This is a genomic window from Type-D symbiont of Plautia stali (genome assembly GCF_001485335.1).
GTDB classification, from domain to species: domain Bacteria; phylum Pseudomonadota; class Gammaproteobacteria; order Enterobacterales; family Enterobacteriaceae; genus Pantoea; species Pantoea vagans_C.
This window is the reverse complement of record NZ_BBOC01000031.1, coordinates 1-55,978: the sequence shown is the minus strand read 5'-3', so window position 1 is coordinate 55,978 and position 55,978 is coordinate 1. Positions and strand designations below refer to the sequence as shown.

Genomic DNA, 55,978 nt, shown 5'->3' with positions numbered 1-55,978 from the left:
CAACTTATCAAACAGCAGGAAAACCTGTTCACGGTCAACCGTACCGAATCCGAAGTGATGTCGATTAACCACGCTGCTGGTCGCCATCCGGTGCGCGTCAGTGAGGCGGTCTTTCGATTGATTAGCGTGGCGCATGCCGTGAGCATCTCCCCGGGCAGCGCCTTCAACTTCACCATTGGTCCGGTGGTGAAACGCTGGAAGATTGGTTTTCAGGGGCGTGAAATTCCCCCCGCAGAGGAGATTGCCGCGCTATTGCCGCTGACCGATCCTCACCAGGTGATCCTCAATGAGCAGGATCGCTCGGTGTTTCTGCAACAAGCAGGCATGGAGATCGATCTCGGGGCCATCGCCAAAGGCTATATCGCCGACGTGGTGCAGGCATTTTTGCGCCAGCAGGGTGTCGTGCAAGCGTTGATTAATCTCGGTGGTAACGTGCAGACGCTTGGCTCACCGCCACATGAACCTCAGGGCTGGAGTATCGGCCTGAAAAAACCCTTTGCCGGGGATGAGCTGTTAGGTGTGTTGCAGGTGCAGGGCAAATCGGTGGTGACATCGGGGATTTATGAGCGCTACTTCGAGTTGGACGGCAAGTGCTGGCATCACATCTTCGATCCGCACACCGGCTATCCGTTGGATAACGAGCTATTGAGCATCACCGTGATCTCCGATCGTTCGCTGGATGGTGATATCTACACCACCTTGCTGTACGGCATGGGCGTGGAACAAGGGCTGGCGTATCTTGCCGACCAACCCGAGCTTGATGCAATATTTGTCACACGCGATCGACAGATCATCTGCTCTTCGCCGCGCCACTTCCGATTCCAGCAGCGCGACTTTAGTTGGCAGCTACGTTACTGACAGTATTGTTGCAGCAGCGAATGGTATTCTGGCTGTAAACGATAGCGATACACCGGGCGGCCGGTGGCACCATAATGAATGCTGGTAAACAGAATATTAATCTGCGCCAGCCAAATCAGGTATTTACGGCAAGACACGCGGGAAATATTCACTTCTGCTGCCAGTTCATCCGTGGAAAACTCATGGCCGGGATGCGCATCAATCCACTGGCACAGCGTGCGCAGCGTTTGCGGCGTTAAGCCTTTCGGCAGACGCTTGTTGTCATGCTGGGTGGCCGGGTTGCCGTGAATCAACAGATCGACATCGGACTGCTGATAATAGTGCTGATTATCCATCAGCGACTTCTTCTGGCGCCAGCTGGTCAGTGCTTCTTCGAAACGCGGGAACTGGAATGGCTTGATCAGGTAATCCACCACGCCATAGTGCAGCGAGGTTTTAATGTTTTCGGCATCGGCCGCAGAAGAGATGATGATCACTTCCACCGCACTCTGCGCCTGACGCAGTTCAGGCAGCAGATCGAGGCCATTTTCCTGCTGCATGTAGATATCCAGCAACACCAGATCGATCGGCGTGTCGCTATTAAACAGGAACTCTTTGGCCTGCTTCAGGGTTGAAGCCGTGCCACAGCAGTTGAAACCTTGCACCTGGCCGATAAACGATCGGTTCAGTTCGGCAACCATGGCGTCATCATCGACCACTAACACATTGATCATGTGGATTTATTTCCTCCATCCCAGGGAAGTTGTACTAAAAATTGCGTAAACACGCCAGGTTCTGATTCAACACTCACACCGCCACCGAGGTTTTCTGTTTGTTGTTTTAACAGGAATAACCCTACGCCCCGGTTTTCACCTTTGGTCGAGAAGCCCTTGTCAAAAATGGTGGCAAGGTGCTCCGGCTCAATGCCCGGACCATCATCGCTCACTTCACAGGCCAGCCAACCGTTTTGGTAGTGCAGCATCAGGTGAATTTCACCTTCGGTTTGCTCGCTGAGCGCGTCGATCGCATTTTCCACCAGATTGCCGATCACGGTGATCAGGGCTGCCATTTGATCTTCATTGCCGCTATCCGGCACGAAGCTGGCATCGCTTATGGTGAGGCGATGGCCGCAATCCGAAGCGCGATTAATCTTGCTGAGCAGAAAACCAGCAATGACCGGTGACTTAATTTTATCCAGCAGATAGCCAATCTCAGTCTGGTAATTATTGGCTGTTTTCAGGATATACGCTTCGACCTGCGTATAGTTTTTCATGTGCAGCAGGCCAAGAATCACGTGCAGTTTGTTCATAAACTCATGCGAACGCTCACGCAGCGCATCGACGTAGTTTACCATGCCGGTCAGACGCTGCATCAACTGGCTGATTTCGGTCTTATCCCTGAAGGTGCAGACCGCACCGATGATGCGGCCCTGGCTGTGCACCGGTACGGTATTGCTCAGCAGCAATCGGCCATTCACATTTAACTCTTCATCACGCCGTGCGCGACCGCTGTGCAGTACCGCTTGCAGATGGTCATGGATCACGGACGCATCACCGCTAACGTTGCCATTGGCCAAGGCGTTGTTAAGCAAGGTGCGCGCTGCCTGATTGACCAGCGTCACTTCGGCCTGGTCGTCCATCGCCACCACGCCTTCCTTCACCGAGTTGAGGATCGCCTGGCGCTGCTCGAACAGGGTGGAAATTTCATACGGTTCCAGGCCAAACAGGATGCGTTTCAGCACCCGCACCAAAATAAAGGTGCCAATCGCGCCCGCCACGGTGCCGATCAGGATGGTCCACAGAATGCTCCAGCGACTCTCATTGATTTGATCGGCAACGGCGCTGAGTGATATACCCACTACCACCACACCAATCTGTTTATGCTGTGCATCATAAACCGGGGTATAAACGCGCATCGCACGCCCCAGCACGCCCTGATTCACTGAGACGTTCTCGTGACCCAGCAGCGCAGGTTCAATGTCATTGCCAATGAAGTGTTGGCCAATCAGCTCAGGATTAAGGTGCGAATAGCGAATGGTGTCCATGTTGGTCACCACCACAAACAGCAGATGATTGCTCTGCTGCACTTCTCTGGCGATAGGTTGGATCGCGGTGGTGTTGGGCGGTAGTACCAGCGCGCGCTGTATTTCCGGCAATTTGGCCAGTGTGCGCGCTACGGCCATCGCTTTCTCTTCCAACTGCGTTCGCGTAGCGGCACCAATCTGAAAGAAATAGAACATGTGCACGCTGAGCAGCACCAGCACGATCACTGCGCTGAGCATCAGTGTCACCAGGGTGTTGAGTTTCATTGGGCGCTTACGTGCGGGTGTTACAGGCTGTGGCGTGCTCATTGTCGCTCCCTGAAAGAAGAGGGGGCTATTATGACGGTTAAATGTAAAAAGGTCGTCATAAACTCACAAGGACCTGAAGTTGCCACGCGATGTGCGTCTGTGGTGCGCAGGTTGCACCAATAATTTTCGCTTAATCCCCTTTGTTCCCCCCTTTTCCCCTCATCACGGCTCAATTGTGATTGGCACGACATCTGCATAGGTTTTGTTGGCTTGTATACAAGGCCGCATACCAGTCAATCACCCTGGAGGGGTAAACATGCGTAACAATGATAAAGAGAACGTCAACGCACAGCGTCGTCAGATGATGAAATATTCCATGCTGGCACTCGGCGGTGTCGCACTCAGTGGCGTATTAGGCAGTACAGCGGCACTGGCAGCAGATGATGAAATTCTGATTGGTTATTGGCCGATTGTGGGTGGTTTGCCGTTATACGCCGGTATTGAGAAGGGCTTCTTCAAACAAGCTGGGTTGAATGTCAAGGCGGTTAAATTTGCCAGCCCGCAACAAGTGGTTGAAGCGATGATCACCGGTCGCATTCATGGATGTGCCAACGGCACCGCAACCGGCGCGCTGGGCCTGGGGGCGATTACCAGCCCAGACTTGTTCAAAATTATCTGCTCTAACCCCTCAAATGAAAAAATGGTGCTGGATGAGTTCCTTGTGCCGATGAACAGCACGGCAAAATCCATCAGCGATCTCAAGGGTAAACGTATTGCCAGTGGTCCGGGCATCCAAAACGTTACCATGGCAAAAATCATTCTGGAGAAAAACGGTTTCACCGACACAAAAGTGATTGAGCTGCCTGTTGGACAGCATGCGCCGTCACTGGCTGCCGGACAAATTGACGGCGTCTACACGCTGGAACCGACCGGGACCGTGGCGCGTATGAAAGGCATGGGTAAGGTTCTGGAAACCGGCGTGATCGCCAAATATGTGCTGGGTGATGCCAACGCGCCGTGGTTTGGCGGTGCCGCGGCGCTAACCAGCAGTTTTATCAACGCGGACAAGGCGCGTGCACAGCAGGTTATTAATGCCTATGGCGAAGCCGTGAAGTTCATTCAGCAGCAGCCAGAAGAGGCTCGGCAATATGTGGCAGGCTATACCGGTATTGAAGCTGGATTGGTGAAAGAAGTGCCATTGCCGGGGTTCGTCATGTATGACCAGCTTACCGGTGACAACCTGCAATGGTTCCAGAAGTTTTATGACGTGTTCGCGGAACGCAAAATTTTCAGCAAGCCATTACAGGTTGAACCCTTGATCTACAAAGCTTAAGGAGAAGCGAACATGCTGAAATGGCGATCCAAACTGATCCCCCTGATTGGCCCGATACTGCTCTTTTTGCTATGGCAAACGGCGGTCAGTGCCAAATGGCTTAATCCGGTATTGCTTCCCTCTCCGGGGGAAACCTTGGGTTATCTCTTGGGGGCTTTGACCGATGGCAGTATGAATCAGGACATCGGCGCAACGCTGTATCGCACGCTGATGGCCTTTATCGTGGCCGCGATTATCGGTGTGCCGCTGGGCGTGATGCTAGGGAGCAGTGAACGGCTTTATCGCAGCGTCGAATTCCTGGTGGATTTTTTCCGCTCAACGCCATCTTCGGCGTTAATCCCGCTATTCATGCTGATTTTCGGTATTACCGATACCAACAAGATTGCTATTGCCGCCTTTGCTGCGGTGTTAGTGATTCTGTTCAACAGCGCCTACGGGGTGATGAATGCGAAAAAGACCCGCATTATGGCGGCGCAGGTGATGGGCGTTTCACGCTGGCACGTATTCAAAGACATCATGTTGATGGAAAGCCTGCCGCAAACGTTCGTGGGTTTGCGCACCGGTGTTTCAATGGCCTTGGTCATCGTCATTGTCGCAGAGATGTTTATTGGTTCTGAAACGGGGTTGGGCCATCGCATCATAGATGCGCAGCAATTATTCAATATCAAAGACATGTATGCATCGATTCTGATCACCGGTGCCTTTGGTTATTTGTTAAATCTGGGGTTTCTGCTGATTGAGAAACGCTGCGTGCACTGGAGTGGCAAAGCATGAGAAACAGGGAATATCCGCAACCTAATACCCATGTCACTATTCGCGGGCTGGATAAAAGCTTTGCGGGTCAACCGTTGTATCAGGATCTCAATCTTGATCTGCCGAAAGGCAAGATTGTGTCGATATTTGGCCCCAACGGTTGTGGTAAATCGACCTTGATGAATATGATTGCCGGACTGATTCCGATCGATCGTGGGCAAATCCTGTTCGATGGAAAAACCCTCGCCGAGACCAATATTGGTTATGTTTTCCAGAACTATCGTGACGCGCTCTTTCCCTGGCTCACCGCCTGGCAGAACATCGCCTATCCGTTAAAGCGCCAGGGTATGAAGTCTGCGGCGGTGAAAAAGCGGGTGAGTGAACTCTCGGAGATGTTTGACATCCGTTTTGACTTACAGCGCTATCCCTATGAGCTTTCGGGTGGGCAACAACAGACGGTGTGCATCATGCGTGCGCTGGCCACTGAGCCGGAAGTGATGTTTCTGGATGAGCCGTTTTCAGCACTGGATTTTGAGATGACGCTGTTCATCCGTGACAAGCTGCAGCAGGTCCAGCTGTTGACTGGCGTGACGATGCTGATTGTTTCGCACGATCTGGAGGACGCGGTCTTTCTCGCGGATGAAATTTTGCTGCTGACGCGTCGGCCGACGCGCGTGGCTGAAATCGTGCCTTTTTCACTACCGCGTCCGCGTACGGCAGAAATCATGAGTGACCCGGAGTTTGTCAGAGTTAAAGCGCACACGCTGGCGGTGTTTAAACGGGAGATGGCGGGGTAGCGTGAACATGCACAACGTCGTCGGACGTTGTGCATGTGTGAGGGATTAACCCTGCTTCACGCGGTTGGCAAAGCTCTTACGCAGCTTCTGCAGTTTCGGTGGGATCACCGCCATGCAGTAGCCGTTGCGCTGACCGGCACCATCCCAGTAATCCTGGTGATAATCTTCTGCCGGGTACCACTCTTTCAGCGGCTCAATGGTGGTGACCACGGGCACATTGAGATCGGCCTGTGCACGGGCAATGGCGGCAATCGCTTCTGCTTCCTGCTCTGGGTTAGCCGGGAAGATCGCAGAACGATACTGCGTGCCAACATCGTTGCCCTGACGGTTTAATTGGGTTGGATCGTGTGTCGCGAAGCTGATATCCAGCAGGTCGCCGTACTTCACCTGCTCGGGATCGAAACCAACACGGATCGCTTCGGCATGACCGGTGGCACCGCTGCACACCTGCTCATAGGTCGGATTCGGGCGCTCGCCGCCGGTGTAACCACTTTCGACTGACTCTACGCCAATCACATCTTTAAACACTGCTTCGGTACACCAGAAACAGCCACCGGCGATCACCGCATATTCGGTTGCCATCGTTTTTTACTCCTGTCAGGTCGAAAGCAATACTGTGAGGGCGCTCGGGTGCGATTTCAACAGACTCAAATTAACATTTCTGGCTTAAAATCGCGGTGTTTATCGAGCACGCTATTGCTCATGATGGTAAAGCGTCCTTCGCCAGTGTAGTGCAGGGTGGGTGGAAATTCCGGTTGCTCGGCAACATGGGCTTTGACGATTTCGAAAATGAAGAAGCTGTAGTTATTCACCATTGAGTCGTCATACAGTTGGCACTCAAAACTGGCGAAGCACTCGTCGATCAACGGCGCGTTGACTACGCTGGCGGGCTCAGGCGTGAGTTTGAAAGCATCAAACTTATCGATACCATCGCCGTGGCTGTTGCCTATTGCCACCACGCTATCGACCAGATCAGCGGATGGCACATTGATCACGCACTGGCCGCTGTGGCGAATCAACTCATGGCTGTAATTGCCGCTGGCGATCATGCAACCCACCAGAGAGGGGGAGAACTCCAGAATGGTGTGCCAGCCCAGTGTCATGATGTCGTGATGATTTTCAAACTGCGAACTCAGTAACACCACCGGACCGGGCTCCAGATATTTCCTCGCCTTGCTCACCGGAAAGTCAATTTTATGCAGGCGTTGGCTCATCATGCGTCTCCTATTTTCACAGAGATAGAGTAAGTGTAGCTGCCAGGCTTTACTGGACCGTCATTTCACGGCATGGTAGAGCGTCATTTTATCTGGAGCTGGTTAATGGAATCTGCGTCTGTGTCCACATCTCGTCCTGTCTTACATCTGCTGTGCGGCAAAATTGCTGCGGGAAAATCGACGCTGGCGCATCAACTGGCACAAGAAAACGGAGCCGTCATCATCAGCGAAGATGCCTGGCTGGCGCATTTATTTGCGGAAGAGATGCAGGATGTCGCTGATTATGTGCGCTGTGCAGGTAAACTGCGCAATGCGATGACGCCGCACTTAATCGCGTTGTTACAACGTGGTGTATCGGTGGTGCTGGATTTCCCAGCCAACACCTTGAGTCAACGTCAGTGGATGAAAGCGGTGATCCAGAGTGCGCAGGCAGAACATCAACTGCATTTCCTTGATGTGCCGGACGCACTGTGCAAGAGCCGTTTACAGGCGCGCAATGCTGAAGGCAGCCACGACTTTGCGGCGACAGATGCGCAGTTTGAGCTGATCAGCAGCTACTTTACTGCACCGGGGGCGGATGAAGGGTTTAATGTGGTGGTGCACGGTTAACATCGATTGAACGGTGTAGGGCGTAATAGAAGAAACGTCTCCCGGATTGAATGAGCATGTGGGTGAGGAGCGTTCCTTGCTCCCGGTCCCGGTAATTATCAAGGTGAATCATCAGGATCCTTTGTGACTACTTTTCCCACCTTTTTTACCTGCCTCGGAGGCCTTTTGTGGATCGTCTTTAAAACTGCCGCCACTCTGTTGGCCGCCTTTCTTACCTGCTTCAGACGCTTTTTTTTTGTCATCCGCAAAGTTACCTGAACCGCCTCTATGTTGAGCCATGGTCTTGCCTCTTAATGCGTGATCATTAACATGATGGGAAAACACATCATGTGCTTTTTTCACTTTTATTTTTAATGGTGGAATTGATCTCTTCAAGCGCGACGGCTGAATAAAAAGGTATCACGTTGATAATATCAAGGTTATTTTTATTACAGGCGAAGTGATTTTTTATTTTTTGCGTTGTTATGTTACTTTTCAATAATAAGCCAAGCGTGTAAGTCTTGATATTATTTATTCGACGCCTTAATCACAACTTTTCCTTATTTAAACCGCGCGAATGCTACAGCGACTAAGCTTAACTTACCCATTCCGGGTAGCTGGAGGTAAATATGTCAGAGCGTCCAGATCCAGATAAAGTGATACCGCTGCCGGGTGACGATGAGCCGTTACCGGATGACGACGATGATGGTCAGGATCTGCCTGATGAGCAGAAGCCTAACATCTAAGCGTTAAGCGAAGAGCCGCTTATGGGCGGCTCTGTTGCTGCGGCAAAGTGCTAATCTGACGGCTCACTGCCATCTATTGATGGCGAGTCATAACGAACATACTGCCGTATCGCTTCATGCAGGGCACGATTGCGATCTGATTCCAGCCCACGGGCTTCATATTCCCTGGCCATCTGAATCAGAACTTCATCGTACTTACCCTTAAAAGTGATGTTGTTCAGCGCAACCTGTTTGATCATCAATTCGCGCAGCACTTCTGTTTCAATCTTCAGGTACTGAACCGTTGCTTCCAGTTCCTTGATTCTATCCTCAGCTGACATTATTACTCCCTAAGCAAATATGAACGGCGTTCGGTGTGAATAAAGTAATGTGCATCAGGAATATCGCATTGAAATTGGTGTTATTCAACCCATGCCAGTCAGAATCGGAAATAAGCGAGACGTAGAATCAGTTCGATTTGAAGACCGTTTATGTTTGAATTATTAAATCGTACGCTTTGCGCTGCGATTGCCTACAGGACATGCATTGAACTGAGGTGTGATGACACATAGTGAGTAATAAATGAATATTTTGATGGGTGCGCTAAAAATGCACCCTATGGAAAACTCTATCCATTCATGTAGGGACGTCATTCATGGCGACCGTCAGGCTGCATCATGGCAGGCTGGTGCGCATTAGTTATTCGGGCAATGTGCACTTTCTTGAGTAATGCTTCTGATCATATCGACTACGCGTTTAGCGATATTCCTGTCTGCATCTAAATCAGGGTCATAGATGGTCACTGAAATGCCGCAGCAACGGGAATGGTTAAACAGTGTTCGGCAGACGTTGACAAGGCGTTGAGAGGATAAGCCAGGCTTACCGGGACAATCGACCGCAGGCATTTCATCACTGTCCCGCACATCCAAATCGAGATGAATCCAGTAAGGCATAGCAGGAAAATCATCTAGGCGTTCATTTATCAAATTGACGAGCTGGCTATCCTGCAACTTCAGCGCGTCAAAAACCGTGATGCGTAAAATTTCAGTCTCTGCGATGTCAGGCCATTCATAATCTTCCAGCAGTGATTCGCGCTCTCCCAGTTGAATAACGGCTTTATCCTCAACCAGCGGGCCATCAATGCCGGGCCACTTGGTGAGTAAGGGCTCGCCACGGCCAGTGACCAGCGCGAGATCCATTCCGGCCGCCGCGCCGGGACGATCTCCATGTCCACGCTTCCAGTTGCCTGGATGACGAAAATCGCTGTGACCGTCGATATGCACAAGGGCAAGGTTACCAAGTTGACGTCTGCAACCCAGCAAAGCACCGGGCAGTATTGCGCAGTCGCCCCCAATGACAACAGGCTTTAAGTTGCAGCGAAGGGCAGCTTCTACTTCATCTGCCAGATTCAGATTAAGCTGTCTCAGCTTATGACCGTTTAAAATGTCAGTGCCCGGTTCACTCTCCGGGCTGTATTCAGGGCAGGGAACTGTCACGATCTCGAAGGCTGAGAAGCATTTATCCAGTCCCTGCTGCATCAACACTGACGGAGCGCGATACGTTCCGGGAATGTCCCCTTCATAGAGTGGGTTAAGCCCAAGATTAGACGGAATAAGAAGAATTTTTTGCATCATTATCCTGCTGTTGGCTGAATGCGTCTGGGGACTAACGAGCATCATTCATTGAGTCGGTGTTGCGGTTACTGGATTATAGTCTGGGCTTATTGCGAAAGTGATTTTGAGCAGATTAGGGATGGCCTGCTGTAAGCGAATAATGGATGTTTATGCTTGTTCTCACTACTGAACGGGGCTTAACAAACAGGGAGTGATGGCAATTGAAAAGCGTTTTTACCGGGCAAACCGGGATAATAGTTCGAAGGGGCTCATCTGAGGTCATCCGCTGCTATCGCGTTCGGCTGGTACTGCGTTTTCAGAACTGGCACGGTAAACCCTATTTCGTACTCACCGCTTTTCCAAAGGCCTGATATGCACCGTTCCGATTTCAACGAGTTAAGCTGTTTCATCACAATATATTTCGGTCAGGACTACGATCTGATTCATGATACGGTTCAAGTTGAGCCGAAAATACGAACTTTTCTAGAGCAAGAGCACCGGGCAAGCTGGTATGGACTTGTGGCCGATATCGAACTTTTTCTTAGCAAAAGTGATGCCCCTGGAACGTTGTTTAATCATTACTTCAGAGATGAATTTGCTCCGGAACTGTGGGGTACGACCGCAGAAGACTTTCTTCATTTGGTTCTCAGAATGGTTAACGATGCAATCAAAGAGTATGAGGATAATCAGGGCCAATCGTAATTTACTGAAAGCTGTACGCCTGAGAGCAGAGAGGCTGCTATGAGCGAAGTATAGACTTTCATACCTTGAAAATTACGCTATTAGATGATTCAGGGTATGCGCTTGCTGGTTACGAATATTGAGCGAGAATCATGCGATGATCACCGTTTTTCTTTCGAGCCAGTAAGTGCTCCACGTTCGTTAACGAATACTCAGGGCATGCAGACAAACTGCTGACTATATTTCTTTCGAAGAACGTGGAATGCATACCAATCCCCGATGAAAAGGAGTTGGTGATGACTGCGATAAATCAGTTTGCTGCTCATATTGGCCTCGATTGGGCAGATAAAAAGCACGATGTCTGCGTTCAGTTTAACAATGGTGAACGAGTTTTCCATATCATTGAACATACGCCAGAAGCACTTGATACCTGGCTGAAAGCGTTGCACAAAAAAGTGAAAGGCAGGATCGCAGTCGCTATTGAGCTTAAGAAAGGCCCAGTGGTTTTCGCGCTACAAAAATACCCGTTTATCACTGTTTTTCCTGTTCATGCGTTATCACTTGCTCGCTACAGGCAAACCTTTTGGCCCAGTGGGGCAAAAGACGACCCACAGGATGCAGAGTTGGCGCTGGAACTAATGCTGCGTTATCCCAAAAAAATCAGAGCCATTGAGCCGGACAATGCGGATATTCGATTACTTCAACAGTTGGTTGAACAGCGTCGGCAACTCATTGAAGACAAACGTCGCTTTGTGAACAGGTTAATCAACACTCTCAAACAATATTACCCTCAACTTCTGGAATGGTTCTCACATCGGGGGAGCTTACTGTTGTGTGAACTGATTATAAGATGGCCTAGTCTGCAACAACTGAAGCGTGCCAGGCGTGACACTGTTCGCAACTTTCTGAATGCCAAAGGTGGCCGTGCAACAGCCCTTACCGGTCAGCGTGTTGCGAGTATCGATGATGCGATCCCGTTGACCACAGACCCGAGTGTTATCGAGGCTAATGCTTTGATGGCAACAGCACTGGCGACACAAATTAAAGTGGTGAGTGAAATCATCAAAACCTACGATGAACGAATCGAAACGCTGTTTAATACCTTGCCAGATGCAGGTCTGTTTAAATCACTTCCGGGCATGGGGCCATGTATGGGCCCGCGTATGCTCGCTGCTCTTGGCGATAACAGAGACCGTTTTAATAGCGCAGAAGAAATTCAAAACTACGCAGGTATAGCACCGGTAACAGAAAGAAGTGGCCAGAAGTCCTGGGTCCACTGGCGATGGCAGTGTGCCAAGTTCGTCAGGCAGACCTTTGTTGAATGGGCCGCCAAGACGGTTAACTCATCATACTGGGCCAAACTGTATTATCAGAGCCTCAGAGAGAAGGGTAAATCTCACCAGTCTGCGATCCAGGCACTGTCGTTTAAATGGATCCGTATAATTTATAGCTGTTGGAAGCACAGAACCTGTTACGACGAAGCAAAGTATTTGCTGGCTCTCAAAGCGCGAAACTCGCCCTTACTGAAGCCATAAAAAGCTTGTCGAATGTCTCAGGGCGTGAAACGGACGTTTGCTGATGATTACTTAGTATTTTTTGGAGCGTTACATTTCGGCGGCGAACTCGCCTCCGAGCGGCTTTCACGCAAACTTCTGCAGTATCCTGATCGCCAGATCCATGCCTTTCTCACGTTCTTCGCCGTAGTTGTTCCCGTCATGCTGTGCGTCCTGCATGACGTCGATAAGCGACTGAACGGAAAACTCACGTTTATTACCCAAAACCTCAAGCACCGCGCCGCCGATCTCGTTACAGATGGCCTTTCCTTCAGCGAACTCATTATAATCAGACATGATTTATCCCTCCGTCAGGTTTCGGGCACAGTCGCCCAGCCACTATATTTTAACATATAAGATCGTGTGCAACGTCCGCTCCTGGCACACAGCAGACATTGCCACGATAATCCGCGGGCATTCCTGACATTGCCCTTTCATGACACAGGCCTCCAGAATTACTCACGACACAGTAAGGCTGCTTTCCCACCCCCTTCAGCCCAATCCTCAATCAACCCACAAACCCACTCAGCTCCTCTGCCACTTCTGCGTAAGAGCACCATTCTTGCCCTGAACCGGATCGCTCTCAGGAAAGGGAAGGTGGCGCATCCGCTGTATCATTGATGCTGTTGGCGCTTTGCGGCAGATATCCCATTGCTGGCCGGGCGGGTAAGCGCCGACCACCTGGAAATCATCGCTGCTTCCTTGGTTGCAGTGACCTGTGCCGGTGGGCAGCAGTGCCACATCTCCTGCGTTCAGGGTCACTATTTCTCCTCCCGGTCCACCCAGCATGACTTTCGCGGTTCCGCTGACACACCCGAGCACCTCATGTGCGGTGCTGTGATAGTGGTGGTAGTTGAAGATGCTCGCTACCCACTGCGGCGGCCAGTTGTTCTTTTCAAACTGTGCTTCGGTGGCATCGGTCATATCAGAACTGGGTACTAACGCGTGATGGTAAAGAATGACGGGAAGCTTTGAATTGTTGGGCACCCAACCATTTGGCTCCAGATGAAGTAGCTGGATATTCGATGTGGTCGCTGCCGTTGCCGAGAAGTGATCAAAGATAGCGGGGGCAGCGATTGAACAGGCTGAGACCCAACGCATAAAGTGTCTACGTGACAGATTTCCCATGTCTACCCTCTGGAAATAATGAGATGTAGATCACATTATAGCCGCCACACCGATTGTGGTGGCGGCTACGGCCGCCTTATCAGCTGAACCAGCATCGCGTTCATCACAATCAACTACTTCTCCACCGAACTCTCCATCCCCGGTTCCGTCAGTGTCGCTCTCAGCCGCGGCAGGCTCTGTGGATAATTTTGCTGCACAAACTCAATCATCTTTTCGCGCACGTAGCAGCGTAAATCCCATGCGGTGGGGGAGTTTTGTGCTGTCATCAATAAGCGAATGGTCATGGTTTTATCCGTCGTATCGGTCACCTGCAGTACCTGGGTCTGTTGATCCCAAAGCTTGGTTTCACTGAGCACTTTTTCAAAATGCTTTCGCAGTGGCTCCAGTGGCATGGAGTAATCCAGGTAAAGAAATACCGAGCCTAATATCTGCGCGTTATTACGCGTCCAGTTCTGGAAGGCGTTTTCGGTAAAGTAGGTAATGGGCAGCACCAGACGTCGCAAATCCCAAATACGTACCACCACATAAGTCAGGTTTATCTCCTCAATCCAGCCCCACTCATTTTCCACTACCACCGCATCATCAATTTTAATCGGCTGCGTAAAGGCAATTTGTATGCCTGCAAACAGATTGACCAGCGACTTCTGCAAGGCAAAGCCGATGATGATGCCCGCCACGCCCGCACCGGCAAGGATAGTGGTGCCGAATTTTCGCACTCCAGGGAAGCTGAGTAGAATCAGAGTGAGACAGAATGAGACCAGTATGACAATCGCGACCTTTTTGACATAGATGATTTGCGTGCGAATTTTACGGGCGCGAAGATTATTTGACAGGTTGATATCATAGCGAATAAACAACATATCCTGTGCGACATTGGTCAGGCGAATTAAAATCGAACACAATGACAATATAATAAAGATATTCAGCGTGGTGGTAATAAAGGAGAGCGAATCCGGTCGGACATTAACGTAATTCACCCCAACATTGATCAACAGTAAAGGGATGAATAAAAACAGGGAGCCACGCAGGTGCTTTTCAAGTGATTTGAATAGCTTTCGATCACGACTCTGCCAGTAGCGGATGAATCGGAGGAGTAAGAATCGGGCCAGGAAACCCACTGCTAATGAGAGGGTGACAAGCAATACAGCAGGCACCCACGATGGCGCGCCAGATAACTCATCAAATATCAACGGCATTATTTCCCCTTATATTAAGCTCACAACCTAAAGTTGTCAGATAAGTCCCAAAAATCAGTCATCGATGTTTTCTCGTTTATCTGTGAATGACGGGATTCACATCTATTAGTTTATGAAAGATTGGGCTTATTGGTTTGATTCACGCGTAAATAATCTGCTGGGTGAGTGATTTTAATATTTAATGCACTGATATATATGGAGTAAATGAAAGTTATGAGTTTTGGGGCGACTTCATGCTAACGTTTTACTGACATCAGAACACGTCAAAATGGCCTGCCAGGTGCAGCAGGCCAATGTGCCTGAAGGATATTGTGCGCAGCGGCTTCATTATGCGGAAGCGTTATTAAATTGTCGGTTCGTTCATCGTTGATGGCGTATACGCAGGGTAATCACTGTATCCTTTATCATCGCCCCCAAAGAAATGTTCCCGCTGATAAGCCGCTAAAGGGTAGCCATGACGAATGCGATGCGGCAAATCAGGGTTCGAAGTAAACAAGCGACCAAAGGCAATTAAATCGGCATCGCCATTTTGCAGCATGTTTTCTGCATCACCTGGCTTGAACCCGCCCGCTGCGATAATGGTCCCCTGATAAAATGCGCGCAAATCATGGCTGGCAACCGGCTCGTTATAATAGCCCGCTTCCCGATCTTCCGGCCCCACGATACGCGGTTCAATAATATGCAGATAAGCCAGATCAAATGGGTTGAGCTGTTCTGCGAGATAACGGAATGTTGCGCCGGGATTGCTGTCATGCATATCGCCATAAATTCCACTGGGCGAAATACGCACGGCAACGCGTCCTGTGCCCCAAATCTCCGTCAGCGCTGCAACCGACTCTAGCAAGAAGCGCGCCCGGTTTGCCAGGGAGCCACCATAGTTATCGGTGCGTGTATTACTGCCATCCAGCAGAAACTGCTCGGGTAAATATCCATTGGCGGCATGGAGTTCGACACCATCAAAACCCGCCAATTTTGCGCGTAAGGCTGCCTGGCGTAACTCCTCTATCAGCCCTTTAATCTCACTGACATCCAAAGCGCGTGGAGTTGGGAACAGCTTACCCTCATAGACACCTTGCGCGTTTTTGACAACGCCATACGTCTCTCTGGCGATAAGTGCCGAAGGGGCGACAGGTTGGCGTCCAGATGACAGTTCAGGCAGTGACTGGCGACCGGGGTGCCAGAGCTGAAGGATAATTTTGCTGCCGCGAGCGTGCACGGCGTCAACCACGCGCTGCCAGCCTGCCTGTTGCGCGTCGGTAAAGATGCCGGGGGCATCCTGATACGCATTGGCGAAAGGCGAAACTGCTGTGGCTTCCGCGATAAGCAGCCCGCCCTGGCTCGCCCGCTGACGATAATACTCAATCATCAATTCGCCAGGCACGCCGCCTTGTTCGGTTCTCATGCGTGTAGTGGGCGCCATGACAACGCGATGAGCTAACTCTAATTTTCCTGCTGTAACCGGTGACATTAACGTTTGCATACGCTTCTCCTGGTGGCCGCGCAGGAGCCCCTGGCGGCATCAATTTTTAGCAATCTAAGAGGTGATTACTGCGTGTTCATGGCGTGGGCAACCTGAGCGGCGCTAATGCCTTCCAGTGCCAGGCCGTAGCCAATACCTTCCTCTAACAGACGTTTCAGGCGTTGAGTCAGCGCGATGCGGGTATAGCGAGAGGTCAGTGGCGGCAGGGCTGCAATGCCGTCGGCAATTTCATGGGCACGACTCAGCAGGCTATCGGCTGGAACGATTTCGTTGACGACACCCCAGTCTTTCGCCGTTTGAGCATCCAGTTCCTGACGGGTGAGCAGGAAGTAGCGACCGCGAATCGAGCCAATCACTTCTGGCCACAAGATGTGCACACCATCACCGGGCACAATGCCGAATTCGAAATGCGGCTTGTCCTGGAAAACCGTTTCTGGCGTGGCGAGAATGATATCGGTCAACAGCGCATATTCGCTGTGCAGCAGAACCGGGCCGTTCAACGCGGTGATCATCGGGACTTCGATATCCAGAATATTGCTCAGCACTTTTCTGCCTTCGCGCAGAATTTTGTCGAAGCCTAATGGGCTGAAAAAATCGAATCCTTCCGGGCTGATGGCGTCCATAAAGGCATCGCCTGAGCCGGTCAGGATCACTGCGCGGTTTTCACGATCTTCGCCAATCGCATGGAATAAGGCCACGAACTGCTCATGGGTGTGGCCATCAAATACCAGTTTCTCACCGGCGGTATGGAATCTGACTTCCAGCACACCGTTGGGTTTGCGAGTCAGGTGAGCGTTAGGGAAGCTATAGCGATAAGTTTCGAACGTTGACATGGTGGCGATCCTTGTTGTTACCAGTCCGGAGTGGCTGGCCGTGAAACAACAATATTCCATTCCATTAAGAATGGGATCGCCGCGAAATTAGATAACACCTATTCCGCTAAGGAATGGGGTGTTTTCACTGCTCCGCCATGATGGATTCGACAAAGCCAGCGAACTGCCGTGCTTTAGCACTCGCCAGTCGGCCATGAGGAAAGACTGCCCATAGATCGATGTCAGGCAGTTGCCATGACGTCAGGACTTTCTGCACCGTCCCGTTTTTTAACTCATCCGCAAACATCCAGTCGGAAGCAATACATAATCCCATATGGCTGAGGACGGCAGCGCGTTGTCCTTCTGCGGCGCTCACCCGAATACGGCCACGCAATGCCGTAGAGACCACCGCATCCTGACAGGTGAACGACCAGACGCTGGGCTGCGGGTTATACAGCACCGCCTCATGTTCGACTAAATCAGCCGGGGTTTTGGGTTCCCCTTTTATCGCGAGGTATTGCGGTGTCGCCATCACCGACCGCGGCCCCGTAGCCAACTTGCGTGCCACTACACCGGAGTCAGGTAAATTTCCCATGCGCAGTGACACATCGATACCTTCGGCAATCAGATCAATCACCCGATCATCAAGAATGACATCGACATCCAGTTCCGGGTGCTCCTCAAGAAACCGAGGGAGTTGAGGGATGATATGCAGCCTGGCAAAAGTTGTGGCGGCGGAAAGCCGTAATTTACCGGATAACCCTTTCCCAGCCCCTCTGGCGGCCAGTTCAGCTTCGTCGGCTTCTTGCAAGGCGGTAAGTGCACGTTCGTAATAGCGTTGTCCGGCTTCGGTGGGGGTCAGACCATGGGTCGAGCGGGTCAGTAAACGGGTTTGTAAGCGCGACTCCAGCTGAGCAACGATTTTAGATACCGCAGGCTGGCCGACATTGAGTTGTCTGGCCGCAGCAGAGAAGGAGCCGGTATCCACCACGCGGATATAGGTGGCCATGGCCTGAAAGCGATCCATATCATTCCTCAAAAGAATAGATGTTATCCCAGAAGCATATCTACCATTCCTGACTGGCGCCAGCCAATATCCGGATCACGTTGTCGGGGCTGGCCCGGCAAAATTTTGATAAGGGATTCACCATGATGGATGTCTATGCATTTGCCACACCCAACAGCATTAAAGTGCCTGTCGCACTGGAAGAACTCGGTCTTGATTATGTTTTACATGCGGTGAATGTGCGCAAAGGCGAACAGAAGTCAGCCGAATTTATCGCGTTGAACCCTAACGGCAAAGTCCCGGTATTGGTTGATAGCGAGGCCGCATCCGAACCCTTCGTTCTGACGGAATCAGCGGCCATCCTGGTTTATCTTGCCGAGAAAACTGGCAAGCTGTTACCGGCTTCTGGTGAGGCAAGGGCGCGCGTATTTGAACAACTGTTCTTCCATGCTTCCGGGTTGGGGCCAGCCTTTGGTCAGTCTGGGTTCTTTCAGCGTCAGGCATCCGAGCCGCAGCCGCTGGCGATCCAGCGTTTTACCACTGAAGCGGCTCGTACTCTGAACGTGCTGGATAAGGTGCTGGCCGATCATCATTTTGTGGCGGGAGAAGAGATGACCATTGCGGATATTGCGCACTTTGGTTGGTTGTGGCGCCGTGAGTTCGCTGGAGTAAGCTTTGAGCATGCACCTAATGTTGCCCGATGGTTCGATGAGATGGCGGCCCGGCCAGCGGTGCAGCGCGCTATCGAACGTGTTAACGCGCTTGCTCCACAATAAATGATTGTTAATCGGAGGAAAGGATGAAGAGAACGTTTTTAATTACGGGCGCCAGTAAAGGCATTGGCCTGGCGTTGGCGCATCGCCTCGCGAACGCGGGCCACCAGGTGGTGGGCATTGCCCGAGCAACCCGCGATGATTTTCCGGGTACCTTGATTAGCGCAGACCTGGCAGACACCAATCAAACGCAGAAGGTGTTTGACCAGCTCAGTCAGCGTTTCACCTTTGATGGCATCGTGAACAATGTGGGGTTGGTTAAACCGCAGCGCTTAGGTGAGGTTGATTTAGCCGCTTTCGAGGATGTGATGCGAGTGAATCTCTACCCGGCAATCCAGGGAACGCAGGCCATTCTCGCCGGTATGAGAGAGCGGGGCTGGGGACGCATCGTCAATATTTCCAGCCTTACCGTGCTCGGCAGTGTTGAGCGAACCGCGTATGCAGCCGCTAAATCGGCTCTACTAAGCTTCACCCGTAACTGGGCGCTGGAACTTGCTCAGACAGGGATCACCGTTAATGCGGTGGCGCCCGGGCCGACAGAAACGGAGTTGTTCCGCGCTAATAATCCGCCTGGAAGCCTAGGGGAAGCGCGTTATCTGAAGAGCGTGCCGATGAATCGGTTTGGCAAACCGGATGAGATTGCCGCGACCATTACTTTTCTGCTGTCCGAAGAGGCCGCCTTCATGACCGGGCAAACATTGTATGTTGATGGCGGCGCATCGATCGGCAATCTTATTTTCTGAAAAGATAAAATGCGGGGGAATAGGGGATAAAGCGTTCCCCCCAGAATAATGCTGATCAGTTAAGCGACTGACGATAACGCTGTCTGGGGCCGCACCGGGGCTGGCGGTCCTCGCGCCGCTACGCGGTACCTTCACTTCACTCGTCTGCCTTACGGACCGGTGCCGATGGAACATCCATGTTCCAGCGCCACCTTTCGCCCGCGTCCTGCGGGCTCTCCTGGCAGACTCTCTCCGTTCAGCGCTGCGGATGCCAGCCCCGGTGCGGCCCCAGCCAGCTCATCAGCTTCAGTGCGGGTTGTTAAAAAGGGCACATTGTCTGAGGCTATGACGCCTTTGCTGCCCCCTCAGGGTTATCCGCAGCGCTGAGACTTTTACGTTGGGCTAGGAGCCCCACGCGGGGAGGCGTGGGGCAGTTCGCGGCCGACCATGGATGGTCATCCGCGAACGGTCCGTCCGGCACGACGTGGAAGTCGAAGGTACCGCTTTAGCGGCGGGAGGACGGCCCAGAGGGGGCAGTAGTGGCAGCAGAGCCCGCACAGAAAAGACAGGCCACTTATCAATAAGCAGCCTGAGTCCTTCACTGACGAGCATTGCGGCATCAATGACAATCCTACAACGATCCTGCGGGGTTTTCGTAGGGTATGCATTTAGTTGCGCACCAGCAGACCGGGTCATTTTTTGCTTAAGTGAGCACCATCATTTCTCTCGGCACGCTTTTCTTTGTGGACCTATTGTGCACCATCCTCAATAGCGGCAATAAAGTCTAATAACTGACTCGCCACTTTTTCTGGGGCCTCTAAAGGCAGGAGATGTCCAACACCGGGGATGATGTGCATAGCGGCATGTGGAATGTGCGGCAGTAAATCGCTTTGCAATGTCGAGGGAGGATCGACGCGGTCCTGTTCCCCAGAAATGACCTTCACCGGAACCGTTATCGCAGCGACTTCCTTGCGAATATCCTCGCTGATCGCCACGTTTGGCCAACCCTCTTTGGCCCCAGGGGAAGCGCTCAGGCTATCTTCAATAACCTGCTCACGCAGGGCAGGACTTAATGCGCCTGCAGTCAGAACATTATCGATCACATAGCTGATCGATTCGCGGCTGCAATAGGCGCTGGCTAGCGTCTCACGCTGTTCGGTGGTCAGGCGCATTGGCGCAGGTGGGGAAGGCGCGATCAGCATAAGGCCCTCAAGACCCGCAGGGCGACGCGACGCCATCAGTTGGGCCACTTTTCCTCCCATCGAATGCCCCACCAATATGTATCTTTTTAGCTTAAGAGCTGAAATAACCCCTTCGGCATCCTGGGCAAGATCAGCAATCCGATATCCGGAGGTCGGTGCGTCAGACTCTCCCCAGCCGCGGTGGTCGATAGCCACGGTGTGGTAACGATCGGGTAACTGATGTATCACTTTCTCCCAGGTACGGGACGAGCCCCCATAATAATGGAGAAACACCAGCGCTATTTCACCGCTGCCCTGCTGCTGCACGTTAATCCCAATCCCATTCACTACCATTTTCATCGTTCATACCTCTTCAGGAAATTGAGGTCATGGTAATTATGATTTCGGTGGATGATAATTAGCGAAAATGTATCGACAGACGATATCCAGAGTATCGAATGGTTGAGGTTAATGGACAGATTTACCAGCATGCAGATCTTTATCGCGGCAGTCGAGGAAGGCAGCTTTGCCGCCGCCGCCAGACGTTTTCAGCTTTCGCCTGCCATGGCAGGAAAGCATGTCAGCGCGATAGAGTCCGATTTAAATGTCCGGTTGCTACAGCGTTCGACCCGCCGTCTCAGCATGACCGATGCCGGTCAGCGCTATTACGTTCGTTGCAAAGCGATTCTTGAGGCGATGGAAGAAGCGAACCGGGAAGCCAGCGATATTCAAACCACTCCACGAGGCTTGCTTCGCATCGCCGCGCCGGTCGCCTTCGGTGCCATGCATTTAGGCCAGATCGTCTCACGCTATCTTGAGCAATTTCCGCAAGTCACTCTGGATGTGGTACTGGATGACAAATACGCAGACCTGCTGGAAAACCGCATTGATGTGGCTATCCGGGTTGGGCGTCTTGATGATCCGTTGCTCGTTACGCGGCGGCTGGCACCTTGCAGGATGATGTTGTGTGCCTCACCCGCGTACTTGCAACGTCAGGGTACACCTGAGACGCCAGAGGAACTTTCCCGTGCGCCTCGTCTGGCGTTTAGTCAGGCGGTATCAACAGGTGACTGGACGATCTATGACACCCAAGGCCGGCCACACAGTATTGAAGGCGCATGCCGTATGACGGCCAATAACATCCAGCTGCTGCTTGAAGCCGCGTTGGCTGGAACAGGCATTGCGTACGGCCCAAGCTTTGTGTTTGGCGAACATATAACGCAGGGCAGGCTGATAACCCTTCTGCCTACATATCGCACCACTGAACTCACCCTGCAAGCGGTTTATCCCAGCGCGATTCGTATTCCATCTAAAGTGCGCAGCTTTGTGGATTTTATTGCTGAAGCCTTAGGTGATGCCCCGTTATAACGTTATGGGTTTAACGACAGCCGCTATTTTCAGGCAATGAACATCATGCAGTGGCGTTTGCCCCTCTGAATCTGTCGTGATGCTTTCACTCCCGTGCGGCATTCGGCGTTCTTTCTATATCCAGTCAATCACTGTCAAAAAGACAATGAGAATCATTAACTTCCGTGTTTTTTCGTGAATGAAATGTAGTGACTCCACTGGGGTAAATAGAATGGAATAATGTTGCTACTTTCAACTTTGTAGAGGCGAGACGTCAAAAATGAATGCATTAATAACTGAAATTTAATGATTTTATTTTTATGGCTGGTGCCACTCTTTCCTGAAGATGAATGACGTAGTTCTGTAGTGTTAAGGCTAATGTTTCATATTTACTACTACATTAAACCGTGATGAAATGATTATCACTTGCATTTGGATGTGCATTTTTTCGAAAAAAATACCGGACCTGCCGATCACGCAACCCCGCTCAATCACAGACGGAAGCATGACAGGATGGGGTCAAACCATAAAAAACAGTTTGTGTTAATTTCAGGGGATAAGAGTCAAGAATGAGCCAATATAAATCCGCTCAGCGCCGCAAGCATTCCATGGGGAAAATATGGCTTGCGGTTTACAGTGGTGCATTATTATCTTCAGCCAGCAGTTTTGCCGCTGATGATAATAATACCCTTACTGTTACCGCTGCTGAACCAACGGTACAAGCTGATAATGGATACTCCAGCCCGACCACCTCCGTCGCCAGTAAAACACCGACGTCGAAACTGAATGAAGCGCAGTCAGTCAGTGTCGTGACACAAAAACAGCTGCAAGATTATCAGTCTACTACGGTGTCCGACGCTATGCGTTTTGTCAGTGGTGCGTCGCAAGCGAATACATTGGGCCAGACAGAAGACGGCATTGTTCGTCGCGGCTTTGGTTCAAACTCTGATGGATCTGTTTTCCGTGACGGTATTCGTAGCAGCCAGGGGCTTAATCTTGATGCGACTACGGATCATGTCGAGGTATTAAAAGGTTCCTCCTCGCTGTTATACGGTATTCTCAATCCCGGCGGGATGATTAATGTCGTCAGCAAAAAACCACAATATGACTGGCACACCATTGTCGGTGGGCATTACAACAGCACCGGCGGCGGGGCTGGAAATATTGATATTACGGGACCACTGGGCAATGGTTTTGCTTTTCGTCTGATTGCTGAGAAGCAAGCGCAGAACTACTGGCGTGGATACGGTAATGAAAAACACAATTTACTGGCGCCTTCATTACAATGGTATGGCGATAAAGCCAGCTTTTATATCAGCTATGAAAGCTATCAATACGATATTCCGTACGACCGTGGTACGGCATTTATTGATGGAAAACCGATTGATATCGGCTACAAAACTCGTCTGGATGATTATTCGAACCGAGCGTGGGGGCGTAATCAGACATTTAATACCCATTGGGATTATCAGTTTAATGATACCTGGTCGACTCGCGTAACCCTGGGTATGAACCAACGTAAGTACAGCAGCAACACCATGACCACCACCGCCATTAATACTACTACCGGTGTTGTCACTCGGCGTCCGGATGCGTTCCGTGGCTTTAATCATAAAACAAAATATGTTTCCTGGGACGCCATTGGTACGCCAGAAATATTTGGCATGGTGCATAATCTGGTGGTCGGCACTGATTATGAAATGAACCAAACCTATCGTGCTCACGCTTATAACGGTACAAAGAATAACGACTTCACCCTGAGCAACCCGGTCTATGGCCTGGATACCATCACTGACAGCAGTACGGAGAAAACCGCTGACAGTAATCTGCTCAACCGCATTCACAATCGTTCCGTCTATTTTAAAGACAGTATTGACCTGACTTCGCAGTGGACTGCTGTCGCCGGTGCCCGTTATCAGCATTATGAGCAACGTGAATCAAGAGGCAGTAATTCCACACTGACTTACAGCGACGAAGGTAATAAGTTCCTGCCGCAAACCGGGTTGATTTATAAGCTGACACCGACCGTCTCTTTCTATGGCAGCTTAAGTAAATCGTTTACACCTTCTACTAACCCGGATGACAGCGGTGATGTCGAAGCACCGGAACAGGGCACAACCTATGAAGTGGGCAGTAAATGGCAGATGACGCCAGCTCTGCTGGCCACGGTTGCGCTTTACCGTATCGATGAGCGCAATGTTGCCTTAGCGTTAAACGAGGGAACCTATGCCGTGGATAAAGCCCGCTCCAGCGGCGTTGAGCTAGAACTGAACGGCGAGATTTTGCCTGACTGGGATATCAGCGCCAATTACAGCTACAACCAGGCGAAAATTGTTAACGATAAAACCGACCCGACGAATAATGGCAACCGTCTGCAAAACGCACCACGAAATTCCGGGGCGGTCTATTTAAGCCATAATCTGCACTTAAATCTGTTGCCGGGCAGTTTCCGTCTTGGCGGAGGGGTGCGTTATATGGGCACGCGCACGGGCGATCCAAGCAACAGCTTTACTCTGCCTGCATATACCGTTGCCGACAGTTTTATTGGCTGGGATAACCAACTATTGGGTAAAAAAACGCATCTGCAGTTGAATCTCAACAATATCTTTAACAAGCATTATTACACCTCGAGCGGCGGTAATCTGCGCGTAGCGGAAGGCGAAACACGTAACCTGGTGCTCAGCGCCAGCGTGGAGTTCTAACACCGTTATCTCTGACGTCAGGCGGTGCCCGCTAAGGCACCGCCTGTTCCGTGGGGGATGGTGGTTAATCCACTGTCAAACGCCGATCAAACTAAATCTTCTTTCCTGCCAATCGGTTTGCACAACCCCCCAAGATCTGAGTTGATCAAACCGAGGGGATTGGTGATACTGTTTTTATATACAGTATTATTGAAGGCCATCATCATGGTGTTTTATCAGCCCGCGGAAATCCGCGCCATCCTCAGCTTGCCCTTGTTTATCAGCCGTGTGCCCTGTGGTTTTCCCTCGCCAGCGCAGGACTACGTTGAGCAGCGTATTGACCTCAACGACCTCTGCGTCGCGCATCCCAGCGCAACTTATTTCATTAAAGTCAGCGGTGACTCGATGATTGAAGGTGGGATCAGTGACGGCGATATGCTGATTGTGGATAGCTCGCTAAGAGCAGAGCAGGGCGATGTGGTGGTGGCCGCCATAGACGGTGAGTTTACGGTGAAGCAGTTGATGCTGAAGCCTTACCTGCATCTCAAACCGATGAATGCCGCACACGCCATCATTCCCGTCTCTGACCCAGACCAGTTTGAGATCTTTGGAGTTGTGCAACATGTCATCAAAACGTTGAAAAAATAATGTTCGCGCTGGTGGATGTGAACTCATTCTATGCCTCATGTGAGACGGTGTTTAGACCCGATCTCAAAGGCAAGCCGGTGATCGTGTTAAGCAACAACGACGGCTGTGTCATCGCGCGTTCTGCTGAGGCCAAAAAGTTGAAGATTGGTATGGGCGGCCCCTATTTCAAAATCAAAGATGAGCTACGTCGCCATAACGTGCATGTGTTCAGTTCTAACTATGCGCTCTATGCGGACATGAGCCTACGCGTGATGACGATACTGGAAGAGATGGCGCCTGCTGTTGAGATCTACTCGATTGACGAAGCGTTTATGAACCTCACGGGGGTGCGTAATTGCTGTGTGCTGGAAGAGTTTGGCCGGGAAGTCCGTGAACGAATCCAACGCGAGACGCATTTGACGGTTGGGGTAGGCATCGCGCCCACCAAAACCCTGGCCAAACTGGCCAACCATGCGGCAAAAAAATGGACGAAAACCGGTGGTGTGTTGGATCTCTCCAACCCTGAACGACAAAAGAAACTGTTGGCACTGGTGCCGGTGGAAGAGGTATGGGGTGTCGGGCGTCGTATCAGTAAAAAACTGAACGACATGGGCATCATCACTGCCAAAGATTTGTCCGAGCAGAGTACCTGGGTTATCCGCAAACATTTCAATGTGGTGCTGGAGCGCACCGTGCGGGAACTGCGTGGTGAGCCCTGTCTGGAGTTGGAAGAGGCTGTGCCAACCAAACAGCAGATCATCAGCTCACGCTCTTTTGCCGGGCGCATCACTGACTATGCCGATATGCGAGAGGCCGTGTGCAACTATGCCGTGCGTGCCGCCGAAAAACTGCGTGGAGAGCGGCAGTATTGCCGACAGATTGGCGTGTTTATTCGCACCAGTCCCCATGCTGAAGGTGAAGTATTTTACGGTAATCAGGCAATTGGCTCATTGCTGACGCCGACTAATGACACACGCGACATTATTCGTGTTGCTCTGGAAGCATTAGATCGTATCTGGCGGGAAGGATGTCGCTATATGAAAGCAGGCGTCATGTTGGGTGACTTTTACAGTCAGGGCATCGCGCAACTGGACCTGTTTGATCGCATCCAGCCGCAGGCCAACAGTGAAGCACTGATGCATGTGATAGATGACATCAATAAAAAGGAAAAGGTCATCTTTGGTTTGCTGGACAAGGGATACAGAAAGCCTGGTCGATGAAACGCGAGATGTTATCTCCGGCTTACACGACCCGATATGTTGACTTGCCTGTTGCAAAGTAGATTTGCTAAACCAGAAGAAGATGAGTAGAAAATAATGTAGAGGGAATCCAGGAATGACCCGTAATTTTAGTCAGGGCTGTAAAAAAATGGGCATTTTTGCTTTAATTATCAGATGTAGAATGATGAGAGGACAGTATGACAAAAGCCTATATAACAAAATATGCATTAACCCGGGGCATCTACATCGCGGAAGGTGAGCTTAAAAATGACGGCGACGTATTTGTACAGCAGCGCGACCGTGAGTATAACTTTGAGCAGTTTTTTAAGAAAAAAGAGTTTCAGTTGACCGAAGAGGAGGCGTTGGCACGAGCAGATAAGATGCGTGCAACGCAACTCAAAAAACTGGCGAAGGAATATCAAAAGCTCAGCGAATTAGCGTTCACCATAAAAGCGTAAGTCAGAACTGCCGCAAGGCACGCCAGTCGAGGCTTGGCGCTCAGATAGCGTGAGTTTCAGTATTACGTAAGGAATTCGAAAAAATAATGAAACCCAGTTTCAAGGTTTTCCGAAAATGCACTTAAGCCGCCATTGATGGGCGGCATTTTTATTTCATCGTGACCTCAGCATTGCGCTGTGCCGCAGAATAAAACAACGAATGTGTGATAATAGCGAAGCGGCGAAAGGTTCTGCCGATTATGTTAACCCGAGTAGTTGAGTTATTGTAATAAAATGGACCAATAATAAGCAGAGGTTCGCGTGCGCGAGAACGAAATCGATATCAATTATTACGCCACCGAGATCCGGAAATTAGCGGCAGCCCATCAGGCTGGAGAAACATTGAACGAAGTGAAAACCAGAGTGGATCACCTTATTCAACAAATGAAAGAGACGCTCGGTAGCGATAAAATCTGGCAGGCTAAACAATGGGAAGCGTTGTTGAGCGAGTTAAATATCTATCTGACCAATAAGGTCGATCCGAAGTGGATGACGGTGATTTCGCATGCCAAATTCCGCATTAAAAGCCGCAGGCAAACCGCCATCTACTCGCGCAAACATTTTCGCCAGTAAGGGGAGAATAGCGTGAACGTTGAGCAATAATCGGTCGCCATTAATGGCGACTCTACAAGAATGGATGTGGTTTTTCGTTGGGTGCGCATTGATGCGCACCGACATGAAAATACTCTTCTCCCCCGCTCCTGATATGGGTTACCCCAAGAAGTGATGCACCGCGAGGTTAATCGCACCGCCACCAACAATCAGCCAGATAAACAGCATCAGCCCTAACAGCAGCGGGCGTAAACCGGCTCTTTTCAACTGACTGATATGGGTCGTCAGGCCGAGAGCGGCCATCGCCATCGCCAGTAAAACGTTATCCAGTTGATTGATCATCGCAATAGCGGAAGCGGGGATCAGATGCGCAGAGTTGAACAGCGCCACCAGGATAAACGCCAGTGCAAACCAAGGGAAGGTAATGCGTTGTTTCTCGCCGCCAGTGACGGGTGAGGTACGACGCATCATCAAGCCAATGACCACCAGGAACGGCGCCAGCATCATCACGCGCAACATTTTGGCGATCACTGCCGCGTTCTCGGTTTCCCCACTGATGGCGTGCCCAGCGGCAACCACCTGCGCCACTTCATGCATGGTTGAGCCGGTGTAAACACCAAATTCGCTCAGACTGACACCTGGCAGCAGCGGAGAGACGCTATGCCAGATGAGCGGGTAAAGGAAAATCGCCACGGTACCAAAGATCACCACGGTCGCCACCGCGACGGCCACTTTGGATGATTCGGCTTTGATCACCGGCTCAGTTGCCAGTACCGCAGCGGCACCACAAATGCTACTGCCCGCACCAATCAACCACGCGGTTTCACGATCCAGTTTCAGTATCTTACGCCCCAGCCAGCAGGCGAGGGTAAAGGTACTGGTTAACATCAGGATATCAATGACGACACCGCTTACACCCACATCCAGCACCTGCTGAAAAGTCAGCCGAAAGCCGTAAAGAATAATGCCGAGACGCAGCAGTTTCTGTTTTGCAAACTGCACGCCAGCATCACACTGACCGTGCACGGTGGGGTAGAGGGTGTTGCCCAAGATAATCCCGCCGATAATCGCCAGCGTCAGCGCACCTAAGCCGAGTTGCGCCACCGAAGGTACGTTGCCGAACCATGCAGTTGCCAGTGCAATAACAGCGGTAAGCAGCAAACCGGGCGCAAAATGCGCGATGCCGTGTGAGTGTTTTTGAAGAGTAATATCAGCCATAACGCCTCCTGTGTTGCAGTTATGATGCGGAGGAGAGGCTTAAAAGAAAAACTGATTATATCGTTATAACAAACCTGAATAAGTGGTAAGGGAGGGATGGCGCAGCAATATCAGACTCGCAGCGCCAACAGAGGGATTAGATCACCATGCCCAGAATTTGCAGCGTGCTTCGCTGCGAGGCGGTGACAAACGGAATATCTTTGATGTGCTGCATGCCAAAGGCTTCCCAAAATTTACGGGCGCGCACATTTTCCGCCATCACTTCCAGCCACATGTAACCTTCGCGCTTGTCACGGGCCTCACGGATGATGCTCTCAAACATGATTTTGCCGTAGTTTTTACCGGTCTGGTCAGGATTAAGATAGAGCTTATTCAGCATCGCTCCGGTCATGCCAGAATCGGGGACGGGCGAATTCCAGGTTACTTTAGCGAAGCCCACGGGGTGATCGGTCTCGGCAATCAGCCAGCTTTCATTTTCTGCCGCAAGACTGCTGTGTAACACGGCCAGCCCATATTCTTTATCGATAAACGCATCCATCTCGTCGGCCGAAACCCACATATGTTTGAAATGGGCGCTGTAAGTCATGCGTCCCAACTGATGGAGCAGTTGCGCATCCTCGGCGTGAGCTTTGCGTATGGTGAAATTCATATCAGATGTCCCGTGTTTATGCTGGCGCAGCTGGAGGCTCCATATGCTGGCTTTTCAATGTGTTATTTTTACATTATGACCACATTGTTACACAGAACACGTAACATTTCTGTTGGTGAAATGCTGAATCGGCGCGGGGTGTTAGCGGAACACAGAGAAAACCAGCCCCGCCGATGCGTCCGACAGGGTCTGGTAACGGATATCAGAATAAATAACGAGCACCCAGCACAAACTGGTTTTCCACCAGCTGGGCCTTCATCTGCTCATCTTTTAACCCACGGGCATTAGCGAAAGTGTTGTAACCGCTTTCAATTTTGCCCATATCCACATAGCGATAACCCAGGTCCAGGCTGATCTGCTCAATCGGGGTATAACTGATGCCAGCGCCGATGCTGTAAGTCAGGTTGTTTTGGGTGGTGGAAGCATATTGACGTGAGGTGTTGCCCTGCCAGCCGCCCGCTTTAATCTTGCTGACACCCACGCCCGCCGTACCGTACAGCGCCACGTTATAGCCGATTTGATAATCACGATACACGTTGAGCATCAGGCGCTGGACGTCAGTTTGCAGATGGTTATAGCTGGTGGCAAACGTGGATGAACCGCTGGTGAACTCAGATTTCTGACCAAAGGTATATTCGCCTTCTGTACGCCAGCCGTTACCCCATTGATAACCCGCTGCGAGTGCTGCTGCCGCATTGCTGGCCTTTTCATTGCCTGCCACAAACTGCCCCACGCCAGGACGTGCGCTGGTATCCATCTCTTTCGCGCGTTGTTGGCTCTGCAGATATTTTGCGGAAGCGTAGTAGCCTTCGCTGGTGTCGGATGCAGCGGCTGTTCCTGCAGCCATGAACATCGGCAGGCCAAAGATAAATGCTTTGAGTTTCATATGAATCCGTTCCCTTGTTAATAGAGAACGCATCATAGAAAAGGCAGGGCGCGGGAAAAATTCGGTTGATTACCTGGGCAACCAGGTAGAGTTACGTAGGGGAGTTTACGAGCCTAATCGCATGGTCTCTGCGCGTTTCGCGGTGTCATAGACGTATTGCAGCATTGGTTCTAAATCGGCGTCCGGGCCAGCACTGATAATTTTGCCGCGCAGCCACTCAATTTCGCTGGTGATATCGGGGTGAAAAATGGTGTTGTTCTGCGCGTTGCGCAGCCATTTCAGCAAAAAATTATTCTTGCCGCGCACGCCGCCTGATTTACGCGATTTGGCATTGATTTTCAGCGCCACCAGAATGCAGTAATAGAAATGGACGCGCTGACTGTAGCTCTGAGGGATCATCAGCAGCCACCTGCCATAACATCACCAAAATGTGAACTTGATCGGATTCTCATCTTCCTGAATGCCTGCCTGAAGGCGTCAAATGACGCAGATATAGGCCTTTTCCGGCCTTATTTCCGCCTTAACACGCGCGGTAGACGCACCATATGCTAATCGGCGGCGCGGATGCAAGTGAGGAAAATCTGGTAATAAAGGCAAACCCAAGCGAAGCGTATAAAAGAGGCTGTCTTGATTTTTTGCCGCTGAAAGGCACGAAACTGTACCTTAAATGGCGAATAAACCCTGTGTGCCTGGCAAAACTGTGATCCCGGTCTACACTTAATGCTGACGATGTTCGCAGTCAGGTTGCAGTGAATACGATAAAGTTGTTTGTTTGTGGAGAGTTACCTAGCGAATTGCCCTGTTATCGACAAAATCTCCTCGCATTCAGTCCCGTGATCCATTTCACCTTCCTGGACTGAAAAACACCCAGCCTGACTCCGAACATCCTGTTGCAGCCAAAATACAGGAGGAGACGTGACCCCTGCGGTTAACCAGAACACTATCTTGCCGTCGTTAAGAGGTGGACTTTATGCCTTCTTTTTTGATGTCGACGGTACGTTGGCGGCGATTCAATCGCAGCCCGAACTCGTTTCCATTCCCGCATCAGTGCGTCAGCATCTGCAACAAATCTCCAATTTGAGCCACGGCGCGTTGGCGTTAGTTTCCGGCCGTCCCATTACGCAACTGGATGCACTGGTGGCACCACTGGAAGCACCTGCCGCCGGTGTTCACGGTGCGGAGCGGCGTGATGCCAGTGGGCGAATGCACCGACAAACATTGCCGGGTGACATTGCACAAACGCTGCAAATCGAGTTGCAGCAGGCGCTAGATCAGTGGCCGGGTACCTTGCTGGAGGTGAAAGGGATGGCGTTTGCCCTGCATTATCGCAACGCACCGGACTATGAAAAATCGATCATGCAGCTGGCGGAAGACGCCGTGACACGCTTTCCTGCACTGGCGTTACAGCCCGGCAAGTGCGTGGTGGAGTTGAAACCGCAAGGCATCGATAAAGGTGCCGCCGTGCGTGAGTTTATGCAGGAGCCACCCTTTATCGGGCGCATTCCGGTATTTGTGGGTGACGATCTGACAGACGAAAAAGGATTTATCGCAGTGAACGCCATGCAGGGCATCTCTGTCAAAGTCGGAGAAGGCGCCAGTCACGCGCGCTACCGTCTCAACAGTGTTGATGCGGTATGGCAGTGGCTGGCGCAACTATTATTACAACTAGAACATGACATCGTCGGTAAGGAGTCAAGGTTATGAGTCGTTTAGTCGTCGTATCTAACCGTATTGCCATTCCGGATGGGAGCAAAGCCAGCGCGGGGGGGCTCGCAGTAGGCATTATGGATGCATTACACAATACCGGAGGCTTGTGGTTTGGCTGGAATGGGGAGATCAGTGAGTTCTCAGGGGAAGAGCAAGATGAACTTTCGCAGGTCGAACATGATGGCATTACTTATGCGTCCCTCCCGCTCAATCAAAACGATTATGATCAGTACTATTGCCAGTTTTCCAATACGGTCATCTGGCCGGCATTCCACTATCGTCTCGATTTAGTGCAATTTCAGCGTGAAGCGTGGGAGGGTTATTGCCGCGTTAATACCTTGCTGGCGCAGCGTCTGAAACCGCTGCTGCAACCCGATGACGTTTTATGGGTGCATGATTACCACCTGCTACCGTTTGCCGCAGAGCTGCGCAAACTGGGCATCAATAACCGTATCGGATTCTTTCTGCATATCCCGTTCCCGACGCCTGAAATCTTCAATGCGTTGCCGACACATCAGGAATTGTTGGAAATGCTTTGCGACTACGACTTGCTGGGTTTCCAGACAGAATCCGATCGCGTGGCTTTCCTCGACAGCTTGAGCCAGTTAACGCAGTTGCAGAATAAAGGCGAGAAGAAACACCGTGCCTTCGGCAATACCTTTATGACTGAGGTCTATCCGATTGGGATTGAGCCTGACAGCATTAAAGAGATGGCAGAAGGGCCCTTGCCGCCGAAAATGGCCGCGATGAAGCGTGAGCTGGGGGACTTACAGAATATTATTGCCAGTGAACGTCTGGATTACTCCAAGGGCTTGCCTGAGCGTTTTCAGGCTTATGAAGCGCTGCTGGAGAATTTCCCGCAGCATCGCGGCAATATCCGTTATTCGCAAATTGCGCCCACCTCACGAGGTGACGTACAGGCTTATCAGGATATTCGTCATCAATTGGAAACCGAAGCCGGGCGTATCAACGGTAAATACGGCACCCTGGGCTGGACGCCGCTCTATTACCTGAATCAGCACTTTGACCGTCGCTTGTTAATGAAAATCTTCCGCCTGACGGATGTCGGCTTGGTGACGCCATTACGTGATGGGATGAACCTGGTCGCTAAAGAGTATGTGGCGGCGCAGGACCCGGACGATCCTGGCGTACTGGTGCTGTCACGATTCGCGGGTGCGGCAAATGAGCTGACATCGGCACTTATCGTTAATCCTTACGATCGGGATGAAGTGGCAGCCGCCATGGACCGGGCATTGACGATGCCACGCACCGAGCGTATCTCGCGTTATAACGACATGATGGCAGTGCTGCGCAAGCAAGATATCACTCACTGGCGTGAGAGCTTTCTTGAGGATTTAAACACATTGCCAGTGCGCAGTGACGATCACGGAACCGCCAACAAGGTCGCCACCTTTCCAAAGTTAGCCTAATTGTCAGGTGCGCAGGGATGCGCACCGTTTCCACACCCCATTATTAATCCACGCAATCGTTTGCTTTTTATGATGCGTTAACTGCCTGAGACCACAGTTAAAAGCGCACATTTTGGTTAAAAACCGTGCAATCAGACCCTCAAAAAGCTTTTTTTTCATCTCAACCCTAAAGATTTGGTTGGCCAGGCCGATAGTTTGGTTACATCAATACGTAAAATCCTCAATTCATTCGTTTCTCTAATGTAACGCACTGTTACATCCACTGCCGTTCACTAAACACTCCCTACAAAGACCTAACAGTTCCCAGGCAGGCTGCGCTCAGTCTTCACGCTTCGCTATCGACCTCCTGTTAATGTCCTGCAGCAATATTCCCAGTAAGTGATTAATTTAAAAGCGATTAGTTTTAGGCTGGGTTGGAGTTTTATTCTGTGTTTTTTCTGATTTTTGGTTCGTTATAGCAATATAAACACAACGTGACAGATAAAAGATCGCATTGTAATGACAATATTCCGCAGAGGCTAAAACCTTCTGTTTAGCCGTGAAATATTAGCGAAACAATTCAAATTTGCTTAAAAAACGCACAACAGAAAAGCAATCCTGAAGCTTCCAGGAAAAAATTTGCCTTAAAAGTGTGACTTAGATCACACTTTATCTAAAATTTCGCGCCACTCACGTTGTATGTAGAAATCAGACGATATAGATTTGCGTTGTTTTCGGATTAGTCTTAAAAAACTGTAAGCAGACGTCACGGAAGATGGTTACAACTCAAGAAAAGAATGGCCTGGAGTTTTGACTACTACTGATCAGTGTCCCGGCGGGAAGTGAAACAGTTCAGTACACGTTGGCTTTGCCTGATTATTTTTTGCCATCTTTAGATTTACCAACCAGCAACCCGAACCATAGAAACTTTAATTCTGTGGCCGTATATGTGTCGCGTCTATCAGGATGGAAAAAAATGGGTACATCAGAATTACTAAAACATATATATGACATCAATTTGTCATATTTGCTTCTTGCTCAGCGTTTAATTAACCAGGAAAAAGCTTCAGCAATGTTTCGTTTAGGCATCGATGAATCGATGGCAGATGCATTGTCGCAATTAACTTTGCCGGAAATGGTGAAGTTAGCAGAAACCAACCAATTGGTTTGCCAGTTCCGCTTTACTGATCACAATCATATTAATCGTTTGACGCAAGAGTCACGCGTGGATGACTTGCAGCAAATCCACACCGGTATTTTATTATCCAGCCGTTTACTGCGAAGCGCCTCGAAAGATGATGCTTCTGCGAAGAAGAGGGCGGTGTAATGACCGAAAAAAGTATTGTTCAGGAAGCGCGCGATATTCAGCTTGCTATGGAGCTGATTACATTGGGCGCGAGACTGCAGATGCTGGAAAGTGAAACCCAGCTGAGCCGTGGTCGCCTGATTAAACTGTACAAAGAGCTGCGTGGTGCGCCACCACCGAAGGGTATGCTGCCATTCTCTACCGACTGGTTCATGACCTGGGAACAAAATATTCACGCATCCATGTTCTGTAATGCCTGGCAGTTTTTGTTGAAGACCGGGCTGAGCAATGGTGTTGAAGCCGTTATCAAGGCGTATCGCCTGTATCTTGAGCAATGTCCGCAATCGGACGAGGGCCCGCTGTTGGCGCTAACGCGCGCATGGACCCTGGTGCGATTCGTTGAAAGTGGCATGCTGGAACTGTCCGACTGCAAATGCTGTGGAGGTAGCTTTATTAACCACGCGCATCAGCCGGTGGGCAGCTTTGTTTGTAGCTTGTGCCAGCCGCCATCGCGTGCCGTAAAAAGACGTAAACTTTCTGCAGATTCTGCCGATACCTTTCCACAACTGCTGGATGAACAGGTTAAACGCGCCGTTTAAATTTGTTCGCATCGTGGAAAGCATCCAGCAGCGGTTAATCCCGCTGCTTTTTTTTGCCCACGATCACCGAATAACACCTGCGGCTCTCTGGCTTAACTTCTACCAACACGTTACGGACGTAAGGATTTTTTGTGCTGATTATTCTGGGTTATATCGTGGTCGTCGGCTCCGTGTTGGGCGGCTATATGATGGTCGGTGGCCATTTAGGTGCACTTTATCAACCTGCTGAACTGATCATTATCGGCGGGGCCGGTATTGGTGCCTTTTTGGTGGGTAATAATGGCAAGTCGATCAAAAAAACGTTAAAAGCGCTGCCTTTGTTAATGCGCGGCTCGAAATATAACAAATCTGTATACATGGATTTAATGGCTCTGCTTTATCGCCTGATGGCAAAATCACGCCAGCAGGGCATGTTGTCATTAGAACGTGATATTGAAGATCCCAGCCAGAGTGAAATTTTTGCTAACTATCCGCGTATTTTGGCCGATAAACAGTTGGTGGATTTTATTACCGATTATTTACGATTAATGGTCAGCGGGAATATGAATGCTTTTGAAATTGAAGCATTGATGGACGAAGAGATTGAAACCTATGAGCACGAGTGTGAAGTGCCGGCACAAAGTATCTCAGCCATGGGGGATGGATTACCGGCTTTTGGCATCGTCGCAGCCGTTATGGGCGTGGTCCATGCGCTGGCTTCCGCTGATCGTCCTGCTGCGGAATTAGGTGCGCTGGTGGCTCATGCCATGGTGGGAACGTTTCTCGGTATCTTGCTCGCTTACGGCTTTATCTCTCCACTGGCGTCGGTACTCCGTCAGAAGTGTGCTGAAACCACCAAGATGATGCAATGCGTCAAAGTGACTCTGCTTTCCAGTCTGAATGGTTATGCCCCGCAAATTGCGGTCGAATTTGGACGTAAAACGCTGTACTCCGCTGAGCGTCCTTCGTTCTCAGAACTGGAAGAGCACGTACGTAACGCCAAAAACCCAGCGAAACAGACTTCGGATCAGAACTCATGAAGGCAGGCAATCGCCCCATTGTGCTGGTTAAAAAGCGCAAACATAAAGGTCACCATGGCAGCCACGGTTCGTGGAAGATTGCCTATGCCGACTTTATGACGGCGATGATGGCGTTCTTTATGGTGATGTGGCTGCTCTCGATCTCCAGCCCAAAAGAGTTGATCCAGATAGCTGAATACTTCCGCACGCCGCTGAAAGTGGCATTAACCGGCGGGCAGCGCAGCAGCGACAGTGAAAGCCCGATTCCGGGTGGCGGTGACGACCCAACGCGTAAAGACGGTGAAGTGAAAAAAGTGGTCGATATGGATGCGCAGAAGAAGAAGCTGGAAGAGATTCGTCTGAATCGCTTGCGCGAAAAATTAGACCAACTCATCGAAGCCGACCCACGTCTGAAGGCACTGCGCCCGCATTTAATCATCAATATGGTGGAAGAGGGGCTACGCATTCAGATTATCGATAGCCAAAACCGTCCGATGTTTAAAACCGGTAGTGCGGAGGTGGAGCCTTATATGCGTGACATCTTGCGTGCTATCGCCCCGGTGTTGAACGATATCCCTAACAAAATCAGCCTGGCGGGTCATACCGACGATTTCCAGTACGCTAATGGCGATCGTGGCTATAGCAACTGGGAACTGTCTGCCGATCGTGCCAATGCTTCGCGGCGTGAGTTAGTTATCGGCGGTCTGGATGGTGGAAAAATGCTGCGTGTCGTTGGCATGGCCGACACCATGAAGCTGAAAAACCGTGGTTCAAATGACGCCGTAAACCGCCGTATCAGTCTGCTGGTGTTGAACCACGACACCCAGGCTGCGATTGAAAAAGAGAACTCTGAGAGCGATGCCGCGCAGGTAACTGACCCGGCACAAATTATTCCCGACATTACCGCACCCACCGGCCCGGCAGCCTCCACTGCACCGGCAGGTTCAACCGCGAAGCCGGCAGCGCCGACCAACGTGGTGACACCTGCTCCAGCGGATAAGCCAGCGGCGAGCGCGGTGACACCAGACCAACCCTCACAGCCGAGGTGATCCCGTGAGCATGGACATCAGCGATTTTTACCAGACGTTTTTTGATGAAGCCGATGAGCTGTTAGCGGATATGGAGCAACACCTGTTGGGATTGGATCCCCAGGAGCCCGATTCCGAGCAGTTGAATGCCATCTTCCGCGCCGCCCACTCCATCAAGGGCGGAGCCGGTACATTTGGCTTTACGGTTTTACAGGAAACCACCCACATCCTGGAAAACATTCTGGATGGTGCGCGCCGCGGCGAAATGCAGCTGAGCACCGACATCATCAACCTGTTTTTGGAAACCAAAGATATTATGCAAGAACAGCTCGATGCCTATAAAACGGCGCAGGAACCGAATGCAGAAAGCTTTAAATACATCTGCGAAGCACTGCGTCAGTTGGCGCTGGAAGCCAAAGGCATAGCGCCGGAAGCACCGAAAGTGGCCGAAGTGGTGGAAATCGCCGCCCCTGTTGCAGCGGCCGGTCTGCGCTTAAAACTGGTGGATTTGAAAGAGAAAGAGCCTGAGTTGATGCTGGAAGAGCTTGGCAACTTGGGTACCGTCAGCAACGTAGTGAAGGGCGCGAACACGCTGGAAGCCACCGTTGATGGCGTGGGCAAAGATGACATCGTCGCGGTGCTGTGCTTCGTGTTGGATGAAGCGCAAATCCAGTTCCCGGAAGGCGCAGTAGCCGAGGCCTCAGCCGTGGCGGAAGCCGCACCGGCACCAGTACAAACCGCCACCGTGACAGATATTACGCCGCCCGCTAAACGCGAAGCGAAACGCGCGGCCGCACCGGCAAAAGCCAGCGAATCCAGCAGCATCCGTGTTGCAGTTGAGAAGGTCGATCAGTTGATCAACCTGGTAGGCGAATTGGTGATTACCCAATCTATGCTGGCGCAGCGTTCAGGCGCACTGGACCCGGTGGCACACGGCGACCTGCTGAATAGCATGGGTCAGCTGGAGCGTAACGCCCGCGATCTGCAAGAGTCCGTGATGTCGATTCGTATGATGCCAATGGAGTATGTCTTCAGTCGCTTCCCACGTCTGGTGCGCGATCTGGCCAGCAAATTGGGTAAAGAAGTGGAACTGACGCTGCTTGGCAGCTCTACCGAACTGGATAAGAGCCTGATTGAACGCATCATCGACCCGTTAACGCACCTGGTACGTAACAGCCTTGACCACGGCATCGAAACCCCAGAGAAACGTCTGGCTGCTAACAAAACGGGCGTCGGTAACCTGACGCTGTCAGCGGAACACCAAGGCGGCAACATCTGCATCGAAGTGATTGATGACGGTGCCGGACTGAACCGCGAGCGTATTCTGGCCAAGGCCATGTCTTCAGGCTTGCCGGTCAGCGAAAACATGAGCGATGAAGAGGTCGGCATGTTGATCTTCGCGCCTGGCTTCTCAACCGCTGAACAGGTCACCGATGTATCCGGTCGTGGCGTGGGTATGGACGTGGTGAAGCGTAATATTCAGGAGATGGGCGGACACGTCGAGATCTCCTCGAAGCAAGGCAAAGGCACCACCATCCGCATCCTGCTGCCGCTGACGCTGGCGATTCTGGACGGCATGTCAGTCCGCGTTGCAGATGAGGTCTTCATTCTGCCGCTGAACGCCGTGATGGAATCACTGCAGCCTACCGCAGAAGAACTGAAACCGCTGGCCGGTGGCGAGCGTGTGCTGGAAGTGCGTGGCGAATACTTGCCGCTGGTTGAGCTATGGAATGTGTTTGAAGTACAGAACGCCAAAACCGATGCCACCCAAGGCATTGTGGTGATTCTGCAAAGCGCAGGCCGCCGTTATGCACTGCTGGTCGATCAACTGATTGGTCAGCATCAGGTGGTGGTTAAGAACCTGGAAAGCAACTATCGCAAAGTGCCGGGCATTTCTGCTGCCACCATTCTCGGCGATGGCAGCGTGGCGCTGATTGTGGATGTCTCTGCACTGCAATCGTTGAACCGTGAAAAGCGTGTGGCCGGTGCCGCAGCGTAATAGATAATTAAAGGGCAAAAAAATGACTGACATGGCAACCGTGACCAAAATCGCTGGCGAAACCGTGGGCCAGGAATTCTTAGTTTTCACCCTGGGTGACGAAGAGTACGGCATCGATATTCTGAAAGTGCAGGAGATTCGTGGTTACGATCAGGTAACGCGCATTGCCAACACACCGGAATTCATCAAAGGCGTGACCAACCTTCGTGGCGTGATCGTGCCTATCATCGATCTGCGCGTGAAGTTTGCGCAGCAGGATGTGGAATACAACGAAAACACCGTGGTGATCGTCCTGAATCTCGAACACCGTGTGGTCGGTATCGTGGTGGATGGCGTGTCTGACGTGCTGTCTCTGACGCAGGATCAGATTCGCCCGGCACCGGAATTCGCGGTGACCATGTCCACTGAATACCTGACCGGTCTGGGTGCGCTGGGTGAGCGTATGCTGATTCTGGTCGACATTGAAAAGCTGCTGAGCAGCGAAGAGATGGCGCTGGTGGATACACTGCGTAGCGCGTAATGCCCCAAACGGGCCGCATCTCTGTGGCCCGTTATCATCACCAACCTAAATTAATTACTTGTAATTCAACAAAAAAAATCCAAAAGCCCCCGCATTTACTCTCAATATTCCTCGCCATGGGTCGATAACTGAACTGCGTCATTTTTCTTCTTTTTCCAGGGCAAACTATGTTTACAAGAATCCGTGTTGTCACCAGTTTATTGCTGGTGCTATTGGTGTTTGGTTTTCTGCAACTGGCATCCGGCTCACTGTTTTTCAAAGCGCTGAGTGATGACAAAAACAGTTTCAACGTTTCACAGCTGGCGAGTAATAATACGGCTGCTATCAACGATGCCTACATGAGCCTCAACCAGAGCCGTGTGGTGTTGACCCGCATTCAGTTGCGTATGGCCACCAGCAAACTGAACGGTTCTGAGCCGGATATTGCTGGCCTGTATGACGACAGCAAGGCGTTTCAGAAAAGTGCAGCGGACAATTACCAACTGTTCAAAGCAACGCCAGATACACCAGGACAGGATGTCGAGCTGAATAAGCATATGGATCAGACTTACAGCGCTTATGCCAGTGCACTGAGGCAGATGCAGGACGCGCTGCTGGCGAAAGATCTGGTGCTGGCGGGTAAAGTGCCGGTGGCACCAAGCCAGAGTGCGTTCCTGAAAGATTACAGCCAGTGGCGTGCCGATCAGGATCGATTGACCGAAGCCGGTGTGCAAGCCAACGTGTCAGCTTACGAACATATGATGTGGTTGCTGGGTGCGGTAATGGTGGTGGTGATTGCCGTGATTGCGCTGTGCTGGGTGGGTTTACGCAAGGTATTGATTAAACCGCTCAACGACAATATTCAACACATCCAACATATTGCGCAGGGCGATCTGACGCAGACTATCGCGATAGAAGGTCGCAATGAGATGACGCAGTTAGCGACCAGTCTGCATGATATGCAGCAGTCGCTGGTGCGCACTGTCAGCAACGTGCGTGATGGCTCTGACGCCATCTTCACAGGGGCCAGTGAAATCTCTGCGGGTAATAACGATCTTTCTGCGCGCACTGAAGAGCAGGCTGCATCGCTGGAGCAGACCGCAGCCAGCATGGAGCAGCTCACCGCCACGGTGAAACAGAACGCCGAAAATGCCCGTCAGGCATCGCAGCTGGCACTCAGCGCGTCCGAAACGGCACAGAAGGGCGGCAATGTGGTGGCTGGCGTCGTGCGTACCATGAGCGATATCGCCGGTAGCTCGAAGAAAATTGCCGATATCATCAGTGTGATTGATGGCATCGCTTTCCAGACCAATATTCTGGCGCTAAACGCGGCGGTTGAAGCGGCCCGTGCCGGTGAGCAGGGGCGTGGTTTTGCCGTGGTCGCGGGTGAAGTTCGTAACCTGGCACAGCGCAGTGCACAAGCCGCGAAAGAGATTAAGAGCCTGATTGAAGACTCGGTAAGTCGTGTCAACAGCGGCTCTGAGCTGGTGGGCACGGCGGGTGACACCATGAGTGAAATCGTCAGTGCGGTGACGCGTGTAACCGACATTATGGGCGAGATCGCTTCTGCATCGGATGAGCAGAGTCGCGGTATCGACCAGGTCGGCCAGGCGGTCACCGAAATGGATCGCGTGACACAGCAGAATGCTTCGCTAGTGGAAGAGTCTGCCGCCGCAGCCGCCTCACTGGAAGAGCAGGCCAGCCGCCTGAGCCAGTCTGTGGCGGTGTTCAAGGTTGCGCGCGCAGCACAGCCTGCAGTGGCCGGCGCTGTGGTTCGTCATCCACAGATTGCGCCACCGGTGTTAAGTGCGCCGCGTAAGGCCGTGACTGCACCTGTAAGTGACAGCAACTGGGAAACCTTCTAACCGATTGCGGGAGTAGGCGGACGGCACAAGTGCCGCACCCTACAGACGGCAGGTTATAGCCTGGCTAAGAATAGATAACCACGATGCGCTTTTATCGCTCCTGCGGTAAAGGCGCATTTTTTTTAATGACAATTTCTTTAGTTATAAAACTCTGTAAAGAAACTTATTGGCAGAATTATATTTCGTAAAAGCCGTTAAAGCCCCTCAAATTTTAACAACTGCGGTCGATAACAGCGGAAGCCGAAACGCATCATCCTCTGGAGAACCCATGTTAAAACGAATTAATGTCGTCACCAGCCTTATCACCGTCTTGCTGGTGTTTGGCGCTTTGCAGTTACTGTCGGGCGGGCTGTTCTGGTCTGCCTTACAGAAAGATAAAGAGGCGTTTGCCGTCGCGCAGACCTCCACCAATAACGTTGGCGCGATGTCCGATGCCTGGATTGAGCTCAACCAGACCCGTACCGTATTGAACCGCGCCATGCTGCGCATGCAGGGCACTATGGCGGCACAGTCCAACGGCGGTCAGCTTCAGGCGCTGATTGCGCAGACGGAAAAACAGCTGGATGTCGCCGCAGGGCACTATCAGCGTTATTACGATCTGCCGGGCACGCCAGGCTTACCGGACGCGTTGCGCGACCGACTGGAAGCGGACTACGCGGCGTTTAACGATGGCTTAAAAGCGATGCTGGATCGTCTAAAAGCTAACGACCTGCAAGGTATGTTTGATCAGAATATCGAAGCCAAACAGGTGAAGATGAAAGCGACTTATGCCGAGTGGCGCACCGCACAGAGCGTTCTGGCGGCGGAAGGTGTGGCGCAGAACCAGCGCGCTTTCCACACCATGATGTGGTTGCTGGCGTTTGTTGCGCTGGTGGTGGTGTTTGTCATTGTTGGCTGCTGGTTTGGCTTGCGTAGCGTGCTGATCCAACCGCTGCATCAGCTGTTGGGGCATATTCGCCATATCGCTTCTGGCGATCTGACGCAGAACATCACGGTGGAAGGGCGCAATGAGATGAGCCAGCTGGCGGCCAGCCTGCATGAGATGCAGCAGTCGCTGGTGCGTACCGTCAGCAACGTGCGTGACGGTTCCGATGCCATCTTTACCGGGGCGAGTGAAATCTCAGCGGGTAATAACGACCTCTCTGCGCGTACCGAAGAGCAAGCGGCCTCGCTGGAGCAGACGGCAGCCAGCATGGAGCAGTTGACCGCTACCGTGAAACAAAATGCGGAGAATGCCCGTCAGGCATCGCAGTTGGCACTGAGCGCTTCCGATACGGCACGTAAAGGCGGAGAAGTGGTCGATGGCGTGGTGCGTACCATGCATGACATTGCAGGCAGTTCGAAAAAGATCGCCGACATTATCAGCGTGATCGACGGTATTGCGTTCCAGACCAATATTCTGGCACTCAACGCCGCGGTTGAAGCCGCACGTGCGGGTGAACAGGGGCGTGGATTTGCCGTGGTGGCGGGTGAAGTGCGTAATCTGGCACAGCGCAGTGCCCAGGCCGCCAAAGAGATCAAAGGATTGATTGAAGATTCGGTCAACCGCGTCAATAGCGGTTCACAGCTGGTGGGCACCGCCGGTGAAACCATGAACGATATCGTCGGGGCGGTCACTCGCGTCACCGATATCATGGGCGAGATTGCTTCAGCCTCTGATGAACAGAGCCGGGGAATCGATCAGGTCGGTCAGGCCGTCACTGAGATGGACCGCGTGACACAACAGAACGCTTCGTTGGTGGAAGAGTCCGCTGCTGCTGCGGCTTCACTGGAAGAGCAGGCCAGCCGACTGAGCCAGTCGGTGGCGGTCTTCCGCGTGCCGCGTGCTGCGCAAGCAGAGGTGGTGGTGCGTCATCCTCAGATCGCGCCGCAAGCGGTGAAAACACCACGTAAAGCAGTGACAGCACCGGTGAGTGACAGCCACTGGGAAACGTTTTAAGCGTTGAGGGAGGGGGGAATCTACCCCTCTCCCGCTTATCTACCCCCTAAAGCCAATTTATCCCGATTCCTCCCTAATTCCCGCTGGTCCAACCCGTCACATCATCCGTAAAGATCCCCCCGCGAAGGCCGATAACAGGAGCGATCCGCCAACCAATGAGGTGTTTATGTTTAGTCGTATTCGAGTCGTTTCCGGGCTGTTGTGTGTGCTGGCCTTGTTTGCCTTGCTGCAGCTGTTTTCCGGAGGGATGTTTTTACCACGGTGAAAGCCGATAAAGAGAATTTTGCTTACAACCAGCGTCTCAGCACGCTGCAACGGGCAATGGGCACCTCTTGGGTATCACTGGTTCAGGCGCGTAACACGCTGAACCGTGCAGGGATCCGCTATCTGCTGGACAGCCAGCAGGCTGGCTCAGGCGCGACCGTGAAAGAACTGGTGGCACTGGCCAATGAGGAGTTACAAACCGCTGACAAAGGGTTTGCTGAGTTCAACGCCAACTTGTCTGAAAAAGGCAAGTCTGCCGAAAACGTGCTGACGTTACAGGCGAACTATAAAGCCTTCCGTGGTGCACTGGCTGAGCTGATTGATTTCCTGGGTGCAGGAAATTTCAAAGGTTTCGTCGACCAGCCGACGCAGGGTTTCCAGAATAAGTTTGAAACCGATTACAACGCCTGGCTGGCCCACAACATCGTACTGGCCAAGCAGGGTATCGATGCCAACGAAAGTGCTTATCAACACTCCATCATGTTGGTGCTCGGCACGTTGCTGGTGACCTTCCTGGTGATTCTGCTGGTGTGGAATGGCATGCGTAACGTGCTGATCCGTCCTCTGAAACAGAGTATTGAGCATATCCGCCATATCGCGCGTGGTGATCTCACGCAGCAGATTGATGTCAGCATGCGTAACGAGATGGGCGAATTGCTCAGCTCGCTCCAGCATATGCAGCAGGAGCTGTCTAACACCGTGCGTACCGTGCGTGATGGTTCAGACGCCATCTATACCGGCGCCAGTGAAATCGCCATGGGCAACAACGATCTCTCCTCTCGCACCGAGCAGCAGGCAGCTTCGCTTGAAGAGACTGCCGCCAGCATGGAGCAGTTAACCGCTACGGTGAAACAGAACGCCGAAAACGCCCGTCAGGCTTCACAGCTGGCGCTGACCGCCTCAGAAACGGCGCAGCACGGCGGCAAAGTGGTCGATGGCGTGGTCACCACCATGAAAGAGATCACCGGTAGCTCGAAGAAAATTGCCGACATTATCAGCGTCATTGATGGCATCGCCTTCCAGACCAATATCCTGGCGCTGAACGCCGCGGTTGAAGCCGCGCGTGCCGGTGAACAGGGCCGTGGTTTTGCGGTGGTCGCGGGCGAAGTGCGCAGCCTGGCACAACGCAGCGCCCAGGCAGCAAAAGAGATCAAAGGTCTGATTGAGGATTCGGTGAGCCGCGTGAACACCGGTTCGGTGCTGGTAGAAAGCGCCGGCGAAACCATGACCAACATCGTTAATGCCGTCACGCGTGTGACCGACATCATGGGCGAAATCGCCTCTGCGTCCGATGAGCAGAGCCGCGGGATCGACCAGGTGGGCTTAGCGGTGAACGAAATGGATCGGGTGACGCAGCAAAACGCCGCGCTGGTGGAAGAGTCCGCGACGGCAGCGGCGGCACTGGAAGATCAGGCCAGTCGACTGAAACAGTCGGTTGCCGTGTTCAATATTGGTAAAGAATTTGTCGCTCAGGCCGTTAACGTAACTACAGCGCCAAAAATTTTGCGTTCAGCCGCGCCAAAAGCGCTGGCGCAACCGGCAGGTACACGTAACGCGGACGAAAACTGGGAAACCTTTTAATCCGAGTGGCCGCCGCAAGGCGGCCCAACTGGCAGCACAGCAGTAACCGCAGTATCACAATTTAATCAGTTTGTTGCCGGGTGACCTGACATGAAGAAATCGACGTTATTGGATCAAAGTGAAGCGACAACGCTGCTCTCGCAAATGGTGCAGCGCCTGCCGCTCTCAGATACTCATTTTCGTCGTATCAGCCAGCTGATCTATCAGCGCGCAGGTATTGTGCTGGCCGATCATAAGCGGGAGATGGTTTACAACCGCTTAGTGCGCCGTTTGCGCATGCTGAATATTGATGATTTTGGTCGTTATCTGGCGTTGCTGGAGCAAGACCAGAACAGTGCTGAGTGGCAGGCGTTTATCAACGCGCTGACCACCAACCTGACCTCATTTTTCCGCGAGGCGCACCATTTCCCGATCCTCGCGGATCATGCGCGTAAGCGCAGTGGCAGTTACAGCGTGTGGAGTACCGCCGCCTCAACCGGCGAAGAGCCGTACTCCATCGCCATGACGCTGGCGGAAACGCTAGGCACCGGACCGGGTAAATTCCAGGTGCACGCCAGCGACATCGATACGCAAGTATTGGAAAAGGCCGTGGCGGGTGTCTATCGCCAGGAAGAGCTGCGCACCTTGTCGCAATCACAGCTGCAGCGCTTTTTCCTGCGCGGCACCGGGCCACATGAAGGCATGGTGCGTGTGCGCTCTGAGCTGGCTGGCATGGTGAATTACTCGCAGTTGAACCTATTGGCTAACGACTGGGCGTTGCCGGGTCCGTTCGACGCAATATTCTGTCGTAACGTGATGATCTATTTCGATAAAGAGACGCAGGAGAAAATCTTGCGCCGTTTCGTTCCCCTGCTGAAGCCGGGCGGCTTGTTGTTTGCCGGCCATTCAGAGAACTTCAGCCAGATCAGTAAAGAGTTCTGGCTGCGTGGACAGACAGTCTATGGATTGACCAAGGAAAGACGATGAGCAAAATCACCGTAATGTGCGTGGATGACTCTGCGTTAATGCGCCAGTTGATGACCGAGATCATCAATAGCCATGCCGATATGGAGATGGTCGCGACGGCACCGGACCCCCTGGTGGCGCGGGATTTAATCAAACAGTACAACCCACAGGTGCTGACACTGGATGTGGAAATGCCGCGCATGGACGGCCTCGACTTCCTGGAGAAGCTGATGCGTCTGCGCCCAATGCCGGTGGTGATGGTCTCTTCGCTGACCGGAAAAGGTTCGGAAGTGACCCTGCGCGCGCTGGAGTTAGGTGCGGTGGATTTTGTCACCAAGCCGCAGTTGGGCATTCGTGAGGGCATGCTGGCCTACAGCCAGATGATCGCTGACAAAATTCGTGCCGCGGCGCGGGCGAAATTGCATGCGCGGCCTGCTACGCCAGCCCAGGTGACGCTGAAAGCCGGTCCGTTGCTGAGTAGTGAAAAACTGATTGCCATCGGATCGTCAACCGGCGGCACAGAGGCCATTCGCCATGTGCTTCAACCGCTGCCTGCCACCAGCCCAGCACTGCTGATCACGCAACATATGCCACCGGGATTCACGCGTTCCTTTGCCGAGCGTCTGAACAAGCTGTGCCAGATCACCGTAAAAGAGGCGGAAGACGGTGAGCGTATTCTGCCCGGTCACGCCTATATTGCGCCCGGTGCTATGCACATGGAGTTAGGCCGCAGCGGCGCAAACTACGTGGTGAAACTTAATGATGGACCACCCGTGAACCGCCACAAGCCGTCGGTTGACGTGCTGTTTCGTTCGGTTGCGGTTCATGCAGGACGAAATGCAGTGGGCGTGATTCTGACCGGGATGGGAAATGACGGTGCCGCCGGGATGCTGGAAATGCATCGCGCGGGTGCCTGGACCATCGCGCAGGACGAAGCCAGCTGCGTCGTATTTGGTATGCCGCGCGAAGCAATTGCGATGGGCGGTGCCAGTGAAGTCGTCGATTTAGGACACATCAGCCAGCATATGCTGGCGAAAATTAGCGCCGGACAGGCATTGCGAATTTAACGAGCCGGTCCTGCCGGACAAGACAACACAGGAGTAGATATGGCTGATAAAAATATGCGCTTTTTGGTGGTGGATGATTTCAATACGATGCGTCGTATCGTCCGTAACCTGCTGAAAGAGCTGGGATTCAATAACGTTGAAGAAGCAGAGGATGGTGTAGATGCACTGACCAAACTGCGTGCTGGCGGCTTTGATTTTGTCGTCTCTGACTGGAATATGCCAAACATGGATGGTCTGGAACTGCTGCAGACGATTCGTGCCGATGCCGCATTGAGCAAACTGCCGGTGCTGATGGTGACGGCAGAAGCCAAGAAAGAGAACATCATCGCAGCCGCACAAGCCGGTGCCAGCGGATACGTCGTGAAGCCATTTACTGCGGCAACACTCGAAGAGAAATTGGGCAAAATTTTCGAAAAACTGGGTATGTAAGGAGATGTGATGAGCGACCTTCCGAAACCAACCGAAGAAGCCTCGGCACACGACATTATTACCCGTATCGGCTCGCTGACGCGCATGTTGCGTGACAGCCTGCGCGAATTGGGGTTAGACCAGGCGATTGCCGAAGCGGCGGAAGCCATTCCGGACGCGCGTGACCGTCTGGATTACGTGGTGCAAATGACGGCGCAAGCGGCAGAACGCGCGCTGAACTGCGTAGAAGCCGCGCAGCCACACCAGGACCAAATGGAATCCAGCGCCAACCAGCTGAAAGGCCGTTGGGATGCGTGGTTTGAAAATCCGATTGAACTGACTGATGCGCGTGAGTTGGTTTCGGATACGCGTCAATTTTTGACCGACGTACCGGGACACACGTCTTATACCAACAAGCAATTGTTGGAAATCATGATGGCGCAGGATTTCCAGGACCTGACCGGTCAGGTAATCAAGCGCATGATGGATGTGATCCAGGAGATCGAACGTCAACTGCTGATGGTGCTGCTGGAGAATATGCCAGAAGCCAATGCAGCGGCGCGTAAAGATGCCAGCAGTCTGCTGAATGGTCCGCAGATCCATGCCAATGCACCCGGTGTGGTGGCGAACCAGGACCAGGTCGATGACCTGCTGGATAGCTTAGGGTTCTGATGCGACGGGCGGTCAACTGGCCGCCCCACAGGCCACAACACGTCCCATTTTCGTCAGCCGCCGTTAAAATACGGCGCGCTTTTTCATCTCTTCAATACCTGCCACTAACACCTGCACACCCAACGCCTCAAATGCGGCAATCTGAGCGGCGGTAATCCCGCTGTCCGTGATCAAATAATGAATTTTGCTCCATTCGCAGGGGAGCGCGAACATCGACACCTTATCGATTTTGCTGGAGTCCGCCACCACGTAAACCGTGCTGGCGGAGTTGATCATCGCCATTTTCACTTTGATATCGGTTTCACTCGGGAAGCTGAGGCCGAGACGTGGCGAGATACAGGCGGTGGCGAGAAACAGTTTCTCTGCCAGCACGTTCTCGAAGAAGGAGGCGGCTTTTTCCCCTGAGGTGGAGAGCGTCGGGAATTTGAAGGTTCCCCCTGTCAAAAGGATATTGATTCCGGGCTCCCCACCAAGTTTCAGTGCGATATTTACCGCCGTGGTAATCACGGATAAACGACGGATATGCCCAATCGCCTCGGCAATCGCGGTGGTGGTGGTACCGGAATCGAAAATCACCGTGTCGCCATTTTCCACATGCTGCGCCGCCAGGCGGCCAATGGCTTCTTTCTCATCGAGATGTGTCTGACGTTCCAGCAGCAGTGCGCCGGTATTCTGTTTACCGGTCATGAGGGTGGCACCACCGTGATAGCGCTGGACGTGTCCAGCCTTTTGCAGCATGCGTAAATCAGTACGGATAGTGGCTTCGGTCAGGCCAAAGGTATCGGTCAAGGCTTTTACCGTGACGGTGCCGTCTTCACGGATCATCTCCAGGATCTTCTCACGGCGCTGTTGCATATCAGCCAGCTGCTCAGTTTTGCTTTTCAATCGAAATGCTCCCTCTTTCCAATCACGGTCTGGTTTTGCCCATAAGAAAACCCGAGATGATTTTACTCTGCGCCTTGAGGATTTGCGAGGCAACCTGCACAAATGTACATTTTCGAATGAAAATAAGAAAAAGCCATGCGATTGATTTCTCATTGTCTCTGTAACCATTATTTCTATATAAAAAATGGCTTATATCTGACATTTATAGATAAAACAACAATATAAAATTAATTCATATCATTTGTATGAAATTTGATCTCCTCCACAAACCATTGCGAAACGATAGCTTATATTTTTGTTCGAAAATCAATAAAGCCATGTACTCACACGGCCAGACATTATCAGAGCTGCCGGGCACGCACAGGAGAGAGAGGATGAGTGGGGAATACGATGTCAACCTGCGCTACGGCGTAAACACCGACCTGGATTTAACCGGCAAAGTGGCGGTGGTCACTGGCGGGCTGGGTGGGATTGCCATGGCGAGTAACGCCATGTTGCTGGAGAAAGGGGCAAGGCTGGCACTGCTATACCCGCCTTTCGAAAGTGACAAAGTGGCGGCAGTGCAAGATCAGTTCTCCGCCGATAGCGTGCTGCTGGTGTGCTGTGATGTGACTGACGCTGCGTCTGTCGAGGCGGCCTTTGAACAGGTTGAACAGCACTACGGCCACATCGATATTCTGGTGAACTGCGCCGGCTATGTGATGTTGCAGCCGGTACTGGAAACCGACGTTGCCGAATGGCAAAAGCAGATAGCCGTTAACCTCACCGGCCCTTTCCTCTGTTCACAGGCGGCGGGCAAGCGCATGGTACGCGCCGGTAAGGGCGGCAAAATCATCAATATCGCCTCTCAGGCTGCGTCTATCGCTATTGATAATCACGTGGCTTACAGCTCCGCAAAAGCCGGCCTGCTCGGCATGACCAAAGTGATGGCGAAAGAGTTCGCGCCGCATCGCATCAACGTCAACACCCTGTCACCCACCGTGGTACTGACGCCGATGGGGGAAAAAGCCTGGCGCGGTGAGAAGGGCGAGCAGATGAAAAAACTGATCCCTTTAGGCCGCTTTGCTTACACCGATGAAATCGCCGCCGCCGTACTGTTTTTCGCCAGCAACGGCAGCGACATGATCACCGGCGCAGATTTAATGATCGATGGTGGTTTCACCATCTGGTAACACCGCGCCAGCACCAGTAAGGCCTCACCCCTACCATAACGACAAAACAATGAGAGAACACGAAGATGAAAAAACGTACCCTGCTGTTCACCGCCATTGCCAGTTGCCTGTTTGCTCAAGCCAGTTTCGCTGCCGATAAAGGCACGATCATGATTCTGGTTAACTCCCTTGATAACCCTTATTACGCCTCCGAAGCCAAAGGTGCCAACCTCAAAGCACAAGAGCTTGGCTATAAAACCAGCGTGCTGTCGCACGGCGAAGATGTGAAAAAACAAAGTGAGTTGATCGATGCCGCTATCGGTAAAAAAGTGCAGGGGATCGTACTGGATAACGCTGACTCAACCGCCAGCGTAGCCGCCATCAAAAAAGCGAAAGAGGCCGGTATTCCGGTGGTGCTGATCAACCGTGAAATCCCGGTGGATGACGTGGCGCTGGTACAAATCACGCACAATAACTTCCAGGCCGGTTCCGATGTCGCCAACGTATTTGTTGAGAAAATGGGCGAGAAGGGCAGCTATGCCGAGTTGACCTGTAACCTTGCTGACAACAACTGCGTGACGCGTTCTAAATCCTTCCACCAGGTGCTGGACCAGTACCCCGACATGAAAAGCGTGGCGCGTCAGGATGCTAAAGGCACCCTGATTGATGGCAAGCGCATCATGGACAGCATCCTGCAGGCGCATCCCGATGTGAAAGGGGTGATTTGCGGCAACGGTCCGGTGGCATTAGGTGCGATTGCCGCGCTGAAAGCTGCAGGCCGCACCGATGTGACGGTAGTGGGCATTGATGGCAGTAATGATGAGCGTGATGCGGTGGAAAAAGGCGATCTGAAAGCCACTGTGATGTTACAGGCGCAAGCCATTGCCGCGCAGGGAGTGACGGACCTCGACAACTTTATCCAGAAAGGCGTCAAGCCAGAGAAACAGCGCGTGATGTTCCGCGGCATCTTGATTACCCCAGACAATGCCAAAGGCGTACAGGACTTTAACTACAAGTCGTAATTAATCATCGGTACGCCCGCATTGCGGGCGTCCAGGAGTAAATGATGCACAAACGACTCTGGTTACTGCTTCCTGTCGTGATCCTTAGCGGTTGCCGCATTGTGTCGCAGCAGGAGCTGGCCGACCTGAAAAATCCCCCGAATCCTAAGATGGCCAACATTGCACAGACCTGGCAGCAAAAACTGGTACCGCAGGTCGAGCATGATGCGAAACCGGTCGCTGAGCTGCTGAATGCCTTGAAATCGACCAACGATTTTGACAGCGCCTGTAAAACCTATGGCTACCGTTCGCAGGAGGAGAACCCCTGCGTATTCAGTGTCAAGGTGAGTGGCGAAGTGACGGCAGTCAACACCACGTCACGTAACGGCCGCATGACCGTGAAGGATGTCTCCGGTGACGATGTGACGGTACAAATCGGCCCGATTTTCCCAGGCACGGTTCTGCGTGATGCCTATAAAGGGGCGAGCTATCAGGATTTCAACGATCAGGTGCTGTTCGGTGATTACAGCCGCGCGATAAACCAACAAGCGGCCACCATGATGAATAACTTCAAGCCGAAGGTGGGCGATAAAGTTCAGATATCTGGTGTGTTTAGCAGTTTTGATATCCCACAGCAGGTGCCGAATGTGACGCCCGCTGCCATCACCCGGCAGTAAGGAGCGGGCATGCAGAATCCTCAATCGGACGTGATTATCGAGACCCGCAATGTGTCACGCATTTATCCCGGCGTGACGGCACTCGATCAGGTGAATTACCGCGTCTATCGCAACAAAGTGAATGTGCTGATCGGTGAGAACGGTGCGGGCAAATCCACCATGATGAAGATGCTGGCGGGGGTCGAAACGCCTTCCTCGGGCGACATCCTGTTGGATGGCGAAGTGGTCACGCTGAACTCGACGCATCAGGCGGAAAAACACGGTATCAGCATTATTTTCCAGGAGCTGAACCTGTTCCCCAACATGAACGTGATGGACAACATCTTTATTGCCAATGAGTTTTTCCAGCGTGGCGTGATCAACGAGAAGTATCAGTACGCACTGGCGAAATCCCTGTTGGAGCGACTGGAGCTGGATGTCGATCCTTATGCGCCTTTAGGGGAACTGGGCATCGGTCATCAGCAACTGGTGGAGATCGCGCGGGCGCTGTCGAAGGACACGCGCGTGCTGATCATGGATGAACCCACCAGCGCACTGAGCCAGTCGGAAGTGAAAGTGTTGTTCAACGTGATTGACCAGCTCAAACGCCGCGGTGTCACCATCATCTACATTTCCCATCGGCTGGAGGAGTTGATGGAGATTGGTGACCACATCACCATTTTTCGTGACGGGCGCTTTATCAGCGAGCGCGATGTGCGTGACGCCTCGGTGCCCTGGATCATTGAACAAATGGTGGGCGACAAGAAAAAACACTTCGATTACCAACCGGCCCCGCAGGGTGAAACCGTATTGAACGTCAACGGCCTGACCGCGCTGCATCAGAACGGCGGCTACAAGCTGAATGATGTGTCGTTTTCACTGCGCAAAGGGGAGGTGATCGGGATTTATGGCTTGTTGGGGGCGGGACGCACTGAGCTGTTTAAAGGGCTGATTGGCATGATGCATTGCCAGTCCGGCAGCGTCAGCCTCAATGGCGCCACGCTGGATAAAAGTAACTTCCAGCAGCGGCTGAAAAAAGGCATCGCTTTAGTTCCCGAAGATCGACAGACCGAAGGCGTGGTGCAGCTGATGTCCATCACCGCCAACATGACCTTGAGCGACCTCAGCCTGCGCGGTTTTCGTCGCGCCTTGCGGCTGCTCAACCCACAAAAAGAGCAATCGCGGGTGGATGAAATGATTGGCCACCTCGCCATCAAGGTCAGCGACCCAGAACTGCCAATCACCTCCTTAAGCGGCGGCAACCAGCAGAAAGTGGTGTTGGGTAAGGCATTGATGACCGGCCCGCAGGTGGTGTTGCTGGACGAGCCAACGCGCGGCATTGATGTCGGGGCGAAAACCGATGTTTACCACCTGATTGGCAACCTCGCACAGCAGGGTCTGGCGGTGATGTTCTCCTCTTCCGAACTGGACGAGGTGATGGCACTGGCCGATCGCATTCTGGTGATGGCGGATGGCCGCATTACCGCCGATTTACCGCGCAGCGCGGCGACACGTGAAGCCCTGATTAGCGCCTCGACGCCGCATGATTGAGCCGCAGGAGAATAACCGATGAACCAGAAATACCTGCTCTATATGTACTTACTTAAGGCGCGTACCTTTATCGCCTTACTGATCGTGGTCGGCTTTTTCAGTTTTATGGTGCCGAATTTCCTGACCACCTCCAATTTGCTAATTATGACGCAGCACGTGGCCATCACCGGTTTACTGGCGATCGGGATGACGCTGGTGATCCTCACCGGCGGCATCGACCTCTCGGTGGGTGCCGTAGCGGGGATTTGCGGCATGGTCGCAGGGGCGTTACTCACCAATGGTGTGCCGCTGTGGGGTGGCAATACGCTGTTCTTTAATGTCCCGGAAGTGATATTGGTGGTGGCGCTGTTCGGTATCGTGCTGGGCTTAATCAACGGCGCGGTGGTCACTCGTCTCGGCGTGGCGCCATTTATCTGTACGCTGGGCATGATGTACGTCGCCCGCGGTGCGGCACTGTTGTTTAACGATGGCAGCACCTACGCCAATCTGGTGGGCATGCCTGCACTGGGCAACACCGGTTTTGCTTTTCTCGGCTCTGGCAGTCTGTTAGGTATTTATATCCCCATCTGGCTGATGGTGGGCTTCTTACTGCTGGGCCTCTACCTGACACGAAAAACACCGTTGGGACGCTACATCTATGCCACGGGTGGCAATGAGTCTGCTGCCCGTCTGGCGGGTGTGCCAATCATCAAAGTGAAAGTCTTTGTGTACGCCTTCTCAGGCCTGTGTGCCGCGCTGGTGGGGCTGATCGTCGCCTCGCAATTACAAACAGCACACCCGATGACCGGCAACATGTTCGAGATGGATGCCATCGGGGCAACGGTATTGGGCGGGACGGCGCTGGCGGGAGGTCGAGGTCGTGTATCAGGCTCGATCATCGGTGCCTTTGTCATCGTCTTCCTCGCGGATGGCATGGTGATGATGGGCGTCAGCGATTTCTGGCAAATGGTGATTAAAGGGCTGGTGATTGTCACCGCCGTGGTCATCGATCAGTTCCAGCAAAAATTACAAAGTAAGGTGGTGCTGCTGCGCAGACATGAAAAAAAGCAGCATTCGGCCGCCCTGCCTGAAGCAACGCATGGATAACAGGAGGCAATATGACACGCGATTTTAGTGGAAAGACAGTGGTGATAACCGGCGCATGCCGTGGCATAGGGGCCGGCATCGCCGCCCGCTTTGCGCGCGATGGGGCAAAACTGGTGATGGTGTCAAACTCAGAGCGAGTCTTCACCACGGCAAAAGAGATTGAAGAAAAATTCGGCAGTGAAATCTTACCGTTGCAGGTGGATGTCACCGATGAGGCCGACGTGCAGCGCTTGTATCAGCAGGCCGCACAGCGCTTTGGCACCATCGATGTCTCAATCCAGAATGCCGGGGTGATTACCATTGATCGCTTTGACGCCATGCCGAAAAGCGACTTTGAAAAGATTCTGGCGGTCAATACCACCGGTGTCTGGCTGTGCTGTCGCGAGGCGGCCAAGTACATGGTGAAACAGGGCAGCGGCAGTTTGATCAACACCTCGTCAGGGCAGGGAAGGCAGGGATTTATCTACACGCCGCACTACGCCGCCAGCAAAATGGGGGTAATTGGTATTACCCAGAGCCTGGCGCTGGAATTAGCGCCCTGGCATATCACCGTCAATGCCTTCTGTCCCGGCATTATTGAAAGCGAGATGTGGGATTACAACGACCGCGTGTGGGGGGAAATCCTCAGCAGTGATAAAAAGCAGTACGGTAAAGGAGAGTTGATGGCCGAGTGGGTGGAAAATATCCCGCTGAAGCGCGCCGGCCAACCCGAAGATGTGGCCGGGCTGGTGGCTTTCCTCGCTTCTGACGATGCACGCTATATCACCGGGCAAACCATTAACGTGGATGGCGGGCTGATATTTTCGTGAGTCACATCAGTTGCTAGAAGCAAGTGTTGTTCCAGGCTTAAAAATTGCGCCTTTTTATCAAAGCGCAATGAAGCTGATGAGCAAGCAGGGGTTGCGCTGGGGCAGGCATCCGCAGCGCTGAACGGAGTGAGTATGCCAGGAGAGCCCGCAGGACGCGGGCGAAAGGTGGCGCTGGAACAGGGATGTTCCATCGT

54 protein-coding genes and 2 pseudogenes are annotated in these 55,978 nt (G+C 52.2%); 37 read left to right on the top strand and 19 right to left on the bottom strand.

Features of this window, described 5'->3' with window-relative positions:
* Window positions 1-858: FAD:protein FMN transferase (locus PSSD_RS11935; protein ID WP_058972388.1), on the top strand; the 858-nt coding region annotated here is incomplete at its 5' end.
* Here the strand turns inward: PSSD_RS11935 and dcuR are convergent.
* Entirely contained in the window at window positions 852-1,571 is a 720-nt protein-coding gene (dcuR, locus tag PSSD_RS11930) for a two-component system response regulator DcuR (protein ID WP_039334778.1), read from the bottom strand. The two genes, PSSD_RS11935 and dcuR, sit on opposite strands and share 7 nt — an antisense overlap.
* On the bottom strand, window positions 1,568-3,187 hold the full coding sequence (locus tag PSSD_RS11925; RefSeq protein ID WP_058972387.1) for a sensor histidine kinase: 1,620 nt from the start codon (window positions 3,185-3,187) through the stop codon (window positions 1,568-1,570). The genes dcuR and PSSD_RS11925 overlap by 4 nt, the downstream gene beginning before the upstream one ends.
* A gap of 256 nt (window positions 3,188-3,443) precedes the next feature.
* Between PSSD_RS11925 and PSSD_RS11920 the strand changes: the two genes are divergently transcribed.
* From PSSD_RS11920 to PSSD_RS11910, 3 genes are read left to right on the top strand one after another with little or no spacing between them, the layout of a single operon-like run.
* The gene (locus tag PSSD_RS11920) at window positions 3,444-4,460 is read left to right on the top strand and encodes an ABC transporter substrate-binding protein (RefSeq protein ID WP_058972386.1); all 1,017 of its coding nucleotides are present in this window, start codon (window positions 3,444-3,446) and stop codon (window positions 4,458-4,460) included.
* Window positions 4,461-4,472: 12 nt separating this feature from the next.
* Window positions 4,473-5,234 carry an ABC transporter permease gene (locus PSSD_RS11915; protein ID WP_039334786.1) on the top strand — a complete coding sequence of 254 codons (762 nt, stop codon included), beginning with the start codon at window positions 4,473-4,475 and terminating at the stop codon, window positions 5,232-5,234.
* On the top strand, window positions 5,231-6,010 hold the full coding sequence (locus PSSD_RS11910) for an ABC transporter ATP-binding protein (RefSeq protein ID WP_058972385.1): 780 nt from the start codon (window positions 5,231-5,233) through the stop codon (window positions 6,008-6,010). Before PSSD_RS11915 ends, PSSD_RS11910 begins: the two co-directional genes overlap by 4 nt.
* 45 nt (window positions 6,011-6,055) lie before the next feature.
* On the opposite strand, the gene msrA is transcribed toward PSSD_RS11910, so the two are convergent.
* Both msrA and PSSD_RS11900 read right to left on the bottom strand, forming a co-directional pair.
* Window positions 6,056-6,592 carry a peptide-methionine (S)-S-oxide reductase MsrA gene (gene msrA, locus PSSD_RS11905; RefSeq protein WP_039334791.1) on the bottom strand — a complete coding sequence of 179 codons (537 nt, stop codon included), beginning with the start codon at window positions 6,590-6,592 and terminating at the stop codon, window positions 6,056-6,058.
* 65 nt (window positions 6,593-6,657) lie between these two features.
* Entirely contained in the window at window positions 6,658-7,224 is a 567-nt protein-coding gene (locus PSSD_RS11900) for a flavin reductase family protein (protein ID WP_058972384.1), read from the bottom strand.
* A gap of 105 nt (window positions 7,225-7,329) precedes the next feature.
* Here PSSD_RS11900 and PSSD_RS11895 point away from each other — a divergent pair, with 105 nt between their 5' ends.
* Window positions 7,330-7,833: a P-loop nucleotide/nucleoside kinase family protein gene (locus tag PSSD_RS11895; RefSeq protein WP_058972383.1), complete on the top strand. Its 504-nt coding sequence runs from the start codon at window positions 7,330-7,332 to the stop codon at window positions 7,831-7,833.
* A 111-nt stretch (window positions 7,834-7,944) separates the two neighbouring features.
* Here the strand turns inward: PSSD_RS11895 and PSSD_RS26215 are convergent, their stop codons facing one another.
* The 3 genes from PSSD_RS26215 to PSSD_RS11885 all read right to left on the bottom strand — a co-directional run bounded on the left by PSSD_RS26215 (window position 7,945) and on the right by PSSD_RS11885 (window position 10,171).
* The gene (locus tag PSSD_RS26215; protein ID WP_064511455.1) at window positions 7,945-8,112 is read right to left on the bottom strand and encodes a con-10 family general stress protein; all 168 of its coding nucleotides are present in this window, start codon (window positions 8,110-8,112) and stop codon (window positions 7,945-7,947) included.
* A 496-nt stretch (window positions 8,113-8,608) separates the two neighbouring features.
* Window positions 8,609-8,878 (bottom strand): hypothetical protein, encoded by a 270-nt coding sequence (locus PSSD_RS11890; protein ID WP_039334799.1) that lies wholly within the window; start codon window positions 8,876-8,878, stop codon window positions 8,609-8,611.
* Between the two features lie 354 nt (window positions 8,879-9,232).
* Window positions 9,233-10,171, bottom strand: coding sequence for an arginase family protein (locus tag PSSD_RS11885; protein ID WP_235589218.1), 939 nt, complete (start codon window positions 10,169-10,171; stop codon window positions 9,233-9,235).
* A gap of 200 nt (window positions 10,172-10,371) precedes the next feature.
* Between PSSD_RS11885 and PSSD_RS27730 the strand changes: the two genes are divergently transcribed.
* The 3 genes from PSSD_RS27730 (at window position 10,372) to PSSD_RS11875 (ending at window position 12,366) form a co-directional block, all read left to right on the top strand.
* Window positions 10,372-10,521: an RNase A-like domain-containing protein gene (locus PSSD_RS27730; RefSeq protein ID WP_167347668.1), complete on the top strand. Its 150-nt coding sequence runs from the start codon at window positions 10,372-10,374 to the stop codon at window positions 10,519-10,521.
* Window position 10,522: 1 nt separating this feature from the next.
* Window positions 10,523-10,852 carry a contact-dependent growth inhibition system immunity protein gene (locus PSSD_RS11880; RefSeq protein WP_058972381.1) on the top strand — a complete coding sequence of 110 codons (330 nt, stop codon included), beginning with the start codon at window positions 10,523-10,525 and terminating at the stop codon, window positions 10,850-10,852.
* Between the two features lie 275 nt (window positions 10,853-11,127).
* Entirely contained in the window at window positions 11,128-12,366 is a 1,239-nt protein-coding gene (locus PSSD_RS11875) for an IS110 family RNA-guided transposase (protein WP_058972380.1), read from the top strand.
* A 105-nt stretch (window positions 12,367-12,471) separates the two neighbouring features.
* Here PSSD_RS11875 and PSSD_RS11870 read toward each other — a convergent pair whose 3' ends face one another.
* From PSSD_RS11870 to PSSD_RS11845, 6 genes are all read right to left on the bottom strand, one after another.
* The gene (locus PSSD_RS11870) at window positions 12,472-12,681 is read right to left on the bottom strand and encodes a hypothetical protein (RefSeq protein WP_058972379.1); all 210 of its coding nucleotides are present in this window, start codon (window positions 12,679-12,681) and stop codon (window positions 12,472-12,474) included.
* A gap of 228 nt (window positions 12,682-12,909) precedes the next feature.
* Window positions 12,910-13,485 carry a cupin gene (locus PSSD_RS11865; RefSeq protein ID WP_235589217.1) on the bottom strand — a complete coding sequence of 192 codons (576 nt, stop codon included), beginning with the start codon at window positions 13,483-13,485 and terminating at the stop codon, window positions 12,910-12,912.
* A 140-nt stretch (window positions 13,486-13,625) separates the two neighbouring features.
* Window positions 13,626-14,708, bottom strand: coding sequence for a mechanosensitive ion channel family protein (locus PSSD_RS11860; protein ID WP_058972378.1), 1,083 nt, complete (start codon window positions 14,706-14,708; stop codon window positions 13,626-13,628).
* Between the two features lie 343 nt (window positions 14,709-15,051).
* Window positions 15,052-16,188 carry an alkene reductase gene (locus PSSD_RS11855; protein ID WP_058972377.1) on the bottom strand — a complete coding sequence of 379 codons (1,137 nt, stop codon included), beginning with the start codon at window positions 16,186-16,188 and terminating at the stop codon, window positions 15,052-15,054.
* 65 nt (window positions 16,189-16,253) lie between these two features.
* Window positions 16,254-17,021: an enoyl-CoA hydratase/isomerase family protein gene (locus PSSD_RS11850; RefSeq protein WP_058972376.1), complete on the bottom strand. Its 768-nt coding sequence runs from the start codon at window positions 17,019-17,021 to the stop codon at window positions 16,254-16,256.
* Window positions 17,022-17,145: 124 nt separating this feature from the next.
* Window positions 17,146-18,027 carry a LysR family transcriptional regulator gene (locus tag PSSD_RS11845; protein ID WP_058972375.1) on the bottom strand — a complete coding sequence of 294 codons (882 nt, stop codon included), beginning with the start codon at window positions 18,025-18,027 and terminating at the stop codon, window positions 17,146-17,148.
* 122 nt (window positions 18,028-18,149) lie between these two features.
* Here PSSD_RS11845 and PSSD_RS11840 point away from each other — a divergent pair, with 122 nt between their 5' ends.
* Both PSSD_RS11840 and PSSD_RS11835 read left to right on the top strand, forming a co-directional pair.
* On the top strand, window positions 18,150-18,782 hold the full coding sequence (locus tag PSSD_RS11840; RefSeq protein WP_058972374.1) for a glutathione S-transferase family protein: 633 nt from the start codon (window positions 18,150-18,152) through the stop codon (window positions 18,780-18,782).
* Window positions 18,783-18,805: 23 nt separating this feature from the next.
* Complete coding sequence (locus PSSD_RS11835; RefSeq protein ID WP_058972373.1) at window positions 18,806-19,522, top strand: SDR family oxidoreductase; 717 nt, start codon at window positions 18,806-18,808, stop codon at window positions 19,520-19,522.
* Window positions 19,523-20,250: 728 nt separating this feature from the next.
* Here PSSD_RS11835 and PSSD_RS11830 read toward each other — a convergent pair.
* Window positions 20,251-21,042 (bottom strand): alpha/beta fold hydrolase, encoded by a 792-nt coding sequence (locus PSSD_RS11830; protein ID WP_058972372.1) that lies wholly within the window; start codon window positions 21,040-21,042, stop codon window positions 20,251-20,253.
* A gap of 111 nt (window positions 21,043-21,153) precedes the next feature.
* Between PSSD_RS11830 and PSSD_RS11825 the strand changes: the two genes are divergently transcribed.
* The 6 genes and pseudogenes from PSSD_RS11825 (at window position 21,154) to PSSD_RS11800 (ending at window position 27,627) form a co-directional block, all read left to right on the top strand.
* The gene (locus tag PSSD_RS11825) at window positions 21,154-22,050 is read left to right on the top strand and encodes a LysR family transcriptional regulator (RefSeq protein WP_235589216.1); all 897 of its coding nucleotides are present in this window, start codon (window positions 21,154-21,156) and stop codon (window positions 22,048-22,050) included.
* Window positions 22,051-22,637: 587 nt separating this feature from the next.
* On the top strand, window positions 22,638-24,731 hold the full coding sequence (locus tag PSSD_RS11820; RefSeq protein ID WP_058972371.1) for a TonB-dependent siderophore receptor: 2,094 nt from the start codon (window positions 22,638-22,640) through the stop codon (window positions 24,729-24,731).
* Between the two features lie 204 nt (window positions 24,732-24,935).
* Complete coding sequence (gene umuD, locus PSSD_RS11815; protein WP_039333427.1) at window positions 24,936-25,358, top strand: translesion error-prone DNA polymerase V autoproteolytic subunit; 423 nt, start codon at window positions 24,936-24,938, stop codon at window positions 25,356-25,358.
* Window positions 25,358-26,619, top strand: a pseudogene (gene umuC / locus PSSD_RS11810) (translesion error-prone DNA polymerase V subunit UmuC). Before umuD ends, umuC begins: the two are co-directional and overlap by 1 nt.
* A gap of 135 nt (window positions 26,620-26,754) precedes the next feature.
* Window positions 26,755-27,015 (top strand): hypothetical protein, encoded by a 261-nt coding sequence (locus PSSD_RS11805; RefSeq protein WP_058972370.1) that lies wholly within the window; start codon window positions 26,755-26,757, stop codon window positions 27,013-27,015.
* A 300-nt stretch (window positions 27,016-27,315) separates the two neighbouring features.
* Window positions 27,316-27,627, top strand: a complete 312-nt coding sequence (locus tag PSSD_RS11800; RefSeq protein WP_058972369.1) for a hypothetical protein — start codon at window positions 27,316-27,318, stop codon at window positions 27,625-27,627.
* A gap of 138 nt (window positions 27,628-27,765) precedes the next feature.
* On the opposite strand, the gene PSSD_RS11795 is transcribed toward PSSD_RS11800, so the two are convergent.
* The 4 genes from PSSD_RS11795 to PSSD_RS11780 form a co-directional block, all read right to left on the bottom strand.
* The gene (locus PSSD_RS11795) at window positions 27,766-28,824 is read right to left on the bottom strand and encodes a YeiH family putative sulfate export transporter (RefSeq protein ID WP_058972368.1); all 1,059 of its coding nucleotides are present in this window, start codon (window positions 28,822-28,824) and stop codon (window positions 27,766-27,768) included.
* Between the two features lie 136 nt (window positions 28,825-28,960).
* A complete protein-coding gene (locus tag PSSD_RS11790) occupies window positions 28,961-29,473 on the bottom strand; it encodes a GNAT family N-acetyltransferase (RefSeq protein ID WP_039333416.1) in 513 nt (170 codons plus the stop codon).
* A 202-nt stretch (window positions 29,474-29,675) separates the two neighbouring features.
* Window positions 29,676-30,359 carry an outer membrane protein gene (locus PSSD_RS11785; RefSeq protein WP_058972367.1) on the bottom strand — a complete coding sequence of 228 codons (684 nt, stop codon included), beginning with the start codon at window positions 30,357-30,359 and terminating at the stop codon, window positions 29,676-29,678.
* 105 nt (window positions 30,360-30,464) lie between these two features.
* On the bottom strand, window positions 30,465-30,758 hold the full coding sequence (locus PSSD_RS11780) for a hypothetical protein (RefSeq protein ID WP_418903600.1): 294 nt from the start codon (window positions 30,756-30,758) through the stop codon (window positions 30,465-30,467).
* A gap of 516 nt (window positions 30,759-31,274) precedes the next feature.
* Between PSSD_RS11780 and otsB the strand changes: the two genes are divergently transcribed.
* From otsB to cheZ, 15 genes and pseudogenes are all read left to right on the top strand, one after another.
* Window positions 31,275-32,063, top strand: a complete 789-nt coding sequence (gene otsB, locus PSSD_RS11775) for a trehalose-phosphatase (RefSeq protein WP_058972366.1) — start codon at window positions 31,275-31,277, stop codon at window positions 32,061-32,063.
* Window positions 32,060-33,496, top strand: a complete 1,437-nt coding sequence (otsA, locus tag PSSD_RS11770; RefSeq protein WP_039333410.1) for an alpha,alpha-trehalose-phosphate synthase — start codon at window positions 32,060-32,062, stop codon at window positions 33,494-33,496. The genes otsB and otsA overlap by 4 nt, the downstream gene beginning before the upstream one ends.
* A 955-nt stretch (window positions 33,497-34,451) precedes the next feature.
* The gene (gene flhD / locus PSSD_RS11765; protein WP_039333407.1) at window positions 34,452-34,802 is read left to right on the top strand and encodes a flagellar transcriptional regulator FlhD; all 351 of its coding nucleotides are present in this window, start codon (window positions 34,452-34,454) and stop codon (window positions 34,800-34,802) included.
* Entirely contained in the window at window positions 34,802-35,380 is a 579-nt protein-coding gene (flhC, locus tag PSSD_RS11760) for a flagellar transcriptional regulator FlhC (protein ID WP_039333405.1), read from the top strand. Before flhD ends, flhC begins: the two co-directional genes overlap by 1 nt.
* Before the next feature lie 131 nt (window positions 35,381-35,511).
* Window positions 35,512-36,399 (top strand): flagellar motor stator protein MotA, encoded by an 888-nt coding sequence (motA, locus tag PSSD_RS11755; protein ID WP_039333403.1) that lies wholly within the window; start codon window positions 35,512-35,514, stop codon window positions 36,397-36,399.
* Window positions 36,396-37,427 carry a flagellar motor protein MotB gene (gene motB, locus PSSD_RS11750; protein ID WP_058972365.1) on the top strand — a complete coding sequence of 344 codons (1,032 nt, stop codon included), beginning with the start codon at window positions 36,396-36,398 and terminating at the stop codon, window positions 37,425-37,427. The genes motA and motB overlap by 4 nt, the downstream gene beginning before the upstream one ends.
* A gap of 10 nt (window positions 37,428-37,437) precedes the next feature.
* Entirely contained in the window at window positions 37,438-39,405 is a 1,968-nt protein-coding gene (cheA, locus tag PSSD_RS11745) for a chemotaxis protein CheA (RefSeq protein ID WP_201023811.1), read from the top strand.
* Between the two features lie 22 nt (window positions 39,406-39,427).
* Window positions 39,428-39,925 carry a chemotaxis protein CheW gene (gene cheW / locus PSSD_RS11740; RefSeq protein ID WP_039337364.1) on the top strand — a complete coding sequence of 166 codons (498 nt, stop codon included), beginning with the start codon at window positions 39,428-39,430 and terminating at the stop codon, window positions 39,923-39,925.
* A gap of 167 nt (window positions 39,926-40,092) precedes the next feature.
* Entirely contained in the window at window positions 40,093-41,769 is a 1,677-nt protein-coding gene (locus PSSD_RS11735; RefSeq protein WP_058972363.1) for a methyl-accepting chemotaxis protein, read from the top strand.
* Window positions 41,770-42,037: 268 nt separating this feature from the next.
* Window positions 42,038-43,708, top strand: coding sequence for a methyl-accepting chemotaxis protein (locus PSSD_RS11730; RefSeq protein WP_058972362.1), 1,671 nt, complete (start codon window positions 42,038-42,040; stop codon window positions 43,706-43,708).
* 166 nt (window positions 43,709-43,874) lie between these two features.
* Window positions 43,875-45,553: pseudogene (locus PSSD_RS11725) on the top strand (methyl-accepting chemotaxis protein).
* 90 nt (window positions 45,554-45,643) lie between these two features.
* Complete coding sequence (gene cheR, locus PSSD_RS11720) at window positions 45,644-46,519, top strand: protein-glutamate O-methyltransferase CheR (RefSeq protein WP_039337373.1); 876 nt, start codon at window positions 45,644-45,646, stop codon at window positions 46,517-46,519.
* Complete coding sequence (locus tag PSSD_RS11715; RefSeq protein ID WP_058972361.1) at window positions 46,516-47,565, top strand: protein-glutamate methylesterase/protein-glutamine glutaminase; 1,050 nt, start codon at window positions 46,516-46,518, stop codon at window positions 47,563-47,565. Before cheR ends, PSSD_RS11715 begins: the two co-directional genes overlap by 4 nt.
* 39 nt (window positions 47,566-47,604) lie before the next feature.
* Window positions 47,605-47,994, top strand: a complete 390-nt coding sequence (cheY, locus tag PSSD_RS11710) for a chemotaxis response regulator CheY (protein ID WP_007892562.1) — start codon at window positions 47,605-47,607, stop codon at window positions 47,992-47,994.
* A 9-nt stretch (window positions 47,995-48,003) separates the two neighbouring features.
* Window positions 48,004-48,645, top strand: a complete 642-nt coding sequence (cheZ, locus tag PSSD_RS11705; protein WP_039337377.1) for a protein phosphatase CheZ — start codon at window positions 48,004-48,006, stop codon at window positions 48,643-48,645.
* Between the two features lie 63 nt (window positions 48,646-48,708).
* Here cheZ and PSSD_RS11700 read toward each other — a convergent pair whose 3' ends face one another.
* Window positions 48,709-49,530 carry a DeoR/GlpR family DNA-binding transcription regulator gene (locus tag PSSD_RS11700; RefSeq protein WP_058972360.1) on the bottom strand — a complete coding sequence of 274 codons (822 nt, stop codon included), beginning with the start codon at window positions 49,528-49,530 and terminating at the stop codon, window positions 48,709-48,711.
* A 374-nt stretch (window positions 49,531-49,904) separates the two neighbouring features.
* Here PSSD_RS11700 and PSSD_RS11695 point away from each other — a divergent pair, with 374 nt between their 5' ends.
* From PSSD_RS11695 to PSSD_RS11670, 6 genes are all read left to right on the top strand, one after another.
* Window positions 49,905-50,702, top strand: coding sequence for a GolD/DthD family dehydrogenase (locus PSSD_RS11695; protein ID WP_058972359.1), 798 nt, complete (start codon window positions 49,905-49,907; stop codon window positions 50,700-50,702).
* Window positions 50,703-50,767: 65 nt separating this feature from the next.
* Window positions 50,768-51,703, top strand: coding sequence for a D-ribose ABC transporter substrate-binding protein (locus PSSD_RS11690; RefSeq protein WP_058972358.1), 936 nt, complete (start codon window positions 50,768-50,770; stop codon window positions 51,701-51,703).
* Between the two features lie 44 nt (window positions 51,704-51,747).
* Window positions 51,748-52,359, top strand: a complete 612-nt coding sequence (locus PSSD_RS11685) for a DUF2291 family protein (protein ID WP_058972357.1) — start codon at window positions 51,748-51,750, stop codon at window positions 52,357-52,359.
* A gap of 9 nt (window positions 52,360-52,368) precedes the next feature.
* Complete coding sequence (locus PSSD_RS11680) at window positions 52,369-53,889, top strand: sugar ABC transporter ATP-binding protein (protein ID WP_058972356.1); 1,521 nt, start codon at window positions 52,369-52,371, stop codon at window positions 53,887-53,889.
* Between the two features lie 18 nt (window positions 53,890-53,907).
* Window positions 53,908-54,975, top strand: a complete 1,068-nt coding sequence (locus PSSD_RS11675; RefSeq protein ID WP_058972355.1) for an ABC transporter permease — start codon at window positions 53,908-53,910, stop codon at window positions 54,973-54,975.
* 11 nt (window positions 54,976-54,986) lie between these two features.
* Complete coding sequence (locus PSSD_RS11670; RefSeq protein WP_058972354.1) at window positions 54,987-55,784, top strand: SDR family oxidoreductase; 798 nt, start codon at window positions 54,987-54,989, stop codon at window positions 55,782-55,784.
* Window positions 55,785-55,978 lie beyond the last annotated feature (194 nt).

Excerpts from the sequence above, each read along its gene's own strand:
- dcuR (WP_039334778.1), bottom strand. The coding sequence starts at position 1,571 with ATGATCAATGTGTTAGTGGTCGATGATGACGCCATGGTTGCCGAACTG.
- PSSD_RS11925 (WP_058972387.1), bottom strand. The coding sequence starts at position 3,187 with ATGAGCACGCCACAGCCTGTAACACCCGCACGTAAGCGCCCAATGAAA.
- PSSD_RS11920 (WP_058972386.1), top strand. The coding sequence starts at position 3,444 with ATGCGTAACAATGATAAAGAGAACGTCAACGCACAGCGTCGTCAGATG.
- PSSD_RS11915 (WP_039334786.1), top strand. The coding sequence starts at position 4,473 with ATGCTGAAATGGCGATCCAAACTGATCCCCCTGATTGGCCCGATACTG.
- PSSD_RS11910 (WP_058972385.1), top strand. The coding sequence starts at position 5,231 with ATGAGAAACAGGGAATATCCGCAACCTAATACCCATGTCACTATTCGC.
- msrA (WP_039334791.1), bottom strand. The coding sequence starts at position 6,592 with ATGGCAACCGAATATGCGGTGATCGCCGGTGGCTGTTTCTGGTGTACC.
- PSSD_RS11900 (WP_058972384.1), bottom strand. The coding sequence starts at position 7,224 with ATGAGCCAACGCCTGCATAAAATTGACTTTCCGGTGAGCAAGGCGAGG.
- PSSD_RS11895 (WP_058972383.1), top strand. The coding sequence starts at position 7,330 with ATGGAATCTGCGTCTGTGTCCACATCTCGTCCTGTCTTACATCTGCTG.
- PSSD_RS26215 (WP_064511455.1), bottom strand. The coding sequence starts at position 8,112 with ATGGCTCAACATAGAGGCGGTTCAGGTAACTTTGCGGATGACAAAAAA.
- PSSD_RS11890 (WP_039334799.1), bottom strand. The coding sequence starts at position 8,878 with ATGTCAGCTGAGGATAGAATCAAGGAACTGGAAGCAACGGTTCAGTAC.
- PSSD_RS11885 (WP_235589218.1), bottom strand. The coding sequence starts at position 10,171 with ATGATGCAAAAAATTCTTCTTATTCCGTCTAATCTTGGGCTTAACCCA.
- PSSD_RS11880 (WP_058972381.1), top strand. The coding sequence starts at position 10,523 with ATGCACCGTTCCGATTTCAACGAGTTAAGCTGTTTCATCACAATATAT.
- PSSD_RS11875 (WP_058972380.1), top strand. The coding sequence starts at position 11,128 with ATGACTGCGATAAATCAGTTTGCTGCTCATATTGGCCTCGATTGGGCA.
- PSSD_RS11870 (WP_058972379.1), bottom strand. The coding sequence starts at position 12,681 with ATGTCTGATTATAATGAGTTCGCTGAAGGAAAGGCCATCTGTAACGAG.
- PSSD_RS11865 (WP_235589217.1), bottom strand. The coding sequence starts at position 13,485 with ATGCGTTGGGTCTCAGCCTGTTCAATCGCTGCCCCCGCTATCTTTGAT.
- PSSD_RS11860 (WP_058972378.1), bottom strand. The coding sequence starts at position 14,708 with ATGCCGTTGATATTTGATGAGTTATCTGGCGCGCCATCGTGGGTGCCT.
- PSSD_RS11855 (WP_058972377.1), bottom strand. The coding sequence starts at position 16,188 with ATGCAAACGTTAATGTCACCGGTTACAGCAGGAAAATTAGAGTTAGCT.
- PSSD_RS11850 (WP_058972376.1), bottom strand. The coding sequence starts at position 17,021 with ATGTCAACGTTCGAAACTTATCGCTATAGCTTCCCTAACGCTCACCTG.
- PSSD_RS11845 (WP_058972375.1), bottom strand. The coding sequence starts at position 18,027 with ATGGATCGCTTTCAGGCCATGGCCACCTATATCCGCGTGGTGGATACC.
- PSSD_RS11840 (WP_058972374.1), top strand. The coding sequence starts at position 18,150 with ATGATGGATGTCTATGCATTTGCCACACCCAACAGCATTAAAGTGCCT.
- PSSD_RS11835 (WP_058972373.1), top strand. The coding sequence starts at position 18,806 with ATGAAGAGAACGTTTTTAATTACGGGCGCCAGTAAAGGCATTGGCCTG.
- PSSD_RS11830 (WP_058972372.1), bottom strand. The coding sequence starts at position 21,042 with ATGAAAATGGTAGTGAATGGGATTGGGATTAACGTGCAGCAGCAGGGC.
- PSSD_RS11825 (WP_235589216.1), top strand. The coding sequence starts at position 21,154 with ATGGACAGATTTACCAGCATGCAGATCTTTATCGCGGCAGTCGAGGAA.
- PSSD_RS11820 (WP_058972371.1), top strand. The coding sequence starts at position 22,638 with ATGGGGAAAATATGGCTTGCGGTTTACAGTGGTGCATTATTATCTTCA.
- umuD (WP_039333427.1), top strand. The coding sequence starts at position 24,936 with ATGGTGTTTTATCAGCCCGCGGAAATCCGCGCCATCCTCAGCTTGCCC.
- PSSD_RS11805 (WP_058972370.1), top strand. The coding sequence starts at position 26,755 with ATGACAAAAGCCTATATAACAAAATATGCATTAACCCGGGGCATCTAC.
- PSSD_RS11795 (WP_058972368.1), bottom strand. The coding sequence starts at position 28,824 with ATGGCTGATATTACTCTTCAAAAACACTCACACGGCATCGCGCATTTT.
- PSSD_RS11790 (WP_039333416.1), bottom strand. The coding sequence starts at position 29,473 with ATGAATTTCACCATACGCAAAGCTCACGCCGAGGATGCGCAACTGCTC.
- PSSD_RS11785 (WP_058972367.1), bottom strand. The coding sequence starts at position 30,359 with ATGAAACTCAAAGCATTTATCTTTGGCCTGCCGATGTTCATGGCTGCA.
- PSSD_RS11780 (WP_418903600.1), bottom strand. The coding sequence starts at position 30,758 with ATGATCCCTCAGAGCTACAGTCAGCGCGTCCATTTCTATTACTGCATT.
- otsA (WP_039333410.1), top strand. The coding sequence starts at position 32,060 with ATGAGTCGTTTAGTCGTCGTATCTAACCGTATTGCCATTCCGGATGGG.
- flhD (WP_039333407.1), top strand. The coding sequence starts at position 34,452 with ATGGGTACATCAGAATTACTAAAACATATATATGACATCAATTTGTCA.
- flhC (WP_039333405.1), top strand. The coding sequence starts at position 34,802 with ATGACCGAAAAAAGTATTGTTCAGGAAGCGCGCGATATTCAGCTTGCT.
- motB (WP_058972365.1), top strand. The coding sequence starts at position 36,396 with ATGAAGGCAGGCAATCGCCCCATTGTGCTGGTTAAAAAGCGCAAACAT.
- cheA (WP_201023811.1), top strand. The coding sequence starts at position 37,438 with ATGGACATCAGCGATTTTTACCAGACGTTTTTTGATGAAGCCGATGAG.
- cheW (WP_039337364.1), top strand. The coding sequence starts at position 39,428 with ATGACTGACATGGCAACCGTGACCAAAATCGCTGGCGAAACCGTGGGC.
- PSSD_RS11735 (WP_058972363.1), top strand. The coding sequence starts at position 40,093 with ATGTTTACAAGAATCCGTGTTGTCACCAGTTTATTGCTGGTGCTATTG.
- PSSD_RS11730 (WP_058972362.1), top strand. The coding sequence starts at position 42,038 with ATGTTAAAACGAATTAATGTCGTCACCAGCCTTATCACCGTCTTGCTG.
- cheR (WP_039337373.1), top strand. The coding sequence starts at position 45,644 with ATGAAGAAATCGACGTTATTGGATCAAAGTGAAGCGACAACGCTGCTC.
- PSSD_RS11715 (WP_058972361.1), top strand. The coding sequence starts at position 46,516 with ATGAGCAAAATCACCGTAATGTGCGTGGATGACTCTGCGTTAATGCGC.
- cheY (WP_007892562.1), top strand. The coding sequence starts at position 47,605 with ATGGCTGATAAAAATATGCGCTTTTTGGTGGTGGATGATTTCAATACG.
- cheZ (WP_039337377.1), top strand. The coding sequence starts at position 48,004 with ATGAGCGACCTTCCGAAACCAACCGAAGAAGCCTCGGCACACGACATT.
- PSSD_RS11695 (WP_058972359.1), top strand. The coding sequence starts at position 49,905 with ATGAGTGGGGAATACGATGTCAACCTGCGCTACGGCGTAAACACCGAC.
- PSSD_RS11690 (WP_058972358.1), top strand. The coding sequence starts at position 50,768 with ATGAAAAAACGTACCCTGCTGTTCACCGCCATTGCCAGTTGCCTGTTT.
- PSSD_RS11685 (WP_058972357.1), top strand. The coding sequence starts at position 51,748 with ATGCACAAACGACTCTGGTTACTGCTTCCTGTCGTGATCCTTAGCGGT.
- PSSD_RS11680 (WP_058972356.1), top strand. The coding sequence starts at position 52,369 with ATGCAGAATCCTCAATCGGACGTGATTATCGAGACCCGCAATGTGTCA.
- PSSD_RS11675 (WP_058972355.1), top strand. The coding sequence starts at position 53,908 with ATGAACCAGAAATACCTGCTCTATATGTACTTACTTAAGGCGCGTACC.
- PSSD_RS11670 (WP_058972354.1), top strand. The coding sequence starts at position 54,987 with ATGACACGCGATTTTAGTGGAAAGACAGTGGTGATAACCGGCGCATGC.